Source organism: Nonomuraea sp. bgisy101 (genome assembly GCF_057708945.1).
The window spans coordinates 169,810-226,757 of sequence record NZ_JBYITD010000013.1 but is presented as its reverse complement, the minus strand read 5'-3'; the positions used below and the strand labels follow the sequence as shown (position 1 = coordinate 226,757).

Sequence of the window (56,948 nt, the reverse complement as noted above, 5' to 3'; positions counted from 1 at the left end):
ACCCCTCGCCGACTGCACGTCGACCAGGCGGGTGATGATCCGCGCGGCGACGGCTTTGGCCAGCACGTCGGCGTCGCGATGCACGACTACGTTGGGAACGCTCACGATCACACCCTATCGAGCGGCGACCTGTCGGCTCGCGTCCGCCTCTCGGGCGCGCGGCCGGGATCGCGCCCCTGCCCGCGGCTTCGGAACGAGAGCGGCGTGGAGGTCGACGGCCGAAGGTCCCCGGTTCAGTCGAACCGGGGACCTTCGGACGGGAGCTCAGGACTTGTGCGAGCGAGCCAGCCGCTTCAGCGCCACCTCGTAGATCTCGTCGGAGTCGAGCCTTCGCAACTCCTCGGCCAGCAGCTCCGAGGTGGTACGGCGGGCGAGCGCCACGTGCCGGTCAGGCTGTCCCGGACGCGACAGGGTGGCCAGGCGGGCGTCGCTACGGGTGACCGCGATCTCGCCGCCGTCGAGCGACAGCCGTACCGCGGTCAGGCCGGGCCCGGTGGACTCGGCCACCTTCACCGGAGCGCCCAGCCGCTCCGACAGCCACGCCGCCATCAGCGGCGCGCTGGGGTTGCCGGCGGCCGCGTCGACGAAGCCCTTCTTGACCTTGCCCACCGGCTGGTCGAACGCCGCGGCCAGCAGGCTGCGCCACGGCGTCAGCCTCGCCCACGCCAGATCGGTGTCGCCGGGAGCGTAGCCCTTGGCCCTGCCGGCCAGCGCCTTGACGCCGTCGTGGGCGGACTTGGCGTCGGTGATCCTGCGCTGGGCCAGCGACCCGACCGCGTCCTGCGCGGGCATGGCGGGCGCCTCGCCCGGCCACCACGCCACCACGGGGGTGTCGGGCAGCAGCAGCGGGCTGACCACCGAGTCGGCGTGGTCGGTCAGCTCGCCGTACAGGCGCAGCACGACGACCTCGCCGGGCGTGGCCTCGCCGACGCGCAGTTCCGCGTCGAGCCTGTTGGCCTCGTCGGTCTCCCGCTTGATCACCACGAGGATCCGCGAAGGGTGCTCGCGGGCGGCCTCGGTGGCGGCGCGGACCGAGTCGTACTGGTCACGCTCGTCGCAGACCACCACCAGCGTCAGCACCATGCCGATCGCGGGAGCGCCCATCTGGTGGCGCAGACGGGTGAGCTGGCTGGAGATCTTGCCGGCGGTCGTGTCCGTCAACATGAAGGAAGTCATGAGCCCTCCTTCGTCGGTCCGATGACTTCCGAAGTGCTGTGTTCGATGGTTCTCTCGCTGTGCTCGTTCACAGTCGCCTCCACACGCGGCCGTCGCGGGCCATCATCTCATCGGCCGACGGCGGGCCCCACGTGCCCGCGGGGTACTCCTCGGGCTGCCCCTGGGTGGCCCAGAACTCCTCGATCGGGTCGAGGATGTTCCACGACAGCTCGACCTCGCGCTGGTGCGGGAACAGCGGCGGATCGCCGATCATCACATCCAGCAGCAGCCGCTCGTACGCTTCGGGCGACGACTCCATGAACGACTCGCCGTAGGCGAAGTCCATCGACACGTCCCGCACTTCCATCGCGGTGCCCGGCACCTTCGAGCCGAACCGCACCGTGATGCCCTCGTCCGGCTGCACCCTGATGACCAGGGCGTTGTGGCCGAGGATCTCGGTGTCGTCCTTGCTGAAGGGCAGGTGGGGCGCCTTCTGGAAGACCACCGCCACCTCGGTGACGCGGCGGCCGAGCCGCTTGCCTGTGCGCAGGTAGAACGGCACACCCGCCCAGCGCCTGTTGGCGATCTCCAGCTTGATGGCCGCGTAGGTCTCGGTCGTGGAGGTGGGCGGGATGCCCTCCTCCTCCAGGTACCCGACCACCTTCTCGCCGCCCTGCCAGCCGGCCGCGTACTGCCCGCGGGCGGTGTAGAGCGACAGGTCGGAGGGCAGCCGCACCGCCTTGAGCACCTTCTCCTTCTCCCTGCGCAGCGCGTTGGCGTCGAAGGAGGTGGGATCCTCCATCGCGACCAGCGCCAGCAACTGGAGCAGGTGGTTCTGGATCACGTCGCGGGCCGCGCCGATGCCGTCGTAGTAGCCCGCTCGCCCCGCCAGGCCGATGTCCTCGGCCATGGTGATCTGCACGTGGTCGACGTAGCCGCGGTTCCAGATCGGCTCGTAGAGGTTGTTGGCGAACCTCAGCGCCATGATGTTCTGGACCGTCTCCTTGCCCAGGTAGTGGTCGATCCTGAAGATCGAGCTCTCCGGGAAGGCCTCGTTGGTGATCTTGTTCAGCTCGTGCGCGCTCTTCAGGTCGTGCCCGAACGGCTTCTCGATCACCACGCGGCGCCACGAACCCTCGGGCGCGTCGGCCAGGCCGGTGCGCTTGAGCTGCTTGACCACGGTGGGGAAGAACTTCGGCGGCACCGACAGGTAGAACGCGTAGTTGCCGCCGGTGCCCCTGGTCTGGTCGATCTCCTTCAACGCCATCGCCAGCGCGTCGAAGGCGCCGTCGTCGGAGAACTCGCCAGGCACGAAGTGGATGCCCTCGGCCAGCTGCTTCCAGACCTCCTCGCGGAAGGGCGTGCGCGCGTGCTCCTTCACCGCGTCATGCGTGAGCTGCGCGAAATCCTGGTTGGCCCAGTCGCGGCGGGCGAACCCGACGAGTGAGAAACCAGGCGGCAGCAGCCCCCTGTTGCCCAGGTCGTAGATCGCCGGCAGCAACTTCCGCTTCGCCAGGTCACCGGTCACGCCGAAAAGTACCAGCACGCATGGGCCCGCCACCCTGGGCAGCCGCTTGTCCCGCGGGTCACGCAGCGGGTTGGCGGCGGCCGCCTCGATCGTGGTGGCCGTGCTCGCGGCGGCGGCCGCTGCGGTGACGGCCTCCTCCACGGGCGCTGCCGGATCCGTCATCTCAGACCTCCTGTGCGGCTGCGAGCAGGTGCGCGATCCCCGCTACGCGGTCGGTCAAATGCAGTCGTATGGCGGGCCGCCCTCGCTCGGTGAGCGCCCGCTGATCACCCAGCGCCTGGGCGAGCTGCAGCTCGCCGAGGGTGTAGGGCTTTCCAGGAACCTGGACGTCGGCCGTCACGGCACCGGTGATCTGCAGGAACACCCCGTTGGCCGGCCCGCCCTTGTGATATTGCCCCGTCGAGTGCAGGAAGCGCGGCCCCCAGCCGAAGGTCACCGGCCGCTCGGTCCGTACGGCCAGCAGCGCCCGCAGCGTCTGGGCGTCGGCCGCCGTCCACGCCTCGGTCATCTGCTCGAAGTCGGCGTCCTTGGGCACGGGCGCGTCGAAGGCGGCCAGCCGGTCGAGGTAGGCCATGACCGCCAGGTAGCCGTCCCGCGGAACGGCGTGGAGCAGCTCGGTGAGCACGCCTGACAGGTCCTTGGCGTGGGTCTCGCCGTAGACCTCGACGGGCCCGTCCACCAGCGCGGGCTCGGCGGCGACCGGCGCCTGCTCCAGCACGCGGGCGGTGTTGTCCTTGGCCCCGGCCACGTCGGGCTGGTCGAAGGGGTTGACGCCGAGCACGAGCCCGGTCAGGGCCGTGGCGTACTCCCACACGAGGAACTGCGCGCCGAGCGACCCGTCCACCCTGACGTCGCCGTCGTCGGACTCGATGGCGACCACCAGTTCGTCGCGCGCGCCCGTCGGCTCGGCGGCGACGACGGGCAGGATGCCCTTGCCGTCCTTGCCTGTGGACTCGGCCACCAGCTGCTCGATCCAGTCGGGCAGGCCGTTGATCTCGCTGAGCTGGTCCTCCAGGATCAGCTTGTCACGTCCGGCGAGGGCGGCCCCGCCGAGCGCGGCGCCGAGCGCGAGCCCGGGGTTGCCCTCGGTCAGCCGCAGCAAGGGGAGCATCTCCTCGGCCTCGTCGAGCAGCTCCGAGACCTCCGCTCCGGCCAGCGCGCTCGGCACCAGGCCGAACGCCGACAGCGCGGAGTAGCGCCCCCCGACCTCGGGGTCGGCGAGGAAGATCGTGTAGCCGGCCTCGATCGCCGCCTGCTCCAGAGGAGAACCAGGGTCGGTGACGACCACGATCCGGTCGGAGGGGTCGATGCCCGCCGACCTGAAGGCCTCCTCGTAGATCCTGCGGTGGCTGTCGGTCTCGACGGTCGAGCCGCTCTTGCTGGCCACCACCACGACCGTGCGGTCGAGCCGGTCGTCGAGCGCCCGCCGTACCTGCTGGGGGTCGGTGGTGTCGAGCACGGTCAGCGGCACGTCGGCGGTGTTGCAGATGACCTCGGGCGCGAGCGAGGAGCCGCCCATGCCCGCCAGGACCACATGGTCGAGGCCTTCGGCGCGGACCCGCTCCACGAGCTTGTCGAGCTCGGGAAGCAGCTCGCGCGAGGTGCGCGGCAGGGTGAGCCACCCGAGGCGGACGGCCGCCTCGGGCTCGGCCGCCGCCCCCCACAGGGCGGCCTCGCCCGCCGCGAGGCGGGCGGGGGCGTCGGCCAGCCGCGCCGCGACGGAGGAGGCGGCCTCGGCCACCCCCTCCTCGCGGTAGGTCACGTCCATTCTCAGTGGGCCAGCTTCTTGGCGACGCTGTCGAGCAGGTCGTTCCACGAGGCCTCGAACTTGTCCACGCCCTCGTCCTCGAGCACCTTCACGACGTCGTCGTAGTCGATGCCGGCCTCCTTGAGCGCGGCCATGGTGTTCCACGCCTGCTCGTAGAAGGGACGGATGGTGTCGCCCGTGATGCGGCCGTGGTCGCCGGCGGCGTCGAGGGTCTTCTCCGGCATGGTGTTGACCGTGCCGGGAGCCACCAGCTCGTCGACGTACATGGTGTCGACGTAGTTGGGGTCCTTGACGCCCGTGGAGGCCCACAGCGGGCGCTGCGGGCGGGCGCCGGCGGCGCGCAGGCGCTGCCAGCGCTCGGAGTTCATGACCTCCTCGAAGGCGGCGTAGGCGAGGCGCGCGTTGGCGACGCCCGCCTTGCCCTTCAGCTCGGGCTTGCCCGCCTTGTCGAGACGCTTGTCGATCTCGGTGTCGACGCGGCTGACGAAGAACGAGGCCACCGACTCGATGGTCGCCAGGTTGAGGCCCTTGGCCTGCGCGGTCTCGAGACCGGCCAGCCAGGCGTCCATGACCTGACGGTAGCGCTCGAGCGAGAAGATCAGCGTGACGTTGACGCTGATGCCCTCGGAGATCGCCTGCGTGATCGCGGGCAGGCCCTCGACCGTCGCGGGGATCTTGATGAGCAGGTTCGGCCGGTCGACCGCCCACCACAGGAAGCGGGCCTCGGCGATCGTCTTCTCGGTCTCGCGCGCCAGGCGCGGGTCGACCTCGAGCGACACCCTGCCGTCCACGCCGTTCGTGGCGTCGTAGACCGGGCGCAGCACGTCGGCGCCCCAGCGGATGTCGTAGGTGGTGATGGCGCGGACGGCCTCGCCCACGTCGACCCCGCGCACGGCGAGGTCGTGCAGCTGGGCGTCATAGGCGTCGCCCTTGCTGAGCGCGTTGGCGAAGATCGTCGGGTTGGAGGTCACACCCACGACGTACTTCTCGCGGATCAGCTGCTCCAGGTTGCCGCTGCGCAGGCGCTCGCGGCTGATGTCATCGAGCCAGATGGAGACGCCCTGGTCGGTGAGCTTCTTCAGATTTTCCGACATGTCCTAATTTCCCGTCGTCTCGCCCTTGTCGTATCCCAGCTTGGCGAGGCTGGCCTTGGCCGCGGCCACGACCCGCTCGGCGGTCAGGCCGAACTGCTGGTACAACGTCCTGTACGGCGCCGATGCGCCGAAGTGTTCAAGACTGACCACCTCGCCCGCCTCTCCAACGAACTCCCGCCAGCCCAGCGCGATTCCCGCCTCGACGGCGACGCGGGCCTTGACCGTCGGCGGAAGCACCGTCTCCCGGTACGCGGAATCCTGCCCGTTGAACCACTCGACACACGGCATCGAGACCACGCGCGTCGGAATTCCCTCGGACTCCAGCAAGTCGCGCGCCGCGACGGCGATCTCGACCTCGCTGCCGGTCGCGATCAGCACCGCCTGCGGCTGCCGGGTGGAGGCCTCGCGCAGCACGTAGCCGCCCCTGGCGACGCCCTCGGCGCTGGTGCCCTCGAACACCGGCAGGTTCTGCCGGGTCAGGGCGAGCGCGGCGGGGCGGTCGGTGTGCTTCAGCACGGTCTTCCACGCCGCCGCGGTCTCGTTGGCGTCGGCGGGACGGACCACGTCGAGGCCGGGGATGGCGCGCAGTGCCCACAGGTGCTCGACCGGCTGGTGGGTGGGGCCGTCCTCGCCCAGGCCGATGGAGTCGTGCGTCCACACGTAGATGACGGGCAGCTGCATCAGCGCCGCCAGCCGTACGGCGGGCCGCATGTAGTCGGAGAACACCAGGAAGGTGCCGCCGTAGGGACGGGTGCCGCCGTGCAGCGCGATGCCGTTGAGGATGGCGCCCATGCCGTGCTCGCGGATGCCGAAGTGCAGCGTGCGACCGTAGGGGTTACCGGGGAACTCCCTGGTCTGGTACTCCTCCGGGATGAAGGAGGGCTCGCCCTTCATCGTGGTGTTGTTCGACTCGGCCAGGTCCGCCGAGCCGCCCCACAGCTCGGGCAACACCCCCGCCACCGAGCTGAGCACGTCGCCCGAGGCCTTGCGGGTGGAGATCGACGAGCCGATCTCGAAGCTCGGCAGCGCCTTGTACCAGCCGTTGGGCAGCTCGCGCTGGGAGATGCGGTCGAACTCTTCGGCGCGCTCGGGGTTGGCCAGGCGCCAGTCGGCGTAGGACTTCTCCCACTCGGCGTGGGCCGAGCGGCCGCGCTCGGCGATCTGGCGGGCGTGCTCCAGCACCTCGGCGGGCACGTTGAAGGACCTGGCGGGGTCCATGCCCATGATCGTCTTGGTGGCGGCGACCTCCTCGGCGCCGAGCGCGGCGCCGTGGGCCTTGCCGGTGTTCTGCTTGTTCGGCGCGGGCCAGCCGATGATCGTGCGCAGCCTGATGAAGGAGGGCCTGTCGGTCTCGGCGCGGGCGGCCTCGAGGGCGTCGTGCAGGGCCTTGACGTCCTCGACGTACTCGCCGGTCTTCGTCCAGTCGACGGTCTGGACGTGCCAGCCGTAGGCCTCGTAGCGCTTGACCACGTCCTCCGACAGGGCGATCGCGGTGTCGTCCTCGATGGAGATGTGGTTGGAGTCGAACAGCACGGTCAGGTTGCCGAGCTTCTGGTGGCCGGCCAGGGCGCTGACCTCGTGGCTGATGCCCTCCTCGATGTCACCTTCGGAGGCGATGCACCAGATGTGATGGTCGAACGGGCTGGCGCCAGGCTCGGCCTCCGGGTCGAACAGACCGCGCTCGCGGCGGGCCGCCATCGCCATGCCGACCGCGTTGCCGATGCCCTGGCCCAGCGGGCCCGTGGTGGTCTCCACGCCGACGGTGTGCCCGTGCTCGGGGTGGCCGGGGGTGCGGCTGCCCCAGCTGCGCAGGCGCTCGATGTCCTCGAGGGTGAGGCCGTAGCCCGACAGATAGAGCTGGATGTAGAGCGTCAGGCTGGAGTGGCCGCACGACAGCACGAAACGGTCACGACCCACCCACGTCGGGTCCGTGGGGTCGTGGCGCATGGTCCTCTGGAAGAGCAGGTATGCCGCGGGCGCCAGGCTCATCGCGGTGCCCGGGTGCCCGGAGCCCGCCTTCTCGACCGCGTCCATCGCCAGGGCTCGGACGACGTCGACCGCCTTCTTGTCGAGGTCGGTCCATTCAAAGGTGCTCAACTGCTCGATCTCCGGAATCTAGTTGTCATGGTGGTGCTGGTGGCTTTTCCCGCCCACACTGACCCTAACTGAGTGGACCTTGCCGGAGAGGACCAACCCGGCCCCCAGTGCCCCCATTGGCCGGACCGGCCCACCCTGCGACTACAGTTTGTTTGTTCGCAGGACGTCTGGTGCTCGGCGTCCACGGTTCCGCTCTCTTCAGAGGTTACGCGTTGACTCCGCACTCGCTGGAAGCGCCTTGACGGTGCTCACGAACAGGCAATCGCCGGCCGAGGCCGCGTCCCCCGCGGCGGCCGTCGCGCCGCGCTCCTTCGCCGCGGTCGTCAAGGCATACGTCGCGCTGACCAAGCCGCGGGTCATCGAGCTGCTCCTGATCACGACGCTGCCGGTCATGTTCCTGGCCGCGGGAGGCCTGCCGCCGCTGTGGAAGGCCCTGTCGGTCATGGTGTTCGGCACCCTGTCGGCGGGCAGCGCCAACGCGCTCAACTGCTACATCGACCGCGACATCGACGTGAAGATGCGGCGCACGCGCAAGCGGCCGCTGGCCAGGCACCAGGTCACCCCGCGTTCGGCGCTCGTCTTCGGAATCGTCCTCGGGACCCTGTCGGTCGCGGGCATGTGGATCACCACCAACCTGCTGGCGGCGGCGCTCAACCTGTCGGCGATCCTCTTCTACGTCTTCGTCTACTCGATGATCCTCAAGCGCCGCACGTCGCAGAACATCGTGTGGGGCGGCCTGGCGGGCTGCATGCCCGTCGTCATCGGCTGGTCCGGCATCACCGGCGGCCTGGAATGGACGCCGCTGGTCCTGTTCGGCGTCGTGTTCTTCTGGACGCCGCCGCACACCTGGACGCTGGCGATGCGTTACAAGGAGGACTACGCGGCCGCCTCGATCCCGATGCTGCCCGTCGTGGCCACCGAGCGCAGGGTCGTGCTGGAGTCCATCGCCTACACCTGGGCGACGGTGGCCTGCTCGCTGCTGCTGTGGCCGGTGGCGGACACCACGCTGCTCTACCCGATCGTCGCCGTCGTGCTCGGCGCCTTCTGCCTGGTGGAGATCTACCGGTTGCTGGGCAGGCTCAACGCCGGCAAGAGCGGCGTCGACCTGCGGCCCATGCGTTTCTTCCACTGGTCCAACGCCTACCTCGCGCTGCTGTTCCTCGCGGTCGCGATCGATCCGCTGCTGGCCTGACCTGCTCTCGAAGTGGGAAGGACAGCGCTATGGCGATCCGTTACATTCACCGTATGAAGACCCGTGATCCACGCTGGGTGTTCAAGGACCGCCCGTCGTTCGCGTTGATCGCGGGTCTGGTGCTGGCGGGCATCTGCGCCCTGGTGTCGTTCTCCTTCGACGTGCTCAACGGGGCGCCCGTGCAGTTCCTCGTCGCCCTCGTCCTGGCGATGGCGCCGGTGCCGCTGCTGCTGGCGGCCGTGCTCGCGCTCGACCGGATGGAGCCGGAGCCGCGCAGCAACCTGATCTTCGCCTACGCCTGGGGCGCCGGCATCGCGGTGCTGGTGGCCGGCGTGGTCAACTCGCTCAACCTGCACTACATCACCGACACCGTCGGCCTGTCGGCGGCCAGCGCGCGCAACATCGCCGCGACCTTCGGCGCGCCCGTGGTCGAGGAGACGATGAAGGGCCTGGTGCTGCTCGGCCTGCTCAGGTTCAGGCGCGCCGAGCTCGACGGGCCCACCGACGGCGTCATCTACGCCAGCATGGTCGGGCTCGGCTTCGCCATGACGGAGAACGTCAGCTACTACATCGCCGCCCAGGACCAGCTGGGCGTGCAGGGACTGGCCGTGACGGTCGTGCTGCGCGGGATCCTGTCGCCGTTCGCGCACCCGCTGTTCACCTCGATGACGGGCGTGGCCGTCGCCTACGCCGCAAGGCGCACGGGCTCCGACCGGGCCCTGGTCATCCTCGCGGGCTGGATCGGCGCGATGCTGCTGCACGGCATGTGGAACGGCCTGGCCTCCTACGGCGGCTTCGCGGGCCTGGTGATCGCCTACCTGGTGCTGCTGGCGGTGCTGTTCGTCCTGATCGGCGTGGTCATCCGCGACCGGCGGCGCATCGTGGCCCTCCTGCAGCGCTACCTGCCGCCCTACGAGCCGACCAGGCTGGTCGACGCGGCCGACATCTACATGCTGTCGGCGCTGTCGCGACGCAGGCAGGCCAGGCAGTGGGCCAAGGCGCACGGCGGCAAGGCGGGATTGCGGGCGATGAGCGACTACCAGCTGGCCGCCACCGAGCTGGGGCTGCTGCACGAGCGGGCGGCCCGCCACATCGTCGACGACCAGACCTTCCACGAGGAGCAGCGGGCGCTGCTGGAGTGCATGAGCGCGGCCAGGGCCGGCTTTCCCGTGCCGGAGCGCCACGCCAGGGCCGCCGCCCGCGGCACCCCGCCGCCCGGTTACGCGCCGGGCGCCCCCGCGCCCTCCACCGACGGTCAGTGGCCGCTCTGAGCGCCTTGAGGCTCGCTTCGGGGACCGCGCGGCGAGAGGCTCTGCGCCTCGGTGAGTGAGGTCTCCTTCGGGCCTGGGAAGACCGGCTGGGCGCCGAGCACGACGTCGCCCAGCGCCTTGGCCGCGGCGAAGAACTCGCGGGCGGCGGAGGCGTAGGTGGTCACCGCCCACTGCTTGGTGGAGTCGTCGCCCACGCCGAACGTCTCCATGCCGGCTGTACGGCACAGCGTGACCGCGCGCGGCAGGTGGAAGACCTGCGTGACCACGGTGACGTCCCGCGCGCCGAAGACCTGGCGGGCGCGCACGCACGAGTCCCAGGTGTCGAAGCCCGCGTAGTCGCGGACGATGACGGTGTCGGGGACGCCTCTGACCAGCAGGTAGTCGCGCATGGCCGAGGGCTCGTCGTAGTCCTTGCGGCTGTTGTCGCCCGACAGCAGCAGCGCCCTGACCTTGCCCGCGCGGTAGAGCTCGGCGGCGATGTCGAGCCGCCTGGCCAGCATCGGGCTCGGGTGTCCCGCGTACAGCCCCGCGCCGAGGACGAGGGCGGTGCCGGAGGAGGGGACCTCCTCCAGCCAGCCGGGTGTGTCCGCCACCACCCTGCGGTCGTCGCTGCCCAGCCATGCCCAGGTCAGCGGGGCGATCGCCAGAACGCTCAGCGCCACGGCCGCCTGGTAGGTGCGGCGCAGCGCCGTACGGGAAACCCGGAAGGAACGGGCAAAAAGCATGAACACGCACCTTCCGCCGGTGGGGGAGTGGCGGACCAATCGTGCCATATGCCCCACCGCGGGGGTGGGCGATCAGTGGGGGAGGGGGACCGGCGCCGCGGGGGCGGCGGCGGGCAGCTCCTCGCGGACCCTGAGGCTGGTCGCCACGCGCAGGGCGCCGATCCACACCAGCGTCGAGCCGAGCACGTGCAGGCCGACCAGGAAGGCGGGGACGGCGAGGAAGTACTGGATGTAGCCGATCGCGCCCTGGGCCAGCTCGATCAGCAGCAGCGTCAGCGCCGCCCTGCGGGCGTGCTTCGGCGCGTCGCTGACGTGGAGCGCGAACAGCAGGGCGAAGGTGAGGCCGACGACGACGTAGACGATGTCGGCGTGCAGCCTGGCCACGGTCTCGATGTCGAAGTCGAAACGGCTGGCCAGCGCGTCGCCCGAGTGAGGACCCGTGCCCGTGACCACGACGCCGGCGACCAGGAGCACGGCCACGGCCGCCACCAGCACGTGGCCGAGCCTGCGGATGTCGCGGTGGACGACGCGCCTGGCAGGGGCGTCGCCCTCGCGGGAGCGGGCGTACAGCGCCCAGCAGCCCGCGATCAGCCCGATGGAGATGAGGAAGTGGACGCTGACCGTCACCGGGTTGAGCATCGTGCGCACCACCAGGCCGCCCCACAGCGCCTGGGCGAGGACGCCCGCGGGCTGCAGCCACGCCAGGCGCACCAGGTCGGTACGGCGAGGCCGCAGCCGCCACGCGGTCAGCAGGCACATCGCGCCCACCGCGAGCACCGCGAAGGTGAGCAGGCGGTTGCCGAACTCCACCGACATGTTGACCCAGCTGTGCTCGGGGTGCGCGACGGGGATGAAACTGTCCGGTGTGCACCTGGGCCAGGTCGGGCAGCCGAGCCCCGATCCCGTGACCCTCACGGCCACACCCGTGACGGTGATGCCGGCGTTGGCGATGACACCGAGCAGGGCCCACAGGGACATCGAGCGAGCGGTCGGCGGCCACAAGGATTTCACGTCATCGATGGTATGGGGCGGGGTGCGCGGTCCCTCCACCGAGACCACCCTCGCAGGTGAGGGTAGTGATCCACGACTGGCCGGGCTGGACGGCACGGCTGACTATGTGACATATTACTGGCCGGAGGTGAGAGCGGACGATGTCCGACGTGATCGTCATCGGCGCCGGGGTCGTCGGCGCCGCGTGCGCCTACTACGCGGCCGCCGCGGGCATGGACGTGACCGTCCTGGACCGTGGCCCCGTGGCGGGCGGCACCACAGGCGCGGGCGAGGGCAACGTGCTGGTCTCCGACAAGGAGCCGGGACCCGAGCTCGACCTGGCGCTGCTGTCCAACCGCCTGTGGCGGGAGCTGGCAGGGCACGGCGGGTTCGAGTTCGAGGCCAAGGGCGGCCTCGTCGTCGCCGAGACCGAGGAGATCCAGCGCCAGTTGGTCGCGCTGGCGGGCAAGCAGGGCGTGGAGTACACCGTCGTGCCCCCTGGAGGGCTGCACGACTACGAGCCGCACCTGGCCGCGGGCCTCGCGGGAGGCGTCTTCTACCCGCAGGACGCCCAGGTGCAGCCCATGCTGGCCGCCGCTCAGCTCATCAGGCACGGTGCCGACAGCTTCGGCCACGGAACGCTCCGCCTGCGGACGGGCGTCACCGTCACCGGCTTCCTGCGCGAAGACGGCGAGGGCGGCAGGGTCACGGGCGTGCGCACCGACCATGGCGACATCATCGGCGGCGCCGTCGTCAACGCGGCGGGCACCTGGGGAGGGGAGATCGCCGCCATGGCGGGCGTCGACCTGCCGATCCTGCCCAGGCGCGGCTTCATCCTCGTCACCGAGCCCCTGTCCGAGCCGCTGATCAGGCACAAGGTCTACACCGCCGCCTACGTGACGAACGTCGCGAGCGACTCTGCCGACCTGGAGACCTCCGCGGTGGTCGAGGGCACCCCCGCGGGCAGCGTGCTCATCGGGGCCAGCAGGGAACGCGTCGGCTTCGACCGCACCACCTCGATCCCCGTGCTGCGCAGGCTCGCCGCCCAGGCGACCGCGCTGTTCCCCGTGCTCAGGGACAAACACGTGATCAGGTCCTACTGCGGCTTCAGGCCGTACTGTCCCGACCATCTGCCCGTCATCGGCCAGGACCCGCGCGTGCCAGGACTGCTGCACGCCTGCGGTCACGAGGGCGCCGGCATCGGCCTGGCGCCCGCCACCGGCCATCTGCTCGCCCAGCTGCTGGCCGGGCAGGACACCGACCTCGACCTCGCCCCGTTCGCCCCAGGGAGGTTCGCGTGAGCTTCGAGATCACCGTGGACGGCAGGCGGGTGACGGTCACCCCCGGCCAGTCCGTCGGCGCCGCCCTGCACGCGGCGGGGGTCACCTCGTGGCGCACCACCAGGCACGGCGGCAGGCCCCGCGGCCTGTTCTGCGGGATCGGGGTGTGCTTCGACTGCCTCGTCACCGTCAACGGGCGCGACTCCCAGCGGGCCTGCCTGGTCGAGGCCATGCCAGGAGACGAGGTGACGACCTCGTGACGCGCGAAACGAGCTACGACGTCGTGGTGATCGGCGGCGGCCCCGCGGGCGTCGCCGGCGCGCTCAGCGCGGCCCAGACCGGCGCGCGCGTGGCACTGGTCGACGCGGGCCCGCGCCTGGGCGGCCAGTACTTCCGCCACCAGGCCGGCGGCCGCCCGTCGGGCCAGGGCGCCGACCGGTTCGCACGGCAGTGCCACGCCCTGCGATCCAGGGCGGAGGTCCTGCTCGGCCACAAGGTGTGGGCCGTCGAGCAGGACGAGGACGGGTCGTTCACCATCCACTGCGTGGAAGGGCGGGACGAGCGGGCCGTCACCCTCACCGGCCGCGCCCTGCTCATCGCCACCGGCGCGCACGACAGGCCGCTGCCCTTCCCCGGCTGGGACCTGCCGGGCGTGTTCACAGCCGGCGGCGCCCAGGCCCTGCTCAAGGGCAACGGCGTGCCTGCCGGGCGGCGGGTGGTCGTCTCCGGCACCGGGCCCTTCCTGCTGCCCGTCGCCACAGGGCTGGCCAAGGCGGGCGTCTCCGTCGCGGGGGTCTTCGAGGCCAACGGCATGTTCGGTCTGGCCAGGCACCCGCTGCTCGCCGCGGGGAAGGCGGGCGAGGCCATGGGGTACGGCGCCGCGCTGGCCGCGCACCGCGTGCCGTACAGGACTCATCACGCGGTGGTGGCCGCGCACGGCACCACCGCGGTCACGCACGTGACCGTCGCCCGCCTCGACCCCGAGTGGCGGATCCTGTCGACGCGCACGGTGGAGTGCGACGCGGTCGCGGCGGGCTACGGCTTCGTCCCGCAGATCGAGCTCGCCGTCCAGTTGGGCTGCGCCACGGGTCACTCGCCCGACGGCAGCGCGGTCGTGGCGGTCGACAAGGCCCAGCGCACCACCGTCGCCCGCGTCTACGCGGCAGGAGAGCCGACAGGAGTCGGCGGCGCCGCCCTGTCGGAGCTGGAGGGCCGCGTCGCCGGGCTCACCATCGCCCACGATCTCGCCTATCCGGGCGGTTCCACGGACCACCTGCCAGGGGTGCTGCTGAGACGCGCCGAACGCCTGCGGGCCTTCGCCGACGCGCTCCAGCGGGCCTATCCCGTCCGGCCCGGCTGGCAGGACTGGCTGGCCGACGACACCCTGATCTGCCGCTGCGAGGAGGTGCCCATGGCCAGGGTCCGCGAGGCCCTGGCGCTGGGCGCGACCGACGCGCGCTCGGTCAAGCTGCTCGCCCGCCCAGGAATGGGCTGGTGCCAGGGCCGGATGTGCGGCTACGCCGTCTCCTGCCTGTCGGGCGAGCCGACCACCCAAGCCCCCCGCCGCCCCATCGCCCAGCCGATCACCCTCGGCTGTCTTGAGAGGATTGAAGATGAGCAACCGCGTTGAGCCGTGGCACGGGATCATGGTCGCCACGGCCCTGCCGCTGCGCGAGGACCTGTCGGTGGACTTCGAAGGGTTCGCCGAGCACTGCCGATGGCTGGTGGAGCAGGGCTGTGACGGTGTGGCCGTCAACGGCTCGCTCGGCGAGTACCAGACGCTCTCCGCCGAGGAACGTGCCAAGACCGTCGAGACCGCGGTGAAGGCCATCGGCGGGCGCAACGTGATGCCGGGCATCGCCGCGTACGGCGCGGCCGAGTCGCGTCGCTGGGCCGAGCAGGCGCGCGACGCCGGCTGCGAGAGCGTCATGCTGCTGCCGCCCAACGCCTACCGGGCCGACGAGCGGATCGTGATCGACCACTACACGGAGGTCGCCAAGGCGGGCCTGCCGATCGTCGCCTACAACAACCCCTACGACACCAAGGTCGACCTCACGCCCGCGGTGCTGGCGAGGCTGTTCGACGAGGGCCTGATCGTGGGCGTCAAGGAGTTCACCGGCGACGTGCGGCGCGCCTACGAGATCGCCGAACTCGCCCCGGGTCTCGACGTGCTCATCGGCTCCGACGACGTGGTGGTGGAGCTGGCGCTCGCGGGCGCGAAGGGATGGGTCGCCGGATACCCCAACGCGCTGCCGGCCGCCAGCGTCGCCCTCTACCGCGCCGCCATGGCGCACGACCTGGAGACCGCGCTGCCGCTCTACCGGCAGCTGCACCCGCTGCTGCGCTGGGACTCCAAGACCGAGTTCGTCCAGGCCATCAAGCTGTCGATGGACGTGGCCGGTCGCCATGGCGGCCCCTGCAGGGCCCCCAGGCTGCCGCTGACCGACGAGCAGGCGGAGGTCGTCAGAGCCGCGACCGAGAAGGCGCTGGCCGAGGGCCTGAGGTGAGAGGGGCCGCACGATGAGAGAGGCTGGACGACCATGAGATCCAAGCGCGTCTTCCACGCCGTCGACTCCCACACCGAGGGCATGCCGACCAGGGTCGTCGTCGGCGGTGTCGGCGTGATCCCCGGCAACAGCATGGCCGAGCGGCGCCTGTACTTCCGCGAGCACTTCGACCACATCAAGCAGCTGCTCATGAACGAGCCGCGCGGCCACTCGGCGATGAGCGGGGCCATCCTGCAGCCGCCCACCAGACCCGACGCGGACTGGGGCGTGCTGTTCATCGAGGTCTCCGGCTACCTGCCCATGTGCGGCCACGGCACGATCGGCGTGGCCACCGTGCTGGTGGAGACGGGGATGGTGGAGGTCGTCGAGCCGGTGACCACCGTCCGCCTCGAGGTGCCCGCCGGTCTGGTCGTCGTGGACGTGGCGGTGAAGGACGGCGCCGCCGAGTCGGTGACGCTGCGCAACGTGCCCGCCTACAGCGACAGGCTGGACGCGGTGGTGGAGGTGCCGGGATTCGGCGAGGTCCGCTACGACCTGGCCTACGGCGGCAACTTCTACGCCATCGTGGACCTCGACTCCTACAAGCTGCCCTTCGACAGGGCCGCGAAGAACGAGATCCTGGCGGCGGGGCTGGCCACGATGGCGGCCATCAACGAGGCGGACGAGCCGGTGCACCGCGAGGACGACCGGATCAGAGGCTGCCACCACGTCTACTTCGCGGCGCCCGGGTCGACGGCCCGGCACTCCAGGCACGCGATGGCGATCTACCCCGGGTGGTTCGACAGGTCGCCGTGCGGGACGGGCACCAGCGCCAGGATGGCCCAGCTGCACGCCAGGGGCGAGCTGGCGATGGACACCGACTTCGTCAACGAGTCGTTCATCGGCACCCGCTTCGTGGGGCGCCTGGTGGAGGAGACGACCGTCGGCGGGGCGCCGGCCGTGGTGCCGACCATCACGGGCAGGGCGTGGGTGACCGGGACCGCGCAGTACTTTCTCGACCCTCGTGACCCGTTCCCCGAGGGCTTCATCCTCTGACGCGCCTGAGGGCCGCGCCGCTCCCCGTGGAGGGAGCGGGCGGACCCGCGCGACAGCGCACAGCCCGGCGGGCGGTAGAGTCCGCCCGCCACCTCCAAACGCGGCGAGCGGGTGCGTTCGCGCGCCGCTTCCGGACATGGCGGGCAGCCGTACGGCAAAGGGGTGTCTTGACCTGCCCAAAATTTTCGCAAATCGGACATCGGGCCGGGATGCTCACCCTGGCCTATCTTGACGTTCCACCTGCGTGTTAGGACGCTAACGGTCTGGTCTCGGCGCTTGACCTGTCCCTGAGCACGTCGGTGTGATGTCACACATCACTCACGGTAGGAGAGTCTCATGCGCAAGACGCACGTCGTCTCCCTGGTCGCGACCGCAATGATGCTGGCGGGTTGCGGACAGGGCCTCCTCGGCGATGGAGGCGGCGCCCAGCAGGAGGCCAAGGGCCCCATCCGCCTGGGCATGCTCGTCCCGCAGTCGGGCAGCGAGGCCGCGATCGGCCCCTATATGACCAACGCGGCCCAGCTGGCCGTCGACGAGATCAACGCCAAGGGCGGCGTTCTCGGCAGGCAGCTGGAGCTCAAGCCCGCCGACGACGCCTGTGACGCCCAGACGGCGGTCGCGGCCGCCAACAAGGTGGTGACCGAGGGCGTCGAGGTGTCCATCGGAGGCTACTGCTCCGGCGCCACGCTGCCCACCCTGCCGGTGTTCGGCAAGGCGAACATCCCCATGATCATCCCTGCCGCCAACTCGCAGGAACTGGTCGACCAGAAGCTCAAGCACGTCTTCCTGATCAACGGTACCGGCACCCAGCAGGCGGAGTCGGCCACCAAGTGGATCACCAAGCAGGGCGCCACCAAGGTCGCGCTCATGCACGACAACACCAGCTACTCCAAGGACATCGCCGTCCGCACCCAGCCGCTGCTGGGCGACAAGGCGATCATCACCGAGGCGGTCACGCCCAAGGAGAGCGACTACAGCGCCAACATCCACAACGTTCTCGAGAAGAAGCCCGACTTCGTCTACTGGACGGGCTACTTCCAGGAGGGCGGCCTGATCATCAGGCAGCTGCGCCAGGCCGGGTACAAGGGCTCGATCATGGTCGCCGACGGCTCCGTCTCCGCCAAGCTCGGTGAGATCGCCGGACCCGAGGCCGACGGCGTCTTCGCCACCATGACCCCGATCCCCGACACGCTGCCCGACGCCAAGGGCTGGATCGACACCTACACCAAGAAGTTCGGCTCGGCTCCCGGCCCCTACTCCAACCAGGCCTACGACGCCGTGCGGCTGGCCGCCGAGGCGATCACCAAGGCGGGCTCCACCGACGGCGCCAAGGTCATCTCGGCCCTGGAGGGGATCAACGGGTTCACGATGTTCTCCGGCCCGCTGAAGTTCACCCCCGAGCACACTCTTTCCACCGGCGGCTTCCAGATCCTGGTGTGGAAGGGTGACAAGTTCGCCCTACAGGATGCCCTGTCATGACACAGCTCGTCTGGAACGGCCTGTTCGTCGGCTCGTTCTACGCCTTGGTGGCGCTGGGCTACAGCATGGTCTACGGCATCATCAAGCTGCTCAACTTCGCCCACGGCGACCTGTACATGCTCGGCGCGTTCAGCGGCTTCGCCGTCCTGTCCGCGCTGGGCGGGGTCTCCACCGCGATGACACTGCCCGTGCTGCTGGGCGTGCTGCTGCTGACCATGGTCAGCACCGGCCTCGCGGGCGTGGTCCTGGAGCGGGTGGCCTACCGCCCGCTCCGCGGCGCCCCCCGGCTGTCGCTGCTCATCACGGCCGTCGGCGCGTCCTTCGCCATCGAGTACGGCATGCGCATCGTCGCCGGGCCCGATCCCAAGGTCTACCCCGTACGGCTCAGCGGCACCTCGCTCGAAGTGTTCGGCGCCAGGCTCACCCTGCAGCAGCTCGTGCTCATCGGCGTCGCCGTCGTCCTCATGGTCGGCCTCAACCTCCTGGTCACCAAGACCCGCGAGGGCAGGGCCATGAGGGCGATCGCCCTCGACCCGCGCACCAGCTCGCTCATGGGCATCGACGTCAACGCCGTCATCTCCAGGACGTTCTTCCTGGGCTCGGCGCTCGCGGGCGCCGCCGGCGTGATGGCGGGCGCCTACTACGGGAAGATCGACTTCCTGATGGGCTTCCTCATCGGGCTGAAGGCCTTCACCGCGGCCGTCATCGGCGGCATCGGCAACATCCCCGGCACCATGCTGGGCGGCCTCGTGCTCGGCCTGCTGGAGTCGTTCGGCACCTACTGGCTCGGCGGTGAGTGGCGGGACGTGTTCGCCTTCGGCGTGCTGATCCTGTTCCTGACCGTGAGACCCACAGGTCTGCTCGGCGAACGTGTGACGGAGCGGGTGTGAACGAGACGACCAAAGCCCCCGAAGCCCCCCGCAAGGTCGGCGCCAAGGGCCCGCAGACCAGGCTGTCCAAGCTGTTCGACAACCGCTGGATCGGCCTGGCGGGCCTGCTGATCGCGCTGCTCGTGCCGTTCGTCAACGCCAGCAGCTACACGCTGTCCATCATGACCAGCGCCGCGATCTTCGTGATGCTGGCCTCCGGCCTGAACATCGTGGTCGGCTACACCGGCCTGCTGGACCTGGGGTACGCGGCCTTCTTCGCGGTCGGCGCCTACACCAGCGGCGTCCTGTCGACCCGCTTCGACCTGCCGCTGCTGGTCACCGTGCCCGCCGTCATCGTCGTCACGGTCATCGCCGGGATCATCATCGGCGCGCCGACGCTGCGCCTGCGCAGCGACTACCTGGCCATCGTGACGCTGGGCTTCGGCGAGATCATCCGCATCACCGCCAACAACCTGCCCGTCACGGGCGGCCCTTCGGGCATCTACGGCATCCCGAGTCTGGTCGACAGCCCTGCGCTCTTCTACTACGTCACCGTGGCGGTCGTCGCGATCGCCGTGGTCGGCGCCTCCCGCCTGGGCAGGTCGCGGCTCGGCAGGGCCATGCGGTTCGTGCGCGAGGACGAGGACGCCGCCGAGGCGACCGGCGTGCACACCTACCGGGTCAAGCTGGCCGCCTACATCGCAGGAGCGGTCTGGGGCGGGCTGGCGGGCGTGCTGTTCGCGGGCCACCTGTCGGCGATCTCGCCCAACAGCTTCACCTTCCTGCAGTCCGCTCTCGTCCTGATGGCCGTGGTGCTCGGCGGCATGGGCTCGGTGCCCGGCGTCGTGCTCGGCGCGATCGTCATCAGCCTGCTGCCCGAGCTCCTGCGTGGCGTGGCCGACTACCGGTTCTTCGTCTTCGGCGTGCTGCTGATCATCGTGATGCTCGTCAGGCCGCAGGGCCTGTGGCCCGCCCGCTCGAAGGAGGCCCTCAAGTGACGCTCCTAGAGGTGAAGGAGCTGCGCCTGGCGTTCGGCGGGCTGCTGGCCATCGACGGCCTCAGCTTCTCGGTGAACGAGGCCGAGATCGTCTCGGTCATCGGCCCGAACGGCGCGGGCAAGACCTCCGCCTTCAACTGCGTGACCGGCTTCTACCGGCCCACGGGCGGCGAGATCGCCTTCGACGGGCGCTCGCTGCTGGGCCTGCGGCCCTCGGCGGTGGCGGGGGTCGGCATCAGCCGTACCTTCCAGAACCTGCGGTTGTTCGGCGAGCTGTCGGTGCTCGACAACGTCCGCGCGGGCAGCCACCTGTGGCTCAAGCAGAGCGTCTTCGACGCGCTGCTGCACACCCCGCGCTACCGCCGCACCGAGCGCGAGTGCACCGACGAGGCCAACCACTGGCTCGACTTCGTCGGCCTGCGCGGCGACCGCTACTCGGCGGCGCGCAACCTGCCCTACGGCGAGCAGCGCCGCGTCGAGATCGCCCGCGCGCTGGCCCGCAAGCCGCGCCTGCTGCTGCTCGACGAGCCCGCCGCGGGACTCAACCACACCGAGAAGGCCGAGATGCTCGACCTGATCAGGCGCATCCGCGACCTCGGCATCGCGATCGTGCTGATCGAGCACGACATGGGGCTGGTCATGCAGGTCTCCGAACGCATCGTGGTTCTCAACTTCGGCAAGGAGATCGCCGACGGCCGCCCCGAAGAGGTGCGCCGCGACCCCGCCGTGATCGAGGCCTACCTGGGGAGCGACGCCCATGCTTGAGATCACTGACCTCGACGTCCACTACGACGGCGTGCACGCGCTGCGCGGGCTGTCGCTGACCGTCGGCGCCGGCGAGATCGTCACCCTGCTCGGCAACAACGGCGCGGGCAAGACGACCACCCTGTCGGCGATCTCGGGCCTGGTACGGCCCAGCGGCGGCAAGGTCGTCTTCGAGGACAAGGACATCACCGGCCTGGCCGCGCACAAGATCACCAGTCGCGGGCTCGTCCACTGTCCCGAGGGCCGCCGGATCTTCAGCACCCTGAGCGTGCACGACAACCTGCTGCTCGGCGGCTACCTCGTGCGCGACCAGGCCGAGGTCAGGAAGCGCATCGACCGCGTCTACGACCTGCTGCCGCGCCTGGCCGAGCGCCGCGCCCAGCAGGGCGGCACGCTCTCGGGCGGCGAGCAGCAGATGCTCGCGATCGGCCGCGCACTGGTGACAGGCCCCCGCCTGCTGCTGCTCGACGAGCCGTCGATGGGCCTGGCGCCGCTGGTCGTGGCCCAGGTGATGGACCTGATCGCCGACATCAACGCCTCGGGCACGGCCGTGCTCCTGGTCGAGCAGAACGCCTCCGCGGCGCTGAAGATCGCCCACAGGGGCTATGTGCTGGAGAGCGGCGAGGGGACCCTGTCCGGCCAGGCCGACTCGCTGCGCTCCGACCCTCGTGTGGTCGAGGCGTACCTAGGAGGGGCATGATCCAGACAATCGACTACCACACCGGCGGCGAGCCGTTCAGGATCGTCGTCGGCGGGGTCGGGGAGATCAAGGGCTCGTCCGTCCTCGAACGCCGCGCCGACGCCTTCCAGCGTGAGGAGATCGACAGGGTGCGGCGGCTGCTGTGCCACGAGCCTCGCGGGCACGCCGACATGTACGGCTGCTTCCTGGTGCCGCCCGACTCCCCGGGCGCCGACCTGGGCGTGCTGTTCTGGCACAAGGACGGCTACTCCACCGCCTGCGGGCACGGGACGATCGCGCTGGGCGTGCACGCCGTCCAGGAGGGGCTGGTCGAGGCCGACCCCGACGGCACCACGGACGTCGTCATCGACGTGCCCTCCGGCAGGGTGACGGCGAGGGTGGCCATGAAGGCCGGCGAGATCACCTCGGTGACCTTCAGGAACGTCCCGTCGTACGTGATCGCGCGCGGCGTCCGGGCGGACGGGACGGACGTCGACGTCTCGTACGGCGGAGCCATCTACGCCTCGCTGCCCGCCTCCTCGCTGGGACTGTCGGTGGCACCCGAGCACCTGACGGAGCTGATCGCCCACGGGCGGCGGATCAAGGCCGCGCTCGCGGACCACCCCGTGGCCAGGCATCCCTCGGACGAGCGGCTGTCGGGCATCTACGGAGTGATCTTCTACGACGAGCTCGGGCCGGCCCACCAGCGCAACGTGACCGTCTTCGCCGACGGAGAGGTGGACAGGTCGCCGTGCGGCTCGGGCACCGCGGCCAGGCTGGCGCTGCTGGCCGAGGAACTGCCCGCCGGCTTCACGCTCACGCACGACAGCATCGTGGGCTCGTCGTTCCGTGCCTGGGTCGCCGAGTCGACCGAGGAGGGCGTGATCCCTGAGATCGAGGGCATGGCCTACCGCACCGGGCGCCACAGCTTCGAACTCGATCCACGCGATCCGATCGGAACGGGGTTCACGCTGCGATGAGCCTGGCGATCACCTCGCTCGGAGCCGGATCCGCGCCCAGGGCCGCGGCCGGCCCCGAGGCGGGCGGAGCCGCGCGATGAGCGGCCTGCCGTACATCGAGGACCTGGAGCGGCTGGTGCCGATGGCGCGAGCCATCGACGTCCTGGAGGAGGCGCTGGCCGCGGGGTTCGACCCCGAGACCGCGCCCGCCCGCGCGGCCGTCCCGGCTGGAGCGGGGGAGTTCCTGCTCATGCCCGCTGCGGCCGGACGGTACGCCGGTGTCAAGGTGGTCACCGTCGCGCCCGGCAACCCCGTGCGTGGGCTGCCCCGGATCCAGGGCACCTACCTGCTGTTCGACGGCGACACCATGACGCCGCTGGCGGCGATGGACGGCCTGGCGCTCACCGCCCTGCGCACGCCGGCCGTCTCCGCCCTCGCGGTCAGGCACCTCGCCCCGCAGAGCGCCTCAAGCCTGCTGGTGTACGGCACGGGGCCGCAGGCGTGGGGCCACGTGCTGGCGATGCGCGAGGTGCGCCCCGTGGACAGGGTCACGGTGGTCGGGCGCGACCACGACAGGGCGGCGGCGCTGGCACTCAAGTGCGCCGAAGCCGGGCTCGCGGCCTCGGCCGCCGTGGGCGCGCCGCCCCCCGGCGCGCTGGTCCCGCTCGAGGAGGCCGACCTGATCGCCTGCTGTACGACCTCCAGGAACCCCCTGTTCCCAGGTAAGCTCACCGGCAACAACGTCACCGTGGCCGCCGTCGGTTCACACGAACCCGACGCCAGAGAGATCGACGATGATCTCGTCGCCCGTGCCACCCTGGTCGTGGAGGCGAGGACGGCGGCGTTGTCCGAGGCTGGAGATGTGGTCATCCCCTTGCGCGGCGGTACGATCACCAGTGGTCATCTGGCCGGCAACCTGGCCGACCTGGTCGCCGGTCGCGTCGCCCTGCGGGAGGGGCCGCGGGTCTTCAAGAGCGTCGGCATGGCGTGGGAGGACCTGGTGGTGGCGGCGGCCGCGTATGAGGCGTGGGCTCATTGAACGGACGAAAGTAGGGAAGCCGGGATGGCTGCGGAGGAGAGGCTCGACCTTCCGGTGGTCGGCGAGCGGCAGAGCCTGCGCGAGCAGGTCGCGCACGCGCTGCGCGCCGCGCTCGTCACCGGCGAGATGCGCCCCGGCGTGGTCTACTCAGCGCCGGTGCTCGCCGCCCAGTTCGGGGTCTCGGCCACGCCGGTCCGCGAGGCCATGCTCGACCTGGCCAAGGAGGGTCTGGTCGAGGCGGTGCGCAACAAGGGATTCAGGGTCACCGAGCTGTCCGACCGCGACCTCGACGAGCTGACCGAGATCCGCCAGCTGATCGAGGTGCCCACAATCGCGCGGCTGGCCGACGCGTCCAGGGCCGAGGAGTTCGAGCGGCTCAGGCCGGTCGCCCAGCAGATCGTCGACGCCGCCGAACGCGCGGACCTGCTCGCCTACATCGACGCCGACCTGCGCTTCCACGTGGAACTGCTGGCGCTGTCGGGCAACGCGCACCTGGTGGAGGTGGTGCGCGACCTGCGCAACAGGGCCAGGCTGTACGGCCTGTCACGGCTGTCGGAGCGCGGCATGCTGCCCGACTCCGCGCGCGAGCACCTGGAGCTGCTCGACGCGCTCCAGGCGGGCGACCGGCAGGCCGCCGAGCGCATCATGGGCGAGCACATCCACCACGTGCGCGACATCTGGGCCGAATAACACCGTCGAAGCGCGCCCGCGGTGCGGCGACGAGGCGGTGACGTGGTGGTGGCGAGGTGGCGGCCCAGTGGCGGCGAGGTGGCGGCCCGGTGGTGGCCCGGTGGCGTCAGCGCCTGTCGCCCGCCCGGGTGGCGCCCAGGCTGGCGGCGACGATGCAGATGATGGCCGCCCACTGCTGCACGTGCAGGATCTCGCCCAGCAGCACCAGCCCGATGATGGCCGCGACCGCGGGCTCCAGGCTCATCAGGATGCCGAAGACGTGCTTGGGCATCCGCCGCAGCGCCTGCAGTTCGAGCGAGTAGGGGATCACCGACGACAGCAGGCCCACCCCGAGCCCGATGAGGATCACCGAAGGCTGCATGAGGTCGGCCCCGCCCGTCGTCACACCCACGGGCGCGACGACCAGAGCCGAGACGATCATCGCGAACGACAGCCCCGTGGTCCCGGGGAAGCGGCTGCCCGCGGCCGAGGACAGCAGGATGTAGGCCGCCCAGCAGGCCCCGGCCACCAGCGCGAAGCCGATGCCGAGCCAGCTCACCGAGGCCGACTCCTGCCACGGCGCGATGAGCGCGATGCCCACCGCCGCCAGGACCGCCCACAGCAGGTCGAGACGGCGGCGGGAGGCCGCGATCGCCACGCCGAGCGGGCCGAGGAACTCGATCGCGACCGCGATGCCGATCGGCAGCCTGGCCAGCGCCTCGTAGAACGACAGGTTCATCACGGCGAGCGTGACGCCGAAGCCGATGCCCACCGCCCAGTCGCGCCACGCGAGCCCCTTGAGCCTGGGCCGCGCGACCACGCCCAGGATCAGCGCGCCCGCCGCGATGCGCATGAACACCACCGCCGACGGCGGCAACACCGCGAACAGCTCCTTGGCGAAGCCCGCGCCCAGCTGTACCGAGACGATCCCCAGCATGACCAGCCCGGAGGGCGGGATCGAGTCCGTGACCGTGCGCAGCAGGCTGCCGGAGCGCGGCAGGGCTGACTTGAGGCGGTCGGCTGGCCCGTCGAGGGCGAAGGCGGTCACAGGACTCCTCGGGGAGAAGGCGAACAAGCAGGCAACGAGCCTACTCGGCGACCCTGACAACGCCTGGAGGCGGGAGGCCTACTCCCAGCGGAACGTCCTGGACGCCAGCCCGAGCGTGAGCGCCGCCCACACCACCAGCACCGCCACCGCGCCCAGCGGCAGCGCCGCGCCGTCGGCCAGCACCGCTCGCAGGCCGCCGGTCAGCGCCGAGATCGGCAGCAGCCCGAGCACCGGCTCCACCCCGTCGGGGAAGACGCTCAGCGGGAACACCACGCCGCCGCAGCCCAGCAGCACCAGGTAGACCAGATTGGCCCCGGCCAGCGTCGCCTCGGCCCGCAGCACCCCGGCCATCAGCAGCCCGAGCCCGCTGAAGGCGGCGGTGCCGAGCAGCACCAGCAGCACGGCCGCGGCGAGCGAGCCGTGTGGCCGCCAGCCGAGCAGCAGCGCCACCACCACGATGACCACGGCCTGCAGCAGCTCCACCGCGACGACGGCCGCGGTCTTGGCCAGAAGCAGCCCCGCCCTCGACAGCGGGGTGGCGCCGAGCCGCTTCAGCACGCCGTAGCGGCGTTCGAAGCCCGTCGCGATCGCCTGCCCCGTGAAGGCCGTCGACATGACCGCGAGCGCGAGCATGCCGGGCGCCAGGAAGCCGACGCGCGAGCCCGCCCCGACGTCGACCAGCGGCGCCAGCGAGAAGCCGACCAGCAGCAGCACCGGGATGATCAGGGTGAGCAGCAGCTGCTCGCCGTTGCGCAGGATCGCCCTGGCCTCGGCGCCCGCCTGCGCGAGCACCATCCGGTGGAAGGCCGCGGCCCCGGGGGCGGGGGTGAAGTCGAGGGCGGTCATCGCAGCTCCCTGCCTGTCAGCTCGAGGAAGACGTCCTCCAGCGTTCTGCGCTCGATGGACAGGTCGTCGGCCGTGACGCCCTCGGCGGCGCACCACGCCGTCACCGTGGCCAGCAGCTCGGGCCCGACGTGTCCCTCGATGATGTAGTGGCCGGACGGCGACTCCTTGGCCGCCGAACCCGCCGGCAGCGCGCTCAGCAGCTCATCGAGCGTGAGCCCCGGCCTGGCGCGGAAGCGCAGCTGCCGCTCGGCTCCCGTGAGCGAGGCGGGTGTCCCCTCGGCCACGACCCTGCCCCTGTCGATGATCACCACATGGTCGGCCAGCCGCTCGGCCTCGTCCATGTAGTGGGTGGTCAGCACCACCGCCACGCCGGCCCCGCGCAGGTCCGCGACCAGCTCCCAGCAGGCCCGCCTGGCCTGCGGGTCGAGGCCCGCCGTCGGCTCGTCGAGGAAGACCAGCTCGGGCCTGCCGATCACGGCACCCGCCAGCGAGAGCCGCTGCTGCTGGCCTCCCGACATCCTCCTGTACGGCGTGCGCGCGTGCTCGGCCAGGCCCAGCCGTGCCAGAAGGGCCGGAGGGTCGAGGGGGCGGGCATGGAAACGGGACATCAGCCGCAGCCACTCGCCGCACCTCATCGCCGGAGGCACGCCCCCCGCCTGCGGCATCACGCCCACCCTGGCCCGCAGCGACGGGTCGGACGGCGGGCGGTCGAGCACCCGCACGCTGCCGCCGTCCGCGCCGCGGAAACCCTCGCAGATCTCGATGGTGGAGGTCTTGCCCGCGCCGTTCGGCCCAAGGATCGCGGTGACCGCGCCGCGCTCGGCGGCAAGGGTCAGCCCGTCGACGGCGGTGGTGCCGCCGTAGCGTTTGACCAGATCGATGACCTCGACGGCAGGGGAGCTCATGGCCACGAGTTTAGGGACCCGTGCGCGCGGTCAGCGCGGCAGGCGGCGCCGACGACGTTCGCAGACGACAAATAGCTAAAAAGCCAGCCAACTGGAGGGCTGTGACCTTGGTCACGTGATTGGGTGTGAAGCGACAGGAGGTAGAGCGATGTCGGTTCGCAGTGGTTACGAGGCGGGCGTCCCGTGCTGGGTCGATCTCTCGACGTCCGACGTCCGGGCGGCGGTCCGCTTCTACAGCGAGATCTTCGGCTGGACGGCCGAGATGATCGACGATCCGGCCGCGGGAGGCTACGGGCAGTTCGTTTACAACGGCAAGAAGGTGGCGGGCGTCGGCCCGATCATGGGGGAGGGGATGCCTCCCGTCTGGAACGTCTACGTCGCCACGGACGACGCCGCCACCGTGGCCGACCGCGTCAAGAACGCGGGCGGCACCGTCGTCGTCGAGCCCATGCAGGTCTTCGAGGAGGGCACGATGGCCGTCTTCCAGGCCTCGGACGGCTCCTTCTTCTCCGTCTGGCAGGCGGGCAACCACTCCGGCGCCGAACTGGTCAACGAGCCGGGTGCGTTCTGCTGGAACGAGCTGGTCACCAGGGACCCGCAGGCGGCCACGACCTTCTATACCGCCGTCTTCCCCTGGACCCCGAGGGTCCAGCAGATGGACGGCATGACCTACACCGAGTGGCTGACCGGCGACAAGAGCATCGCGGGCATGATCGAGATGTCGCCCAACTATCCGGAGGGCACCCCCTCGCACTGGTCGACCTACTTCGCCGTGGCCGACCTCGACGCCACGGTCGCCAAGGCCGGATCGCTGGGCGCCACGGTGCTCATCGACTCGATGGACTCGCCCCCCGGCAGGTTCGGGATGCTCATGGACCCGCAGGGCGCCGCGTTCTCGGTCATCCAGCTGAACGAGACCGCGTGAAATTTCGGCAAAAATCTGGGAATGCGGCGGACCAGATGCTGGTTTGATCCCTCGGCCCTCGTGGGTCATGGCCTACGAGGGAGAGGGGTTCACGCATGTCCGTGGCAGAAGCCGCACCTGCTGTCACCAGAGGGAACCGCCGCGGACTGCTCCTGCTGATCCTGGGGGCGCTGTCGGCCATCGGCCCGCTCTCGATCGACATGTACCTGCCGGCCCTGCCCGCCATCACCGCCGAGATGTCCTCGGCCCCCGCGCAGGTCCAGCTCACGCTGACCGCCTGTCTCATCGGCGTCAGTCTCGGCCAGGTCCTCGCCGGGCCGCTGAGCGACGTCAGGGGGCGCAGGCTCCCGCTCATCGTCGGCGTCGCCGGGTACACGCTGGCCTCGCTGCTGTGCGCCTTCGCGCCCTCCGTGGCCGCGCTCGTCGTGCTGCGCCTGGTGCAGGGGATCATGGGCGGAGCCGCGCTGGTGATCGTCCGCGCCGTGGTCCGCGACCTCTACGAGGGCGCCGCCATCGCCCGCATCTTCGCCACCCTCATGCTGGTCAGCGGCCTGGCCCCCATCCTCGCCCCGATCGCGGGCGCCCAGCTGCTGTCCTTCACCTCGTGGCGCGGCATCTTCGTCGCGCTCAGCGTGGCGGGCGCGGTGCTGGTGCTGGCCGTCCTCCCCGGGGTCAGGGAGACGCTTCCCGCGGACAAGAGGGAGGGCGGCGGGCTGAGGAAGACCGCCGCCACGTTCTGGCGCCTGCTCGGCGACCGCTCGTTCATGGCCTGCTCGCTGTCGGCGGGGCTGGCCTTCGCCGGCATGTTCGCCTACATCTCCGGCTCGCCCTTCGTGCTGCAGGAGGTGTACGGCGCCTCGCCGCAGCAGTTCTCGCTCGTCTTCGCCCTCAACGCCCTCGGCCTGACGGTCATGGCGCAGGTCGGCGGCCGGCTGTCGGGTCGCGTCTCGCCCGCCCGCCTGGTGCTGGGCGGGCTGATCCTCAACCTCGCGGGCGGGGCGCTGCTGGTGGTCGCCGCCACCATGGACCTCGGGCTGACCGGCGTGGTGGCCGCGCTGTTCGTCATCATGTGCGGCGCGGGCCTGGTGCTGCCCGGCACCGGCGCGCTGGCGCTGGCGGGCCAGCCGCAGCAGGTGGCGGGAAGCGCCTCGGCGCTGCTCGGTGTCCTGCAGTTCGCGTTCGGCGCGCTCGCCGCGCCGCTCGTGGGCCTGGCCGGATCCGGTACGGCGGTGCCGATGGCCGTCGTCATGCTGGCGCTCATCGTCGCCTCCTTCCTGGTGTTCGCGATCATGGGTCGAGGCCGCGTCTTTGCAGTTAGGTAAGCCTTGCCTGCGTGAGAAATTGCATCCCCATTCGTTTGTGAAGCGGGAAGGAATTACGGCACACTGATGTTGTGAAAAACGTGCACCCCTCGATCGAGCCAGGACATGAGCGCAGTACCCGCGCCCGTGTGGCCAGGCTGATCCTGGAGCACGGGCCCGTAGCGGCCGCGGCGCTCGGAGAGCGGCTGGGGCTCACCCCCGCAGCCGTTCGCCGTCACCTTGACGCGCTGCTGGCCGACGGGATGATCGAGCCCCGCACGACACGGCCGCGCGGACAGCGCGGGCGCGGGCGACCGGCCAAGCTGTTCGCCATCACCGACGCGGGGCGCAGTGCTTTCGAGCACGCCTATGACGATCTCGCGGGGAGCGCGTTGCGCTTCCTCGCCGAGCGCATGGGCGAGGAAGCGGTGACCGAGTTCGCCCGTTCCCAGGTCGAGGGCCTGGTGAAGCGGCTTGAGCCGGTCATGCGGACAGTGCCGGAAGACCAGCGCGTTCAGGTGCTGGCCCAGGCGCTGTCGGCGGACGGTTACGCCGCCTCGGCCAGCAAGGCCAAGTCGGGCGGCGACCAGCTCTGCCAGCACCACTGCCCGGTGGCGCACGCGGCGGCGGAGTTCCCGCAGCTGTGCGAGGCCGAGACGGAAGCGTTCGCGCAGCTGCTCGGCACCCCCGTGCAACGCCTGGCCACCATCGCACACGGCGACGGGGTCTGCACCACCCATGTGAGCCCCGTTCGGATAAGAGAGAGCAAGGAGACCGGAAGGTGACTGTCACCGACCGCCCGGAGCTGGAAGGCCTCGGGAATTACAAGTTCGGCTGGTCCGACTCTGACGCCGCGGGAGCGGCGGCCAAGCGAGGCCTGTCCGAGGAGGTCGTCCGCAACATCTCCGCGCTCAAGAACGAGCCGGAGTGGATGCTCGACCTTCGCCTGAAGGGCCTCCGTCTGTTCGACAAGAAGCCACTGCCCACGTGGGGTTCGGACCTGACGGGCATCGACTTCGACAACATCAAGTACTTCGTGCGCTCGACCGAGAAGCAGGCCGCTTCCTGGGACGAGCTGCCCGAGGACATCAAGAACACCTACGACAAGCTCGGCATCCCCGAGGCCGAGAAGCAGCGGCTCATCGCCGGTGTCGCCGCCCAGTACGAGTCCGAGGTCGTCTACCACAAGATCCGTGAGGACCTCGAGGAGAAGGGCGTCATCTTCGTCGACACCGACACGGGCCTGAAGGAGCACGAGGAGCTCTTCAAGGAGTACTTCGGCTCGGTCATCCCCGTGGGCGACAACAAGTTCGCCGCGCTCAACACCTCCGTGTGGTCGGGCGGCTCGTTCATCTACGTGCCGCCGAACGTTGAGGTGGAGATCCCGCTGCAGGCCTACTTCCGGATCAACACCGAGAACATGGGCCAGTTCGAGCGGACCCTGATCATCGTGGACGAGAACAGCTACGTCCACTACGTCGAGGGCTGCACCGCGCCGATCTACTCCAGCGACTCGCTCCACTCGGCCGTCGTCGAGATCGTCGTGAAGAAGAACGCCCGCTGCCGTTACACGACCATCCAGAACTGGTCGAACAACGTCTACAACCTGGTCACCAAGCGCGCCGTGGCGTACGAGGGCGCGACCATGGAGTGGATCGACGGCAACATCGGCTCCAAGGTCACGATGAAGTACCCGGCCGTCTACCTGATGGGCGAGCACGCCAAGGGTGAGACGCTGAGCGTCGCCTTCGCCGGCGAGGGCCAGCACCAGGACGCGGGCTCCAAGATGGTCCACCTGGCGCCCAACACCTCCTCCAGCGTGATCTCCAAGTCGGTGGCGCGCGGCGGCGGCCGTACCTCCTACCGCGGGCTCGTGCAGATCGAGGAGGGGGCCCACGGCTCTGCCTCGACCGTCAAGTGCGACGCGCTGCTCGTCGACCAGATCAGCCGCTCCGACACCTACCCCTACGTCGACGTCCGCGAGGACGACGTCTCCATGGGGCACGAGGCCACGGTCTCCAAGGTCAGCGAGGACCAGCTGTTCTACCTCATGAGCCGCGGGCTCGACGAGGACGAGGCGATGGCGATGATCGTGCGCGGCTTCGTGGAGCCGATCGCGCGTGAGCTGCCCATGGAGTACGCCCTCGAACTGAACCGCCTGATCGAGCTGCAGATGGAAGGAGCCGTCGGCTGATGGGCCTGAACGAGAAGCCCCTGTCGACCCTGCACGAGAAGTCGTCCTACAGCCTGGACGACTTCGCGGTGCCGACCGGGCGCGAGGAGCAGTGGCGCTTCACGCCGCTGTCGCGCCTGAAGGGCCTGCACAACGGCGCCGCCGAGGTGACCGGGCAGGTCGTCACGCAGGCGTTCACGCCCGCGGGTGTGAACGCCGAGTGGGTCAGCCGCGACGACGCGAGGGTCGGCAAGGCCTACGCCCCCGTCGACAGGGTGAGCGCGCAGGCCTACAACTCCTTCGAGAAGGCTCTGGTCGTCACCGTGCCGAAGGAGGCCGTCCCGGCCGAGCCGATCCAGATCGAGGTGCGCGGCGGCGGCGTCGAAGGCGCCGCCTACGGCCACATCGTGGTCAAGGTCGAGCCGATGGCCGAGGCCGTGGTCGTCATCGACCACCAGGGCAGCGCGCTCTACGCCGACAACATCGAGTTCGTCGTGGGCGACGGTGCCACCCTGAAGGTCATCAGCCTGCAGGACTGGGCCGACGACGCCGTCCACGTCTCCCACCACCACGCCCAGCTGGCCAAGGACGCGACCTTCCGCGGCTTCGTGGTCACCCTGGGCGGCGACCTCGTACGGCTGTCGCCCAGCGTCGCCTACACCGCCCCCGGCGGCGACGCCGACCTGTCCGGCATCTACTTCGTCGACGCCGGTCAGCACCTGGAGCACCGCCTGCTGGTCGACCACTCCCAGCCCAACTGCAAGAGCTACGTCGACTACCGCGGCGCGCTGCAGGGCGAGGACGCGCACGCCGTCTGGATCGGCGACGTGATCATCAGGGTCGAGGCCGAGGGCACCGACACCTATGAGCTCAACCGCAACCTGATCCTCACCGACGGCGCCCGCGCCGACTCGGTGCCCAACCTCGAGATCCTCACCGGCGAGGTCGCGGGCGCGGGTCACGCCTCCGCGTCGGGCCGCCTGGACGACGAGCACATCTTCTACCTCCAGGCCCGCGGCATCCCCTACGACGAGGCCCGCCGCCTGGTCATCAGGGGCTTCCTGGGCCAGCTGGTGGAGAAGATCTCCGTTCCCGAGCTGCGCGAGCGCGTCCTGGCCAAGGTCGAGGCGGAGCTCGAGAAGTGACATTCCAGAAGGTCTGCAAGATCAGTGACATCTCCGACGGGGGTGTCATCGGCGTCGAGGTGGACGACACCCCCGTGGCGCTGGTCCGCAAGGGCGATGAGGTCTTCGCCCTTCACGACGTCTGTTCGCACGCCGAGGTGAAGCTCAGCGAGGGGGAGGTCTACGACGGGACCCTCGAGTGCTGGTTGCACGGCTCGTGCTTCGACGTGCGCTCGGGCAAGCCCACCGGCCCGCCCGCCACCAAGCCCGTGAACGTTTACCGAGTGAAGATCGACGGCGACGACGTCCTCGTCTCGCTCTCGAAGGAGTCATAACAGTGTCCACCCTTGAGATTCGTGACCTCCAGGTCTCCGTCGCGGACAAGGAGATCCTGCGCGGCGTCAACCTCGTCGTGAAGGCGGGCGAGACCCACGCCATCATGGGTCCGAACGGCTCGGGCAAGTCCACCCTCGCCTACGCGATCGCCGGTCACCCCAAGTACACGATCACCGGCGGCCAGGTCCTGCTCGACGGCGTCGACCTGCTGGAGCTGTCGGTCGACGAGCGCGCCCGCGCCGGCCTGTTCCTCGCCATGCAGTACCCGGTCGAGGTTCCCGGCGTCAGCGTGTCCAACTTCCTCCGTTCGGCCGTCACCGCCGTGCGCGGCGAGGCGCCGAAGCTGCGCGAGTTCAGCAAGGACCTGAAGTCCGGCATGGACTCCCTGGCCATCGACTCCGCCTTCGCGACCCGCAACGTCAACGAGGGCTTCTCCGGAGGCGAGAAGAAGCGCCACGAGATCCTCCAGCTCGAGCTGCTCAAGCCGAAGATCGCCGTCCTCGACGAGACCGACTCGGGCCTCGACGTCGACGCGCTGCGCGTGGTGTCGGAGGGCATCAACCGCTTCCGCGCCTCCGGCGAGACCGGTGTCCTGCTGATCACCCACTACACCCGCATCCTGCGCTACGTGAAGCCGGACTTCGTGCACGTCTTCGCGGGCGGCAAGATCGTCGAAGAGGGTGGGCCCGAACTGGCCGAGAAGCTCGAAGCCGAGGGCTACGAGCAGTACACGAAGGCATCGGCGTAATGAACCCGGAGCGAACCCGGCGCAGTGAGCGGGGTCCGCGAAGCGAATGAGGAGTGGTGAGCGACCAATGAACGGAGCGTTCGACGTGGAGAGGGTCAGGAAGGACTTCCCTGTCCTCTCCCGCGAGCTGTCCGGCGGGCGCCCGCTCGTCTACCTCGACTCGGGCAACTCCTCGCAGAAGCCGACGCAGGTCATCGAGACCATGCGCGACCACTTCGCGATGCACTACAGCAATGTGGGGCGGGCGCACCACGCGCTCGGCACCGAGTCGACCGAGGCGTACGAGGCGGCGCGCGACAAGGTGGCCGCCTTCGTGAAGGCGCCCAGCCGGGACGAGATCGTGTTCACCAAGAACGCCTCCGAGGCGCTCAACCTGGTGGCCTACTCCTTCGGCAACCGCACCAACACCGACCCCCGGTTCGCCCTCGGTCCCGGTGACGAGATCGTCATCTCCGAGATGGAGCACCACTCCAACATCGTCCCGTGGCAGATGCTGGTGCAGCGCACGGGCGCGACGCTCAAGTGGTTCGGCGTGACCGACGACGGCAGGCTGGACCTGGCCGACGGCGTCATCACCGACCGCACGAAGATCGTCTCGGTCGCGCACCAGTCGAACGTGCTCGGCACCGTCAACCCGGTCGCCGAGATCGTGCGCCGTGCCCGCGAGGTGGGCGCGCTGGTGATGCTCGACTCCTCCCAGTCGGTGCCGCACCACCCGATCGACCTGGCCGGGCTGGACGTCGACTTCGTGGCCTTCACCGGCCACAAGATGCTCGGCCCCTCGGGCATCGGCGTGCTGTGGGGGCGGGCCGAACTGCTCGAGGCGATGCCGCCGTTCCTCGGCGGCGGCGAGATGATCGAGGCGGTCTGGATGGATCGCTCGACCTACGCGCCCATCCCGCACAAGTTCGAGGCGGGGACGCCGCCGATCGTCGAGGCCATCGGGCTCGGCGCGGCGGTCGACTACCTCGAAGGCGTCGGCATGGCGGCCATCGAGGCGCACGAGCGTGAGCTGACGGCCTACGCGCTGCAGGCGCTCGACGAGGTGCCCTCGCTGCGGATCGTCGGCCCCGCCTCGACCGAGGGCAGGGGCGCGACGGTGTCCTTCACCCTGGAGGGCATACACCCGCACGATGTTGGGCAGATCCTCGATGACCGGTTCGGCGTCGCCGTACGGGTTGGACATCACTGCGCGCGGCCACTTCACCTGAGGTTCGGAATACCCGCGACCACGCGGGCGTCGTTCTACCTGTACAACACCACGAGCGAGATAGACGCCCTGGTCAGGGGTCTCCACCACGTGCAGAAGGTGTTCGCCTGAAATGATCGCCGAGTCGATGTACCAGGAGCTGATCCTGGAGCACTACAAGCACCCGCAGGGGCGGGGGCTGCGTGAGCCGTACGACGCCGAGGTCCACCACGTGAACCCGACGTGCGGCGACGAGATCACGCTCAGGGTCAGGGTCGGCGACGGCGGCAAGATCGAGGACGTCTCCTACGACGGCCAGGGCTGCTCCATCAGCCAGGCCGCGGCCTCGGTGCTGCACGAGCTGGCCACCGGCTCGACGGTCGAGGCTTCGCTGTCGGTCGTGGAGGAGTTCACCAGGCTGATGCAGGGCAGGGGCAAGGTGGAGGCCGACGAGGACGTGCTGGGAGACGCGGTCGCCTTCGCGGGCGTGGCGAAGTTCCCCGCGCGCGTCAAGTGCGCGCTGCTGTCCTGGATGGCTTACAAGGACGCTGTTGTGAGGAGCGCTTAGATATGAGCAAGCCCGTGGAGACGCCGACGTCGGCGTTCGACGGTGACGCGACCGTCGAGGAGGTCATGGAGGCGCTCAGAGACGTCGTCGACCCCGAACTCGGCATCAATGTCGTCGACCTGGGCCTCGTCTACGGCCTCAACCTCGACCCCGTCGAAGGCGGCCAGCCCGTGGCCACCATCGACATGACGCTGACCAGCGCGGCCTGCCCGCTGACCGACGTCATCGAGGACCAGGCCCACTCGGCCCTCGACGGCATGGTCTCCGACGTGAAGATCAACTGGGTCTGGCTGCCGCCGTGGGGCCCCGACAAGATCACCGACGACGGACGTGACCAGTTGCGTATGCTAGGATTCAACGTCTGATCTTTTCGCTGTACGGCTGGCGATTTGCAGCGCCAGCCGTTTCAGCATGCCAGGGCTCCGGAAGGTCCGGGTCCCGCGCGGGGAATATCCCCATCCTCTCGCGTGTTTGGCAACACGTGCACCTGACGCACCATCGTGCGTGAACGCCGCCTGCGGCCGGCTCATTGGGTGCGCGTAGACGGGCCGAAGCTAGTGGCCCAGTCCCCACCCCGAAGGGCGTAAGAGACGCCCGTGTACTCGGCTCGTCCTTTCGCAGAAGTGACGCGCCCACTCTGACTGAAAGGCACGACTTCGTGACCATGCTCGACGCTGCCATGCCCGAAACCTCCACCGAGGAGCAGGGCGTTCCGGAGTTCGAGTTGCTTGGCCTGCCCAAGCCGCTCGTCACCGGCCTGTCAAGGCAGGGCATCGACAGCCCCTTCCCCATCCAGACCGCCACGATCCCCGACGTGCTGGCCGGCCACGACGTTCTCGGCCGGGGCCAGACGGGCTCGGGCAAGACCCTCGCCTTCGGCCTTCCCACGATGGCGCGCATCGCGGGCGTCAGGCCCACCCCCAAGCGCCCCCGCGCGATGATCCTGGTGCCCACCCGTGAGCTCGCGCTGCAGGTCCACGACGCCCTCGAGCCCCTCGGCCGCGGCCTCGGCCTGCGCATGAAGGTCGTCGTCGGCGGCATGTCCATGGGCAAGCAGGTCGAGGCCCTGCGCCGGGGCGTCGACGTCATCATCGCCACGCCGGGACGCCTGGGCGACCTGATGCGCCAGGGCGAGTGCTCGCTCGACGCCGTCGAGGTCAGCGTCCTCGACGAGGCCGACCACATGTGCGACCTCGGCTTCTTCCCCGTCGTGTCGGACCTGCTCGCGCAGACCCCCGCCGACGGGCAGCGGCTGCTGTTCTCCGCCACGCTCGACGGCGACGTCGACAAGCTGGTGCGGCGCTTCCTCAAGGACCCGATCACCCATTCGATCGCGCCCGCGACCTCGCCGGTCGACACCATGGAGCACCACGTGATCCAGGTGAGCCGCGACGACAAGTTCGACGTCACCGCCGAGATCGCCAACCGCGAGGGCCGCACGATCATCTTCGTGCGCACCCAGCACGGCGTCGACCGGCTGTGCAAGCAGCTGGCCCGTGTCGGCGTCAAGGCCGGCGGCCTCCATGGCGGCAAGCGCCAGAACCAGCGCACCCGCATCCTGGCGGAGTTCAAGGAGGGCCAGGTCGACGTCCTGGTCTGCACCGACGTCGCGGCCCGCGGCATCCACGTCGACGGCATCAGCCTGGTGCTCCACGTCGACCCGCCGCAGGACCACAAGAGCTACCTGCACAGGGGCGGCCGTACGGCCCGCGCGGGCGAGAAGGGCACCGTGGTGACCCTGGTCCTGCCGAACGAGCGCCGTTCCACCGACGCGCTGACCCGCCGCGCCGGCATCCACCCGTTCAGGCTGAAGGCCGTGCCGGGCAACGACCGCGTCGCCGAGGTGACGGGCGCCCGCGCCCCCAGCGGGGAGTCCATCCCCGTGTGGGAGCCCGACGTGCGCAAGCCGCTGCGTCCCCGTCGCGAGGGCGCCGGTCACGGTGGTGAGCGTCGCGGCCGTCGTCGTGACTTCGGCGACGACCGGCGCCCGCGTCGTCACGACGGCGAGGACCGGCGTCCCCAGCGCGACTTCGACGGCGAGCGCGGCCCGCGCGGCGACTTCGGCGGCGAGCGCCGCCCGCACCGCTCCTTCGACGGCGACCGCCGTCCGCGCCAGAACGACGGCGGCTCGGCCGAGCCGCGGACGTTCGGCGAGGGCAGGCCCGCCTACCGCGACAGGGGCCAGGGCGGCTACCGCTCCGACGACCGTGGCGGGTTCCGCTCGGACGAGCGCGGCGGCAACCGTTCGGACGACCGCGGCGGATTCAGGTCCGACGACCGCGGGCCGCGTTCGGGCGGGTTCCGCTCGGGCGGCTTCGGCTCCGACGACCGGGCGCCGCGTTCGGGCGGCTATCGCGACGACAGGGCCTCCCGTCAGGGTGGCGGCTACCGCTCCGACGACCGCGGCCGTCCCTTCTCCAGCGACCGGGGGTCCCGCCCCGCGGGATTCCGTTCCGACGACCGCGGCGACTCCAGGGGCCGCCCGTTCTCGGCCAACCGCGACGACAGGGGGCCGCGCGGCGGCTTCCGCTCCGACGACCGCGGCAACGGCGGCTACCGCTCCGACCGCGGCAACTCGGGCCGTCGCTTCGGCCGCTGACCCACCTCGTCGCCGCCCGCCTGCCCCGCCTTCCGGCGGGGTACGGCGGGCTGCGCCGTTTCCAGGGGTTCCGCTCGCGTTCATACCGGCGCGATAGTCTCGACGAGGCCGCACACTGGCGCAATCGGAGATCTCGTGACTGAGCTGCTTTCCAACCCCGTCAAGCACTACGACTGGGGTTCCCGCACCGCCATCGCCGCTCTGACAGGGCGCCCGACTCCCTCGCCGGAGCCCGAGGCGGAGATGTGGCTCGGCGCCCACCCCTCGGGCCCCTCCCTGCTGGCAGGGCGAGGCGTCACCCTCGACCAGGCGATCGCCGCCGACCCCGAGGGCGAGCTGGGCGGCCAGACGGTGGCCAGGTTCGGCGCGCGCCTGCCGTACCTGCTGAAGCTGATTGCGGTCGGCAGGGTGCTGTCGCTGCAGGTGCACCCCTCGGCCGAGCAGGCCGAGGCGGGTCACGCGCGCGGCGCCTACGTCGACGCCTACCCCAAGCCCGAGCTGGTCTGCGCGCTGACGCCGTTCAGCGGCCTGGCGGGCTTCCGCGCGCCCGGCGAGGCGGCGCGGCTGCTTCAGGCGCTCGCACTGCCCGAGCTCCAGCCGGTCGTCGACCTGCTGGAGGCGGGCGAGGCCGCGGGCGCGCTGCGGCTGCTGCTGGAGTGGCCGGATCGCAAGGCGCTGGTCGAGTCCGTCGTGGCGGCGGCCGGGCCGCTCGGCCACGACCTCGTGCTCCACCTGGCCGAGCAGTACCCCGACGACCCGGCCGTCCTCGCGCCGCTGCTGATGAACAGGCACGACCTGAAGCCGGGAGAGGCGCTGTTCCTCGGCGCGGGCGTGCTCCACTGCTACCTGAGCGGGTTCGGCGTGGAGATCATGGGAGGCTCCGACAACGTGCTGCGGGCGGGGCTGACCCCCAAGCCGATCGACGTGGACGAGCTGCTGCAGATCACCGACTTCGCCGCCCAGCCGCTGCGGGTCGAGCCCGAGGACGGGCTCTACACGGTGCCCGTCCCCGAGTTCGCGCTCGGCCGCGCGCAGGGGCCCGACGACACACTGGAGGGCGGCGTTCCGCGCGTGTTCGTGTGCGTCGAGGGGGAGGTCACCGTCGACGGCCGGACGCTGCGGGCGGGGGAGTCGGCGTTCGTGCCGGGCTCGCAGGGCGCCTTCGAGGTGCGCGGACCCGGCACCGTCTTCTGGGCCCAGCCATCTCGGGTGGCGGGCGTTCCCGCTGCTGAGCCTGAGTGCCGATAGGCTGGACGCGCCATGTCAACCGAGCACCGAGAGAGATCATGAAGACCTTCGATGAGCTGTTCGCCGAGCTGTCCGAAAAGGCGCGCACCCGGCCCGCGGGCTCGGGCACCGTGGCCGCGCTGGACGCCGGCGTCCATGCCATCGGCAAAAAGGTCGTCGAGGAGGCAGCCGAGAGCTGGATGGCCGCCGAGCACGAGTCCGACGACCGCGCCGCCGAGGAGATCTCGCAACTGCTCTACCACGTGCAGTGCCTCATGATCGCCCGCGGTATCGGGCTCGACCAGGTCTACAAGTACCTCTGAAGGGAGCGTCCACGATGCTACGGCTGGCCGTACCCAACAAGGGCGCCCTCAACGAGGCCGCCGCCACCATGCTGAAGGAAGCCGGATACCGCACCAGGAAGGACAGCAAGGAACTCGTCGTCGTCGACGCCGACAACTCCTGCGAGCTGTTCTTCCTGCGTCCGCGCGACATCGCCGTCTACGTCGGCGAGGGCACGCTCGACGCCGGGATCACCGGCCGCGACATGCTGTTCGACTCGGGAGCGCCGGTGGAGGAGGTGCTGCCGCTCGGCTTCGGCGGCTCCACCTTCCGCCTGGCCACCAGGTCAGGCACCATGTCCACCGTGCAGGACCTCAACGGCCTGCGCATCGCCACCTCCTACGCCGGGCTGCTGGAGAAGTACCTGTCCGAGAGCGGCGTCGACGCCCGCGTCATCAAGCTCGACGGCGCGGTCGAGACGGCCATCCGCCTGGGCGTCGCCGACGCCGTGGCCGACGTGGTCGAGACCGGCACCACCCTGCGCAACGTCGGCCTCGAGGTCTTCGGCGAGCCGATCATGCGCTCGGAGGCCGTGCTGATCAGGCGCGAGGGCATCGCGGAGACGCAGGGGATGCGGCAGCTCGTGCGCCGCCTCCAGGGCGTCATCCACGCTCGCGACTACGTGATGATGGACTACGACATCCGCGCCGAGCAGATCGAGCAGGCCAGCGCCATCACGCCGGGCATGGAGGGCCCCACGATCTCGCCGCTGCACCGCGAGGGCTGGGTCGCCGTCCGCACCATGGTGCCGCGCAAGGGCCACCAGCAGGTGATGGACCAGCTCTGGGAGATCGGCGCGCGCGCCATCCTGGTCACCGACATCTACGCCTGCAGGATCTAGCCGGCGGCCGGCGATCATCATCACGTGTGACGATGATCGCCGGCCGGACCGTCCACTCCGGTGGCGAGGGCCACCCGTCCGCGAGGCGTCTGACAAATGTCACGACGATCACCGGAAGGACGGCACTAACCCGGGCTCCGCCGCGCTTCTAGCGTTGAGCCCATGAACGCCATCGAGTTCGACCAGGTCAGCAAGGGCTACGGGGACGTCCTCGCCGTCGACGACCTGTCCCTCACCATCGCCCAGGGCACGACCGTCGCCCTGCTCGGCCCCAACGGCGCCGGCAAGTCCACCTCCATCAACATGCTGCTCGGCCTGCTGCGCCCCACCTCGGGCACGATCGGCGTCTTCGGCCGCACCCCCGACGCGGCCGTGGCCGCGGGCGACCTCGGCGCGATGCTGCAGGACGGCACGCTCATCCCCGACCTGACCGTCAGGGAGCTGGTCGACCTCGTCCGGAGGCTCTACCCCGATCCCATGGGCCTCGACGCGATCCTTCAGCTGGCCGACCTCACCGACCTGGTGAAACGGCGCGCCGACAAGCTGTCGGGCGGGCAGACGCAGCGCGTCAGGTTCGCCCTCGCCATCGCGGGCGCGCCCAGGATCCTGCTGCTCGACGAGCCCACGGCCGCCATGGACGTGGAGTCGCGGCTGCGGTTCTGGGCCGGGATGCGCGACTACGCGGCCGGCGGCCGTACCGTGCTGTTCGCCACCCACTACCTGGAAGAGGCCGACGAGAACGCCGACCGGCGCCGGCTGTGTGGCTGGGCGGTGCCGGCTGTGTGGCTGGGCGGTGCCGGCTGTGCGGGGGCGGCTTGAGCGCCTGGCCTAGGTGAGCGCGGCGACCGCCTTGACGGCCTGGTCGACCTGCTCGGGGCTGATCAGGATCGAGGTGCCGAAGCGCAGGTAGACCTGCAGGTAGGGGGTGGTGCTGGTCAGGACGCGCTGGGCGCGCAGCCGCTCGGTCGCCTGGAACGGCGTCACGCCGTCGATCTCGCAGCACACCAGTCCCGCCGACAGCGCGGGATCCATCGGCGTGATGAGCCGCACGTGCGGATTGGCGGCCAGGCCCTGCTTGAGGCGGGTGGCCAGCTCGATCGTCCGCTCCTGCACGCGGTCCTTGCCGATGCCGGTCTGGAAGGCGAACGCCTCGGCCATCGCCCAGCGGTGCTCGAAGGCCTTGTAGCCGCCGGGGGTGTTGATGAGGCCGCCGGGGCCGGCGGGCGCGCTGTTGCCGAACCAGGCCCTGAACCCCGGATCGCTGAAGCTCGGGATGATGGGGGCGACGTGCTCCCATGCCCTGCCGTACACGATGCCGGTGCCGCGCGGGCCGAACAGCCACTTGTGGGCGCCCGAGGCCAGGAAGTCGCAGCCGAGGTCGGTGACGGAGTCGGCGAGCGCGCCGAAGCCGTGGACGCCGTCGACGCACAGCAGCGCCCTGTCCTTGTCGTCGCGCCCGCGGTTGGCCTCGGCGAGCATGTCGGCGATCGCGCGGACCGGCAGCCTGACCCCCGTGCCGGAGTGGACCCAGGTCACGGCGACGATCCTGGTGCGCGGGGTGAGCCCCGCCTTGAGCGCGGCGACGATCCGATCGGCGGAGGCCTTGGCGGGATCGTCGTAGAGGCGCACCCGTGTGACCCGGGCGCCCGTGCGCTCGGCGAGCATCCTGAGGTTCTCGTGGGTGGCGTAGAAGTCGTGCTCGGTGGTCAGCACCTCCTGGCCCTGCCGCAGGCGGAAGCCCGAGTAGATCAGGCTCAGGCCCATCGTCGTGCTGTCGGTGAGCGCGACCTCGCCCTGCTCGGCGCCGAGGTAGCGCTCGGCGGCCGCCCTGACGGCGGCGTCGCGGTCGTCCGACTCCAGGTAGCCGGCCGTGTCGCCGTCGAGCCCTTCCCTGTGCCGCTGGATCGCCGCCCGTACGGGGGTGGGATGGGCGGCCAGGACGAACGCCGCGAAGTTGGCGTCCTTGGGATCGAGCGTGAACTGCGCGCGCACCGACGCCCAGTCGTTCTCCTGGAGCCTCGGGGGCTTCGGGTCCTCGGTGGGCACCGTGCAGCCCGCCAGGGTGGCGCCCGCTCCCCCCAGCAGCAACGTCCGCCTGTTCAGCACGACATCCTTCCTAGCACGCTAACGTGCCGATGTGGGACGACCAGCCAAGTTCGGAGCCGACCAGATCCTCGACGCCGCCGCGGCGCTGGCCGCCGAGGGCGGGCACGAGGCCGTCACCGTCACCGCGATCGCGGCGCGCCTGGGTGCCCCGAGCGGCTCGATCTACCACCGGTACGCCTCGCGCGACCTGCTGCTTGCGCACCTGTGGATCAGGGCCGTGCGCCGCTTCCAGGAGGGCTTCCTGTCGGCCGCCCGCGTCCCCGATCTCGCCGAGGCGGTGCGCGCGTCGGCCGCGCACGTGGTGCGCTGGTCGGCCGAGCACCAGGACGAGGCCCGCCTGCTGCTCGCGCACAACGTGGCCGAGCTGCGCGAACGCTGGCCGGACGAGCTCGGCGAGGAGCTGGACAGGCTCAACGTCGACGCCACGGCCGCCCTGCGGGAGCTGGCGGGGCGGCTGCCGGGCGACGACGCCCTGGAACGGGTCACGTTCGCGCTGGTCGACGTGCCCGTCGCGGCCGTGCGGCGGCACGTGCTCGCGGGCAGGACCGTACCGGATTCCGCGGTACGGCTGGCGGAGGCGGCGGCGCTGGCGGTAGTTTTAGAGAGTGACCTCTAAAACTGTGGACGGCCTCTACGAGGCCTTCGCCGCCGGCGACCCCGCCGCGCTTGCCGCCACCCTCCACCCCGACCTGGTCCTGAAGGTCAGCGAGGGCATGCCGCTGAACGTCGGCGGCGAGCACCACGGGCCGCGGGCCGCGCTCGCCGGCTGCTGGAGCGTGATCTTCCGCGCCTACGACACCTGTCCCGTCCCCGACGAACAGGTGTGGGCGGGCGACGACAGGGTCGTCGTCCTCGGGCACTACCGGGGCACCTCGCGCGCCACGGGCCAGGCCTTCGAGGCCGCCTTCGCGCACGACCTCAAGCTGCGCGACGGGCTCATCGCCCACTTCACGCAGATCACCGATACGGCCCGGTGGCCGCTCGCATGAGGTCGCTGACCCTGACGACGCCCATGCACCTGCCCACCTCGTCCGTCACCACGAGATCGTCGTAGACGCGAGCGGTGTCCCGCCCCGCGACCTGCATCGCGGCGATGGCGGGCGTGGTCTTGGGAACGGTCCTGGGCGGGTCGGCCAGCCGCAGCGCGGGCTTCTTGCCGTGCAGGGCGTGGCCGTAACGGCCGGCGATCGACAGCAGGAACCTGCTGCGGTCCAGGCTGCCCTCCGGGCGCTGGTACTCGTCGACCAGGATCACGCTGGTGATCGAGGGCTCGGTGCCGAACGCCTCCACCACCTCCTCGGCCGTCGCCGCGGCCGGCAGCGACACCGCGGGCAGCAGCAGCTCGTGCACGCGCGGACCGAGCATCATGTCCGCCTGGGACGGCTTGCGCACCGGCAGCGGCACCCGCACCCTGCCGTCGGGCCCCGGCCGCAGCAGCGGCCCCTCGGCCAGCCGTACCCCCCAGCTGCGCACGGTGGCGAGCTGCGCCTCACCGGTGATGCCGGGGGCGAGGACGTGCGCGCCGATGCCGCGCGCCAGGGTGGCGAGCGACTCGCCCGCGGCCGCTCTCCTGTGGTCCTCGGGAACCCGCGCGACCAGCTCGGGGGCGAGCACGATCAGGTACGGCGCGGCCTCGATGATCAGCTCCATCGGCAGGCTGCCGACGCCCAGGCCGCCGAACCCGATGAGGTAGCCGATCGCCCGCAGGCCGTCCAGCCCGATGAGCAGCGCTTTCCTGTCCTGGTCCGCGCACGGGCCGTGCACCTTGACGATCACCTCCCTCGGCCGCCTGCCCGACCGCCTGAGGGCCTCGTGCAGCGGCGAGAGCGCGGCGGAGCCGCCGATGACCATGTGGGTGGGGAGATCGAGGAGGAGCGGAAGGGTGCCTGAGCCGAGTTCGGCGGCGTCAGGGGACACGTGCAACGCGATGACACCGCCGGTCTCGAGATCTATCACAGGGGAGACGGCGGAAGGAGCTTCCTGGTCATACTGGGGAAGCAGAGGAGTCTGGGGAGACACGTCCAAATTGTGGGCGAATACCAGAAGCCCCAGAAGCATCCAGCCACGAAATTCACCGATATTTCGCCACAAGTTCCAGCTCACAGGCCATAACCCGCCCGGGTGCGCCCTGCCGACCGGGAGCCGGTCGAAGCCTCCCTGGGCCTCCCCGAGCCCCCGGCCTCCCCGAGCCCCCGGCCTCCCCGGGGTCCGGCCGCGCGCTGGTTCGTCGGGGCGGACGCGACGGTCAGCCCGGTCGCCGTGGCCGCGTGATCATCCGAGGGGCCGGTGCTCCTGGCCGCCGTCGGCCATGCCTTCGCCGGGGACGACGAGTCCCGACTCGTAGGCGAAGACGACGGCCTGGGCGCGGTCGCGAAGGTCGAGCTTGGTCAGGACGCGGCTGACATGGGTCTTGGCGGTGTTCTCGCTGACGACCAGCTCGCCGGCCAACTCCACGTTGGACAGGCCCCGAGCCAGCAGCCGCAGGGTCTGGGTCTCGCGGTCGGTCAGCCGCGCCAGCATGGCCGTGAGGCGGGGGGTGACGCCCGTGCTCGGGCGGCGTACCAGGGTCTCCACCAACCGCCTGGTCACGGTGGGCGCGAGCAGGGCCTCGCCCGCCGCCACGACCCGTACGGCCTCGGCCAGTTCCTGACGGCGGATGTCCTTGAGCAGGAAGCCGCTCGCTCCGGCGCGCAGCGCGTCGTAGACGTAGTCGTCCAGGTCGAACATGGTCAGCACGAGGACCCTTGCCCCGGTGGTGGCGCAGATGCGGGCGGTGGCCTCCAGGCCGTCCATGCCCGGCATCTGGACGTCCATGAGCACCACGTCCGGCTGGAGGCGGCCGGCCGCCTCCACGGCCGAGGCCCCGTCGGCGGCCTCGCCGACCACGGTGATGTCGGGCTGCACCCCCAGGATCATGGCGAAGCCCGCCCGGAACAGGTCCTGGTCGTCGGCGATGAGTACGCGGATCACGGAACCCCTAGTCGATGGGAAGCTCGGCCTGCACGACGAATCCTGTCCCGTCGGGGGCCGCGCCGGCGCGCAGGCTCCCGCCGCGGGCGGCGACGCGTTCGCGCATCCCCGCCAGCCCGTGGCCGCCCGGCTCGCCAGGTCCCGCGCCCCTGCCGTCGTCGGCGACGACGATGAGCAGGCGCGCCGACGTCCAGCCGAGCGTGACGCGGGCGGTACGCGCCCCGGAGTGCCTGACGACGTTCGTCAGCGCCTCCTGCACGATCCGGTACGCGGCCACGGCCGTCTCCTGGGAGACCTCGAGAGGAGCGCCTTCGGCCTCCAGGGTCACCGCCACGCCCGCCCGGCGGGTCCGCTCGACCAGGTCGGGCAGGGTGTCGAGGCCGGGGCGGGGTGTGCCGGGCCGTTCCGCGTCCTGCCGGAGGGTGTTCAGCAGGCCGCGGAGCTGGACCAAAGCCGCTCTGCCCGTGTCGGCGACCGCGTCGAAGGCCGACTGCGCCCGCCGGGGGTCCGAGCCAAGCACCGCCGATCCCGCCTCGGCCTGCACCACCATCAGCCCGACCGAGTGGGTCACGATGTCGTGCACGTCGCGGGCGATGCGGGTGCGCTCGTGCGCGGCGGCGGCCTGGCGCTCCTGCTCCAGCCTCCTGCCGCGCTCGGCCCGCTCGGCGAGCCCGGCCGCCCGAGCCCGCGCGCCGGTGCCCAGGGCGTAGGCGGCCACGAAGGCGGTGCCGACCATCCGGTAGACCTCGCTGTCCTCCCGTGGCAGGGCCAGCGAGACGTAGACGGCGGCCCCGATGACCGGTACGGCGAGCAGCCGGACGGCGGTGCCGCTCAGCTCCGCGATGGTGTACACGCCCAGCAGCGGCCCCCACGGAAGGAACGGCTTCTCCCACAGCACCATCGCGGTCATGGCGAGCCCGGTCACGAGGGAGACCGGCACGGGGGCCCGCCGCCGCCACAGCACCGGCACGGAGGCGGCCGCCGCGAGCGCCACCACCCACCACTCCGCGGGCCGGGGGAACAGCGTGGGTGCCACGGTCGCCACGGTGACGGCGGCGGCCAGCACCGCGTCGACCACGCGGGCGGGCAGGAGGGACGTGGCGGCGGCGGCCCTACGGGCGAGGCGCACGATCACGCGCGAGGTGGAGGCCCGCACGCCCTCCGTCGAAGGAGCCCACCGCCTGGCCCGAACCACCCGCACCCCCTCCGCCGCCCCTGGAGCCCCGCAGACCGGCGAGCAGGGTGACCGGCAGGAGCAGGAGGCCGGCCCAGCCTAGCCAGTCGCCCAGCACGCTGTACGGCGTGGCCGGCGCCGGCCCGGGAAGCGTGAGGACGGCCGAGGCGAAGCCGGGGCCGGTCCGCGCCTGCGCCAGCACCCGGCCGTAGGCGTCGCCGGCCAGCAGGATCCCCGCCCTGGGCGCGCGCACCACCGTCATGCCGCTCTCCACGCCGCGCACCAGGGCCATCCTGCCGTGGATCCACTCGTCTCCCTGGAAGTCCCAGGCGGGGGCGAAGACGGCGGAGGCGCCCCTGCGCCGGTAGTCGCGCACCAGCCAGGGGAAGTCCAGGTCCTTGCAGATGGCGATCGCCCACCGGCCGCCAGAGCCCGGCATGAACGCCACCGCGTCGGCCCTGCCCGGCGTGTAGTCCGCCTCGACCCCAGGGATGAGGTGGCGCTTGTCGTAGCGGACCGGGCGGGAGCCGTCGGCGGGGAAGGCGAGCGCGCTGTTGCGGCGCTGCTCGCCGTCCACGAGAGTCAGCCCGAGCAGGATGGTGGTGTGCCGCTCGGCGGCCAGCTTCGACAGCGGGCCCGCCAGCAGGGGCAGCGTGGCGCGGTCGGCCGCCAAGGTGTTCTCGGGCAGCACGACGACGTCAGCCTCCAGCTTCGCGAGCTCGGCCAGGTAGCGCGCGAGCAGCTTCCGGCCCGCACGGCCGGCCACAGGGACCGTGTCGTTGGGCTCGTCGGTGGCCAGCAGCGCCACCCGGGTGCCGAGGCCGCCGGTCGCCGCGCCGGCCGGGCCGGCCAGCCGTACGACGCCGTAGCCGAGCACGAGCGCGAGGACCGCCGCGGCGCCCGCGGCCAGCGGAGCCCTGCGGCCCGCCGACGGCAGTACGGCCAGTGCCGCCTGCGTCCCCAGCAGCAGGAAGGTGACGCCCCACGGGCCCGTCAGCGAGACGATCTGCAGCACCGGCAGGGCGTCGGCCTGGGAGTAGGCCATGCTCCACCACGCGCCGTGCGGCATCGTGAGCGAGACGGCGAACTCGACCGCGACCCAGGACGAGCAGAACGCCAGCGTCGCCAGGACGGGCCTGGCCTGCCCCGCGATCGCGGCGAAGGCGGCGAGCGCCAGCCCGAACAGCACCGACGTCCCGACGATCAGTGTGGCCACCAGCGGCGGGGGGAGCTCCAGGGTGTCGCCGTAGTAGCCCCACATCGAGGTCTGGCCGCCGAGCCAGGCCACCGTGCCCGCCGCGAACGCGGTCCGCGCCCGCGACCTGGCGGCCACCGCCAGCACGGGCAGGGCCGCGATCCACGCGCACCACCACGACGGGGTCAGCCCGGTGCCGAAGGCGAGCAGCACCGCCGACAGCCCGGTGAGCAGCCCGGTGAGCAGGAACGACCGCCGGCGGCCGCCGCGAGGGAGGAGAGGGGAGTTCATGCCTGCCATGGTTCGCCGTCGCCGCCGCCCGCCACATCGCGCGCTCGGATGATCTCCATCGTCATTCGCGCGAGTGACGGCGGGTCGCGCGGGAGCGGGGCAGCGCGTCGGCCTTGACCTCCACGGCCGCGGCAGGGCGATGACGGGGCTGTCACGTACCGGCGGCACGTCGAAGACGTCGGGGCGAGCCCGCGGGCGGTGCCGGCCGTGGGCGCGCGGGCGCGGCAGAGCCGGAGGACGCGGCCGCGGCAGGAGCCGGAGGACGCGGGCGGGGTGAGCCGGAGGGCGCGGGTGTGGCAGGAGCCGGAGGACGCGGGCGGGGTGAGCCGGTCGTCACCGTCACGCCGAAGCGGGGGGTCGAGGGCGGCCGCCGGGACGGTCAGCGGGTCTCGGCCGGGGTGAAGAGGTCGTCGAGGAGCGGGTGACCTCCCGCTCCAGCCGCTGGTTCGGCGTACCACTCCCTGCCGAGAATCCACCCGAAGACGGGCAGGGGAAGCCGGACGAGGATCCGCATGACGGGCGCCAGCCTGCCGCGGCCCATCACCTCCGAGCGGTGGGCGGCGATCGCGGTCTGCTTCTGCCTGGCGTAGCGCCGCACGTCGATGCGGTGGGTGATGGCCTGGCGAGGGCTGTAGGCGCGGCTGAGCTCGTCCGGGTCGTAACGCAGCGGCAGCCGCAGGACCCGCGCCACGGTCATCAGCCGGGCGACGATGTCGCGAGGGAGCGTGGCCTCCAGCAGGCGGGGCACCCCCGCCTTGGCGGCGGCGAGCTTGCCTACCTCGTGGACCCTGACGTGGTCGCGGTGGCCGTACCCGCCGTTGGCGTCGTAGCTGATGAGCACGTCGGCCCGCTCCTCGGTGAGGACGGCGGCGAGCCGGTCGGCGGCCTCGGCGGGATCGGCCCTGCAGAAGCGGGCACGGCCGGGCGGATCGGGGTAGAGGATCGCGCCGTGACCGCTGTCGGCGTAACCCAGGTGGACGACCCTGTGGACGCCGAGGACGACGGCGCTCGCGCGGAGCTCGTCCAGCCGGGTGGAGGCGTCGTCCCCGGCGCCCATGTGGTCGGTGGCGACGACGATCACCACGCGGTGACCTTCCGCGGTGGCACGGGCCAGCGTGCCGCCGGTCAGGAGGGCCTCGTCGTCGGGATGGGCGTGGAATGCCACAACGATAGCCATATGTCCCCCGGGAGCTCGAAGGCAGCCAGAGTAGCGTCTGGATGATCTCCAGGCGCCGTCGTCGGCCGCCCGGGCACCGGTACGCTGCCAGGGTGAGAGCGCGGCCGGCGAAAGGCGGGGGACGGTGGGTGTCGGTGCCCCCCGAACGCGTCCAGCGGTGGATCGACGGGTTCGCCGACCGGCACGGCCCGTTCGAGGCGACCGGCGACACCCACGTCGTACGGCTCGTGGCCGCCGACGGGGCGGTCGCCGAGTGCCACGCGCCCTTCCCTCCGCTGCCGCAGGGCCCGCCGCGGGTGACCAACCTCGTCGCGCACGCCCGCGCCGACCGGCTCGTCGGGGTGGTGCTCGTCCGGCTGGGCGGCTACGCGGCAGGCGTCTTCCACGGCACGGAACTGCTCGCCTCCAAGGTCGACTCCCGCTACGTGCAGGGCCGCACGGCCGCGGGGGGCTGGTCGCAGCAGCGGTTCGCCAGGCGCAGGCAGAACCAGGCGGGCCAGACCCACCAGGCCGCCGCCGACACCGCGCTGCGGGTGCTGTCGCCGCACCTGGAGCAGATGGCGGCGGTGGTGTTCGGCGGCGACAGGAAAGCGGTCGACGCGCTGCGGGAGGACCGGCGGCTGGCGCCCCTGTTCGCGTTGGAGGCCGAGCCGTTCCTGACCGTGCCCGACCCCAAGCTGGCTGTCCTGCGCGACACCCCGGCGTCCTTCCGCGCCGTCCGGATCCACGTCACGGACCCCGGGTGACGTCCATCCCGTCGTGCGGGAACCCCTCGAACAGAAGCCCCTCGAACAGAAGCCCCTCGAACAGAAGCCCCGCGTGGGGGAGCCCGGCGCGGAGACCTCTCGTGCGGGCTCTCCTGACGTCGGAACCTCTCGTGCGGGCCCTCCTGACGTCGGAACGCCTCGTGCGGGCCCTCCGGGTGCCGGAATCCTTCGTACGGGATCTCGGACGAGGGGCCGGGTCGCGGCGCCGCGGCCCGGCCCAGGGGCTCATCCGCTCGCCGTGACGCGGACGGCGTCGGCGATGACGTAGCCGGTGGCGGAGGTCCAGCGGCTCACCCCCACCACGTTGTACGTGCCCGCGTTCAGCGTGAACGTGCCGAGCGAGCGCCACTGCCCGCCACCGGTCCGCTGGTCGACGGTCACGGTCTGGTTCCCGCCCGCCGCCGCCACGATGTGCGGCGTCGCGCTGTTATACCCGGCATTGGCCGGATACCAGACCTCCACCCGGTAACTCCCCGCGCTGGGAACGGTCGTCCTGAACCAGGCGGGATCGCTGGCCGCGACGGGGTCGGCGAACCGGTAGTCGGCGCCGTAGCGCTGCGCGGAGTAGGTCGATGACCCCCACGCCGCCCCGGCCTCGGGGCCGTCGACGACCACGCTGAACGTGCCGCCCGTGCCGCCGCCGCTCTCCTGGTGGGTCCTGCCGAGCGCGGTCACGTGGTATCCGCCGGGCCCGGGCGAGGTGTCGGTGAAGGAGGTGCTCCTGGTGGTGCCGATCAGGTTGCGGGCATCGGTGAGCAGGCACGGGTCGGCGGGGTCGCCGCGGTAGACGGCGTAGGAGGCGGCGCTGCCCTGCCACGACACCTTCACCCCTCCCGGCACCTGCGCCGTCGTGACGTTGGTGGGTGCGGGCGGCGCGGCGGCCGTACCGCGTGGGGGGATGAGCGCCGGTTTGCGGTAGTGGTCGGCCACGACCTTGGAGAAGGCGCCGATCCGGTCGGCGCGCACGTCCTTGGCGCTGAAGTAGACGTCGCCCAGCACCTCGGGATGCTTGCGGTTGTCGAGCAGGTGGTCGCTGAGCTCGGCCGGGTCCTGCCAGGCGGCGTCCTGGCCGGACGCGCCCGCCCTGTAGGCGGCCTGGCCCGCGTAGAGCTGCACGTTCGTGCCTCTCACGACGTCCGACCACCAGGCGGTGAGCACCGCGTAGTCGGCCGCGGCGAAGCCGATGTGCCAGTAGAGCTGCGGCGTCAGGTAGTCGATCCAGCCCTGCTTCACCCAGCGGCGGCTGTCGGCGTAGATGGCGTCGTAGGACTGCAGGCCCGAGGTCCGCGAGCCGAGCGGGTCGGTGGAGGAGTTGCGCCAGATGCCGAACGGGCTGATGCCGAAGGCGACGTGGGCCTTGGCGGCGTGGATCCGCTGGCCGAGCTCGCGCACCAGGAGGTCGATGTTGTCGCGCCGCCAGTCGGCGATGGTGGAGAAGCCGCTGCCGTACTGGGCGAAGGTCGCCGCGTCGGGGATGCTCTGGCCGCTGACCGGATAGGGGTAGAAGTAGTCGTCGAGGTGCACGCCGTCCACGTCGTAGCGCGTGACGGCGTCCATGATGGCGTCCTCGATGAAGTCGCGCACGTCGGGGATGCCGGGGTTGTAGTACAGCTTGCCGCCGTAGGCGAAGCGCCAGGCCGGGTTCTGCCTGGCGGGGTGGGTGGCGACCAGCCGGCTCGGGTCGTCGTGGTTGGCCACCCTGTACGGGTTGAACCACGCGTGGAACTCCAGGTTGCGCGCGTGCGCCTCGGCGACCATGAACGCGAGCGGGTCGTAGCCGGGACTGGCGCCCTGGGTGCCGGTCAGCCACTGCGACCACGGCTCGTACGGCGAAGGCCAGAAGGCGTCGGCGGTGGGGCGGACCTGGACGACGACGGCGTTCATGCGCTTCTGCACGGCGAGGTCGAGCCATGAGCGGAACTCGGCCTGCTGGGCGGAGACGGACAGTCCTGTCCTGCTGGGCCAGTCGATGTTGGCGACCGAGGAGATCCACATGGCCCTGAACTGCCGCTTGGGCGTGGCCGGATCGGGGACGCAGGCCGTTGCGGCGCTGGGGGAGGCGGCGACGGGGTTGACGAGGAGGGTGAGCACGAGGGCAAGAAGCGCCACTAATCGGGTCACAGAAGGAATTTTTCATCCAGAACGCCAAGCAAAGCAATACTCTTCATCTCGGGCCGCCGGATGATCTCGGCGACGGGTGGCGCGTCGCCGTCATCCGGCGGCCACCGCGCGCGAATCGGCCGTCGAGGGCGCGCGAAGTTTTCGCGGCGATCGACTTGAAGGCGGGGCGGAAATTTTCATCCACAGCATCGGTAATGTCAATTATCGACATCTGTCATGAAGCCCCATAGTGTGCAGCCACACCCCCCGATCGAGGAGCGCTCATGTCTCGATTAGCCGCTCTTGTCGCCTCAGCCGTCTCCGCCCTCCTCATCCTCGCCGGTCAGCCCGCGGTCGCCGACCGGGCGACCCCGCTGGGCGCCGCCTTCGACAAGGCCGCCGCCGCCCACGACGTCCCCCGCGACCTGCTGGCCGCCGTCGCCTACGCCGAGACCCACCTCGACGGTCACGACGGGAAGCCGAGCGCCAGCGGCGGCTACGGCGTGATGCACCTGGTCAGCAACCCCACCACGCACACCCTGGAGAAGGCCGCCGAGCTCACGGGCCTGCCCGCGGAGAAGCTGCGGTCCGACACCGCGGCCAACGTCCTCGGCGGCGCGGCGGTCCTGCGCTCCCTCGCCGACGGGCTCGGCCTCGACGAGTCCGCGAGGAAGGAGGAGGGCCGCTGGTACGAGGCCGTCGCCAAGTACGGCAACGCCCCCTCGCCCGAGCTCGCCCGCCTGTACGCCGACGCCGTCTACGAGGCCCTTGGCCTCGGCTTCAAGGCCAAGGGCCTGCGGGTGGCCCCCCGCGAGATCACCGCCGAGCGGGGAGAGTACGCGGGAGCCAGGGACCTGAACGCCAAGGACGCCAACACCCTGGCCGCCGCCAGCCCCGACTACCCGAACGCCAGCTGGGTCGCCGCCAGCTCGAGCAACTACACCGCGTCGAGCCGTCCTTCGAGCTACGCCATCGACCGGGTGGTCATCCACGTGACCCAGGGCTCCTACGCGGGAACCATCTCCTGGTTCCAGAACCCGAGCGCCCAGGTCTCCGCGCACTACGTGGTCCGCTCCTCCGACGGCGCCATCACCCAGATGGTCCGCGAGAAGGACGTCGCCTGGCACGCCGGCAACTGGAGCTACAACACCCGCTCCGTCGGCATCGAGCACGAGGGCTTCGTCAACGACGCCTCCTGGTTCACCGACGCCATGTACCGCGCGTCCGCCGCGCTGACCCGCAACATCTGCGACAAGTACGGCATCCCCAAGGACCGCGCCCACATCATCGGTCACAACGAGGTTCCCGGCGCCACGCACACCGACCCGGGCTCGTACTGGAACTGGAACACCTACATGTCGTACGTGACCGGCGGTGGCGGCGGCTCGTGGTCCACCACGGTCGACAACACCGGCGCGTTCACCGCCAGCGGCAACTGGGGCACCTCTGCCTACTCCGCCCAGCGCTACGGGGCCGACTACCGATTCGCCAACCCCGTGGCCGCCAGCGACCCGGCCTGGTACCGGGCGAACCTGCCCAGCACGGGCAGCTACCGGGTCGAGGTCTGGTACCCCTCCGACCCCGGCTACAACAGTTCGGCCCCCTACATCGTCGCCACCTCGAGCGGCAACCAGACGGTGTACGTCGACCAGCGGGCCGGTGGCGGTGGCTGGCGCAACATCGGCACCTTCACCCTCAACTCCGGCGACCGCGACGTCGTGGGCGTCAGCCGCTGGACCTCGGGCACCGGCTACGTCATCGCCGACGCGGTCCGCATCACCCGCCTGTAACCGGCGTCCGGCCCGGGCTCGGCCCGCGAGGACCGGCGCGAACAGTTCACGATCCAGGAACGGCACGGCCCGTGGAGTCTCGCGGGCCGTGCTTCCGTTTTCCCTGGCGGGGACGGGAAGCCCCGCGTGGCCTCGTCCGTTAACCAGAGGAGGAGGCGTGCCCCTGCCCGTACACTGATCCCCATGCACACTCCCGATTGACCGGCCCCCATGCCGCCATGACCGACTTTCCTAGCCCGGGAGTGTCCTCCAAACCATGATCATCGCCAGTGACATCGAGCTGCGCGCGGGCTCGCGCCTGCTCATCGAGAACGCGACGTTCCGGGTCAACCCCGGTGACAAGATCGGCCTTGTCGGCCGCAACGGCGCGGGCAAGACCACCCTGACCAGGGTCCTCGCGGGCGAGGGCCTTCCCGCCGCGGGGTCGGTGACCTCCGCGGGCAGCGTCGGCTACCTGCCGCAGGACCCCCGCCAGGGCGACCTGCAGGTGCTGGCCCGCGACCGCATCCTGTCGGCGCGGGGCCTCGACGAGGTGCTGCGCAAGCTGCGCGACGCCGAGCTCGGCATGACGAGCGACGACCCGAGGGTCCGCGACAAGGCGGTCAAGCGCTACGGAAAACTCGAGGACCAGATGCACGTCCTCGGCGGCTACGCGGCCGAGTCCGAGGCGGCCTCCATCGCCTCCAGTCTCGGGCTGCCCGACCGGGTGCTCAAGCAGCCGCTGGAGACCCTGTCAGGTGGACAGCGCAGAAGGGTGGAACTGGCGCGAATTCTCTTCAGTGGTGCGGAAACTCTCCTTCTGGACGAGCCGACAAACCACCTCGATGCCGACTCAATTGGGTGGCTTCGTGATTTTTTGCGCTCCCATCAGGGTGGCTTGGTGATCATCAGCCACGATGTTGGTCTACTTGAAGCGACGGTCAACAAGGTCCTCCACCTCGACGCCAACCGCAGCATGATCGACATCTACAACGTCGGCTGGAAGGCCTATCTCGCCCAGCGCGAGACCGACGAGAAGCGCCGCAAGCGCGAGCGCGCCAACGCCGAGAAGCAGGCAGGCGCACTGCTGGCGCAGGCCGACAAGATGCGCGCCAAGGCCACCAAGGCCAAGGCCGCCCAGGACATGATGCGCCGCGCCAACCGGCTGCTGTCGGGCACCGAGGAGGTGCGCAAGGGCGACAAGGTCGCCAAGCTGCGCTTCCCCGACCCGCTGCCGTGCGGCAAGACGCCGCTGATGGCCGAGGAACTGTCCAAGTCCTACGGCTCGCTGGAGATCTTCACCGACGTCAGCATGGCCGTCGACAGGGGCAGCAGGGTCGTCATCCTCGGGCTGAACGGCGCGGGCAAGACCACGCTGCTGCGGCTGCTCGGCGGCATCGAAGAGCCCGACACCGGCGAGATCAAGCCAGGTCACGGCCTCAAGGTCGGCTACTACGCCCAGGAGCACGAGACCCTGGAGTCCGAGCGCACGCTGCTGGAGAACATGCGGTCGGCGGGCGGCACGTTCACCGACACCGAACTGCGCAAGGTGCTGGGCTCGTTCCTGTTCACCGGTGACGACGTCGACAAGCCCGCCGGCGTGCTGTCGGGCGGCGAGAAGACCCGGCTGGCCCTGGCGATCCTGGTGCTGTCGAGTGCCAACGTCCTCCTCCTCGACGAGCCCACCAACAACCTTGATCCCGTCAGTAGAGAGCAGGTACTTTCGGCCCTTAGGTCCTATTCTGGGGCGATCGTGCTGGTTACGCACGACGAGGGTGCGGTTGAGGCGCTGCAACCCGATAGGGTGATCTTGCTACCTGACGGAACTGAAGACGCTTGGAGCGCTGAATTTTCCGATCTTGTGGCACTTGCCTGATCTTAATTTGAGCGGGTAGGGATCTTTTCCCCTGGAGTAGGTAGCCGATCCCGCTGAAATGACTGATCATGGCGGAGTAACGCTGCGGAAGTCTGGCACTACAGGAGGTACTCGTGGCCGAGACTCTGAAGAAAGGCACCCGGGTAACCGGGGCCGACCGTGAGAAACTGGCCGGCGATCTCAAGAAGCGCTACGCCGCGGGTGAGAGCATCCGCGCCCTGGCCGCTTCGACCGGCCGGTCGTACGGGTTCATCCACCGCATCCTCAGCGAGTCCGGTGTGACTCTGCGCGGGCGCGGCGGGGCCACCCGAGGCAAGTCCAAGCGCTGAGGCCGCCTCGGAAACGCGCGACCGCAGCCGCTCGTCTCCCAGTCAGCGTGCCGTCGCGCCCGAGCCCTACTAGAACCCCGTTCTAGGGAATCGGTTAGGCTCGGGCGCGACGGACCAGCGAGGGAGCGAACCCGACCCGACAGGCGGGGAAGCGACCCGTGACCACGCGGGAGTGAGCGATGGCGGAAGCGACGCTTGGGGGGAGTGCGGACAGCGTCTCCTTCGAGGAGGCCGGACTGCGCTACGAGGTGGACGGTGAGATCGCGACGATCACGCTGGATCGGCCGGACAAGCGGAACGCACAGACGTTCGCGACCTGGTCGGCTCTGGCTCGGATCGGTGACGACCTGCCTGAGCAGGTTCGTATCGTCGTGATCCAAGGTGAGGGACCGTCCTTCTCAGCAGGAATCGACCTGCGGATGTTCACACCCGAGGGGGTGCCAGGACAGGGCTCGTTCAGCTCGGCGGCACAACTCGACGAGAAGTCTTTCGAGCAGCGAATCGAACAGGCCCAGCAGGGATTCCTGTGGCTGCGTCGTCCGGAGATCGTCTCCATCGCCGCGGTTCACGGTCACGCCATCGGCGCCGGATTCCAACTGGCGCTCGCCTGTGACCTGCGGATCGTGGCCGACGACGTCAAGTTCTGCATGAAGGAACCCGCCCTCGGCCTCGTGCCCGACCTGACGGGGACCAAGCCCCTCGTCGACCTGGTCGGCACGGCCAAGGCGATCGACATCTGTCTCACGGCCAGGGTCGTGGGCGCCGAGGAGGCGTTCAGGATCGGACTGGCCGAACGCGTCGTCAGCCGGGGAGGGCTGGCGCAGGCCGTACAGGAGAAGGCAGCCGAGCTGCTTTCGACCGACCGCGACGCGGCGACAGCCACCAAGCGGCTGCTCCAGGGCGCGAGGGGGCGCACCCTGGAGG

Annotated in this window: 55 protein-coding genes (2 of these 55 only partly in view); 37 read left to right on the top strand and 18 right to left on the bottom strand. The window is 70.8% G+C overall.

Annotation, left to right across the window (positions count from 1 at the left end):
• The 6 genes from pgl to tkt form a co-directional block, all read right to left on the bottom strand.
• A protein-coding gene (pgl, locus tag AC3EO4_RS25390; RefSeq protein WP_379569118.1) for a 6-phosphogluconolactonase crosses the window boundary here: on the bottom strand, nt 1–105 show its 5' end (the start). It extends 672 nt beyond the left edge of the window; 105 of the gene's 777 nt are visible here — the first part of the coding sequence; its start codon is at nt 103–105; its stop codon lies beyond the left edge, outside the window.
• A 159-nt stretch (nt 106–264) separates the two neighbouring features.
• Entirely contained in the window at nt 265–1,176 is a 912-nt protein-coding gene (opcA, locus tag AC3EO4_RS25385) for a glucose-6-phosphate dehydrogenase assembly protein OpcA (RefSeq protein WP_379569116.1), read from the bottom strand.
• Nucleotides 1,177–1,243: 67 nt separating this feature from the next.
• Complete coding sequence (gene zwf, locus AC3EO4_RS25380; protein ID WP_379569114.1) at nt 1,244–2,845, bottom strand: glucose-6-phosphate dehydrogenase; 1,602 nt, start codon at nt 2,843–2,845, stop codon at nt 1,244–1,246.
• A gap of 1 nt (nt 2,846) precedes the next feature.
• Entirely contained in the window at nt 2,847–4,451 is a 1,605-nt protein-coding gene (locus tag AC3EO4_RS25375) for a glucose-6-phosphate isomerase (RefSeq protein WP_379569112.1), read from the bottom strand.
• Between the two features lie 2 nt (nt 4,452–4,453).
• A complete protein-coding gene (gene tal / locus AC3EO4_RS25370) occupies nt 4,454–5,545 on the bottom strand; it encodes a transaldolase (RefSeq protein WP_379569110.1) in 1,092 nt (363 codons plus the stop codon).
• Nucleotides 5,546–5,548: 3 nt separating this feature from the next.
• Complete coding sequence (gene tkt / locus AC3EO4_RS25365) at nt 5,549–7,642, bottom strand: transketolase (protein ID WP_379569109.1); 2,094 nt, start codon at nt 7,640–7,642, stop codon at nt 5,549–5,551.
• A gap of 238 nt (nt 7,643–7,880) precedes the next feature.
• Here tkt and AC3EO4_RS25360 point away from each other — a divergent pair, with 238 nt between their 5' ends.
• Both AC3EO4_RS25360 and AC3EO4_RS25355 read left to right on the top strand, forming a co-directional pair.
• A complete protein-coding gene (locus tag AC3EO4_RS25360; protein WP_379569107.1) occupies nt 7,881–8,834 on the top strand; it encodes a heme o synthase in 954 nt (317 codons plus the stop codon).
• A gap of 53 nt (nt 8,835–8,887) precedes the next feature.
• On the top strand, nt 8,888–10,105 hold the full coding sequence (locus AC3EO4_RS25355; RefSeq protein ID WP_379569105.1) for a PrsW family intramembrane metalloprotease: 1,218 nt from the start codon (nt 8,888–8,890) through the stop codon (nt 10,103–10,105).
• Here AC3EO4_RS25355 and AC3EO4_RS25350 read toward each other — a convergent pair.
• Both AC3EO4_RS25350 and AC3EO4_RS25345 read right to left on the bottom strand, forming a co-directional pair.
• The gene (locus AC3EO4_RS25350) at nt 10,090–10,830 is read right to left on the bottom strand and encodes a SanA/YdcF family protein (RefSeq protein ID WP_379569104.1); all 741 of its coding nucleotides are present in this window, start codon (nt 10,828–10,830) and stop codon (nt 10,090–10,092) included. The genes AC3EO4_RS25355 and AC3EO4_RS25350 overlap by 16 nt on opposite strands.
• 72 nt (nt 10,831–10,902) lie before the next feature.
• Entirely contained in the window at nt 10,903–11,841 is a 939-nt protein-coding gene (locus tag AC3EO4_RS25345) for a COX15/CtaA family protein (protein ID WP_379569102.1), read from the bottom strand.
• Between the two features lie 140 nt (nt 11,842–11,981).
• On the opposite strand from AC3EO4_RS25345, the gene AC3EO4_RS25340 reads away from it, so the two are divergent.
• The 13 genes from AC3EO4_RS25340 to AC3EO4_RS25280 all read left to right on the top strand — a co-directional run bounded on the left by AC3EO4_RS25340 (nt 11,982) and on the right by AC3EO4_RS25280 (nt 24,119).
• The gene (locus AC3EO4_RS25340; RefSeq protein WP_379569100.1) at nt 11,982–13,121 is read left to right on the top strand and encodes an NAD(P)/FAD-dependent oxidoreductase; all 1,140 of its coding nucleotides are present in this window, start codon (nt 11,982–11,984) and stop codon (nt 13,119–13,121) included.
• Nucleotides 13,118–13,360, top strand: a complete 243-nt coding sequence (locus AC3EO4_RS25335; protein ID WP_379569098.1) for a (2Fe-2S)-binding protein — start codon at nt 13,118–13,120, stop codon at nt 13,358–13,360. The genes AC3EO4_RS25340 and AC3EO4_RS25335 overlap by 4 nt, the downstream gene beginning before the upstream one ends.
• A complete protein-coding gene (locus tag AC3EO4_RS25330; protein WP_379569096.1) occupies nt 13,357–14,730 on the top strand; it encodes an FAD/NAD(P)-dependent oxidoreductase in 1,374 nt (457 codons plus the stop codon). The genes AC3EO4_RS25335 and AC3EO4_RS25330 overlap by 4 nt, the downstream gene beginning before the upstream one ends.
• The gene (locus AC3EO4_RS25325; RefSeq protein ID WP_379569094.1) at nt 14,714–15,607 is read left to right on the top strand and encodes a dihydrodipicolinate synthase family protein; all 894 of its coding nucleotides are present in this window, start codon (nt 14,714–14,716) and stop codon (nt 15,605–15,607) included. Before AC3EO4_RS25330 ends, AC3EO4_RS25325 begins: the two co-directional genes overlap by 17 nt.
• 33 nt (nt 15,608–15,640) lie before the next feature.
• Nucleotides 15,641–16,642: a proline racemase family protein gene (locus AC3EO4_RS25320; protein ID WP_379569092.1), complete on the top strand. Its 1,002-nt coding sequence runs from the start codon at nt 15,641–15,643 to the stop codon at nt 16,640–16,642.
• 336 nt (nt 16,643–16,978) lie between these two features.
• Nucleotides 16,979–18,121, top strand: a complete 1,143-nt coding sequence (locus AC3EO4_RS25315; protein ID WP_379569090.1) for a branched-chain amino acid ABC transporter substrate-binding protein — start codon at nt 16,979–16,981, stop codon at nt 18,119–18,121.
• Nucleotides 18,118–19,011 carry a branched-chain amino acid ABC transporter permease gene (locus AC3EO4_RS25310; RefSeq protein WP_379569088.1) on the top strand — a complete coding sequence of 298 codons (894 nt, stop codon included), beginning with the start codon at nt 18,118–18,120 and terminating at the stop codon, nt 19,009–19,011. Before AC3EO4_RS25315 ends, AC3EO4_RS25310 begins: the two co-directional genes overlap by 4 nt.
• A complete protein-coding gene (locus AC3EO4_RS25305; RefSeq protein WP_379569086.1) occupies nt 19,008–19,988 on the top strand; it encodes a branched-chain amino acid ABC transporter permease in 981 nt (326 codons plus the stop codon). Before AC3EO4_RS25310 ends, AC3EO4_RS25305 begins: the two co-directional genes overlap by 4 nt.
• The gene (locus AC3EO4_RS25300) at nt 19,985–20,752 is read left to right on the top strand and encodes an ABC transporter ATP-binding protein (protein ID WP_379569084.1); all 768 of its coding nucleotides are present in this window, start codon (nt 19,985–19,987) and stop codon (nt 20,750–20,752) included. Before AC3EO4_RS25305 ends, AC3EO4_RS25300 begins: the two co-directional genes overlap by 4 nt.
• Nucleotides 20,745–21,452 carry an ABC transporter ATP-binding protein gene (locus AC3EO4_RS25295; protein WP_431898168.1) on the top strand — a complete coding sequence of 236 codons (708 nt, stop codon included), beginning with the start codon at nt 20,745–20,747 and terminating at the stop codon, nt 21,450–21,452. The genes AC3EO4_RS25300 and AC3EO4_RS25295 overlap by 8 nt, the downstream gene beginning before the upstream one ends.
• Nucleotides 21,449–22,411 (top strand): proline racemase family protein, encoded by a 963-nt coding sequence (locus AC3EO4_RS25290; protein WP_379569080.1) that lies wholly within the window; start codon nt 21,449–21,451, stop codon nt 22,409–22,411. Before AC3EO4_RS25295 ends, AC3EO4_RS25290 begins: the two co-directional genes overlap by 4 nt.
• Before the next feature lie 76 nt (nt 22,412–22,487).
• Complete coding sequence (locus tag AC3EO4_RS25285; RefSeq protein WP_431898166.1) at nt 22,488–23,429, top strand: ornithine cyclodeaminase family protein; 942 nt, start codon at nt 22,488–22,490, stop codon at nt 23,427–23,429.
• A gap of 24 nt (nt 23,430–23,453) precedes the next feature.
• Complete coding sequence (locus AC3EO4_RS25280) at nt 23,454–24,119, top strand: GntR family transcriptional regulator (RefSeq protein ID WP_379569076.1); 666 nt, start codon at nt 23,454–23,456, stop codon at nt 24,117–24,119.
• A gap of 106 nt (nt 24,120–24,225) precedes the next feature.
• Here AC3EO4_RS25280 and AC3EO4_RS25275 read toward each other — a convergent pair whose 3' ends face one another.
• From AC3EO4_RS25275 to AC3EO4_RS25265, 3 genes are all read right to left on the bottom strand, one after another.
• A complete protein-coding gene (locus tag AC3EO4_RS25275) occupies nt 24,226–25,146 on the bottom strand; it encodes an EamA family transporter (protein ID WP_379569074.1) in 921 nt (306 codons plus the stop codon).
• Between the two features lie 78 nt (nt 25,147–25,224).
• Nucleotides 25,225–25,992 (bottom strand): ABC transporter permease, encoded by a 768-nt coding sequence (locus AC3EO4_RS25270; RefSeq protein WP_431898163.1) that lies wholly within the window; start codon nt 25,990–25,992, stop codon nt 25,225–25,227.
• A complete protein-coding gene (locus tag AC3EO4_RS25265) occupies nt 25,989–26,897 on the bottom strand; it encodes an ABC transporter ATP-binding protein (RefSeq protein WP_431898161.1) in 909 nt (302 codons plus the stop codon). The genes AC3EO4_RS25270 and AC3EO4_RS25265 overlap by 4 nt, the downstream gene beginning before the upstream one ends.
• A 148-nt stretch (nt 26,898–27,045) precedes the next feature.
• Here AC3EO4_RS25265 and AC3EO4_RS25260 point away from each other — a divergent pair, with 148 nt between their 5' ends.
• The 15 genes from AC3EO4_RS25260 to AC3EO4_RS25190 all read left to right on the top strand — a co-directional run bounded on the left by AC3EO4_RS25260 (nt 27,046) and on the right by AC3EO4_RS25190 (nt 41,089).
• Nucleotides 27,046–27,822: a VOC family protein gene (locus AC3EO4_RS25260; RefSeq protein WP_431898159.1), complete on the top strand. Its 777-nt coding sequence runs from the start codon at nt 27,046–27,048 to the stop codon at nt 27,820–27,822.
• 95 nt (nt 27,823–27,917) lie between these two features.
• Nucleotides 27,918–29,144, top strand: a complete 1,227-nt coding sequence (locus AC3EO4_RS25255) for a multidrug effflux MFS transporter (protein ID WP_379569067.1) — start codon at nt 27,918–27,920, stop codon at nt 29,142–29,144.
• A gap of 71 nt (nt 29,145–29,215) precedes the next feature.
• On the top strand, nt 29,216–29,908 hold the full coding sequence (locus AC3EO4_RS25250) for a helix-turn-helix transcriptional regulator (RefSeq protein WP_379569065.1): 693 nt from the start codon (nt 29,216–29,218) through the stop codon (nt 29,906–29,908).
• Nucleotides 29,905–31,317, top strand: a complete 1,413-nt coding sequence (gene sufB, locus AC3EO4_RS25245; RefSeq protein ID WP_379569063.1) for a Fe-S cluster assembly protein SufB — start codon at nt 29,905–29,907, stop codon at nt 31,315–31,317. Before AC3EO4_RS25250 ends, sufB begins: the two co-directional genes overlap by 4 nt.
• Complete coding sequence (sufD, locus tag AC3EO4_RS25240) at nt 31,317–32,441, top strand: Fe-S cluster assembly protein SufD (RefSeq protein WP_379569061.1); 1,125 nt, start codon at nt 31,317–31,319, stop codon at nt 32,439–32,441. The genes sufB and sufD overlap by 1 nt, the downstream gene beginning before the upstream one ends.
• The gene (locus tag AC3EO4_RS25235; RefSeq protein WP_379569059.1) at nt 32,438–32,755 is read left to right on the top strand and encodes a Rieske (2Fe-2S) protein; all 318 of its coding nucleotides are present in this window, start codon (nt 32,438–32,440) and stop codon (nt 32,753–32,755) included. Before sufD ends, AC3EO4_RS25235 begins: the two co-directional genes overlap by 4 nt.
• Before the next feature lie 2 nt (nt 32,756–32,757).
• Nucleotides 32,758–33,504: a Fe-S cluster assembly ATPase SufC gene (gene sufC, locus AC3EO4_RS25230; protein ID WP_379569057.1), complete on the top strand. Its 747-nt coding sequence runs from the start codon at nt 32,758–32,760 to the stop codon at nt 33,502–33,504.
• A 67-nt stretch (nt 33,505–33,571) separates the two neighbouring features.
• Complete coding sequence (locus AC3EO4_RS25225; RefSeq protein WP_431898157.1) at nt 33,572–34,825, top strand: cysteine desulfurase; 1,254 nt, start codon at nt 33,572–33,574, stop codon at nt 34,823–34,825.
• A gap of 1 nt (nt 34,826) precedes the next feature.
• Nucleotides 34,827–35,261, top strand: coding sequence for a Fe-S cluster assembly sulfur transfer protein SufU (sufU, locus tag AC3EO4_RS25220; RefSeq protein ID WP_379569053.1), 435 nt, complete (start codon nt 34,827–34,829; stop codon nt 35,259–35,261).
• Between the two features lie 2 nt (nt 35,262–35,263).
• Nucleotides 35,264–35,626, top strand: a complete 363-nt coding sequence (locus AC3EO4_RS25215) for a metal-sulfur cluster assembly factor (protein WP_379569051.1) — start codon at nt 35,264–35,266, stop codon at nt 35,624–35,626.
• 299 nt (nt 35,627–35,925) lie between these two features.
• Entirely contained in the window at nt 35,926–37,860 is a 1,935-nt protein-coding gene (locus AC3EO4_RS25210; protein ID WP_379569195.1) for a DEAD/DEAH box helicase, read from the top strand.
• 135 nt (nt 37,861–37,995) lie between these two features.
• A complete protein-coding gene (gene manA, locus AC3EO4_RS25205; protein WP_431898156.1) occupies nt 37,996–39,108 on the top strand; it encodes a mannose-6-phosphate isomerase, class I in 1,113 nt (370 codons plus the stop codon).
• A gap of 38 nt (nt 39,109–39,146) precedes the next feature.
• Nucleotides 39,147–39,410, top strand: a complete 264-nt coding sequence (locus AC3EO4_RS25200) for a phosphoribosyl-ATP diphosphatase (protein ID WP_358139153.1) — start codon at nt 39,147–39,149, stop codon at nt 39,408–39,410.
• A 14-nt stretch (nt 39,411–39,424) separates the two neighbouring features.
• The gene (hisG, locus tag AC3EO4_RS25195) at nt 39,425–40,270 is read left to right on the top strand and encodes an ATP phosphoribosyltransferase (protein ID WP_379569047.1); all 846 of its coding nucleotides are present in this window, start codon (nt 39,425–39,427) and stop codon (nt 40,268–40,270) included.
• Nucleotides 40,271–40,432: 162 nt separating this feature from the next.
• Nucleotides 40,433–41,089, top strand: coding sequence for an ABC transporter ATP-binding protein (locus AC3EO4_RS25190; RefSeq protein ID WP_431898154.1), 657 nt, complete (start codon nt 40,433–40,435; stop codon nt 41,087–41,089).
• A gap of 9 nt (nt 41,090–41,098) precedes the next feature.
• Here AC3EO4_RS25190 and AC3EO4_RS25185 read toward each other — a convergent pair whose 3' ends face one another.
• Nucleotides 41,099–42,376, bottom strand: coding sequence for an aminotransferase class V-fold PLP-dependent enzyme (locus AC3EO4_RS25185; protein WP_431898153.1), 1,278 nt, complete (start codon nt 42,374–42,376; stop codon nt 41,099–41,101).
• A gap of 31 nt (nt 42,377–42,407) precedes the next feature.
• Between AC3EO4_RS25185 and AC3EO4_RS25180 the strand changes: the two genes are divergently transcribed.
• Entirely contained in the window at nt 42,408–42,992 is a 585-nt protein-coding gene (locus tag AC3EO4_RS25180) for a TetR/AcrR family transcriptional regulator (protein ID WP_431898151.1), read from the top strand.
• Entirely contained in the window at nt 42,982–43,365 is a 384-nt protein-coding gene (locus tag AC3EO4_RS25175) for a nuclear transport factor 2 family protein (RefSeq protein WP_379569039.1), read from the top strand. The genes AC3EO4_RS25180 and AC3EO4_RS25175 overlap by 11 nt, the downstream gene beginning before the upstream one ends.
• Here the strand turns inward: AC3EO4_RS25175 and AC3EO4_RS25170 are convergent.
• The 5 genes from AC3EO4_RS25170 to AC3EO4_RS25150 form a co-directional block, all read right to left on the bottom strand.
• Nucleotides 43,334–44,332 (bottom strand): EAL domain-containing protein, encoded by a 999-nt coding sequence (locus AC3EO4_RS25170; protein WP_379569037.1) that lies wholly within the window; start codon nt 44,330–44,332, stop codon nt 43,334–43,336. The genes AC3EO4_RS25175 and AC3EO4_RS25170 overlap by 32 nt on opposite strands.
• Before the next feature lie 315 nt (nt 44,333–44,647).
• Nucleotides 44,648–45,346: a response regulator gene (locus AC3EO4_RS25165; RefSeq protein ID WP_431898149.1), complete on the bottom strand. Its 699-nt coding sequence runs from the start codon at nt 45,344–45,346 to the stop codon at nt 44,648–44,650.
• A gap of 7 nt (nt 45,347–45,353) precedes the next feature.
• Nucleotides 45,354–46,481, bottom strand: coding sequence for a sensor histidine kinase (locus AC3EO4_RS25160; protein WP_431898147.1), 1,128 nt, complete (start codon nt 46,479–46,481; stop codon nt 45,354–45,356).
• On the bottom strand, nt 46,459–48,006 hold the full coding sequence (locus AC3EO4_RS25155; RefSeq protein WP_431898145.1) for a nitrilase-related carbon-nitrogen hydrolase: 1,548 nt from the start codon (nt 48,004–48,006) through the stop codon (nt 46,459–46,461). The genes AC3EO4_RS25160 and AC3EO4_RS25155 overlap by 23 nt, the downstream gene beginning before the upstream one ends.
• A 379-nt stretch (nt 48,007–48,385) precedes the next feature.
• Nucleotides 48,386–49,183: a PIG-L deacetylase family protein gene (locus AC3EO4_RS25150; RefSeq protein WP_431898143.1), complete on the bottom strand. Its 798-nt coding sequence runs from the start codon at nt 49,181–49,183 to the stop codon at nt 48,386–48,388.
• A gap of 134 nt (nt 49,184–49,317) precedes the next feature.
• Here AC3EO4_RS25150 and AC3EO4_RS25145 point away from each other — a divergent pair, with 134 nt between their 5' ends.
• The gene (locus AC3EO4_RS25145; RefSeq protein WP_488186355.1) at nt 49,318–49,929 is read left to right on the top strand and encodes an acVLRF1 family peptidyl-tRNA hydrolase; all 612 of its coding nucleotides are present in this window, start codon (nt 49,318–49,320) and stop codon (nt 49,927–49,929) included.
• A 246-nt stretch (nt 49,930–50,175) separates the two neighbouring features.
• On the opposite strand, the gene AC3EO4_RS25140 is transcribed toward AC3EO4_RS25145, so the two are convergent.
• Nucleotides 50,176–52,071: a family 10 glycosylhydrolase gene (locus AC3EO4_RS25140; protein ID WP_431898140.1), complete on the bottom strand. Its 1,896-nt coding sequence runs from the start codon at nt 52,069–52,071 to the stop codon at nt 50,176–50,178.
• Nucleotides 52,072–52,334: 263 nt separating this feature from the next.
• Between AC3EO4_RS25140 and AC3EO4_RS25135 the strand changes: the two genes are divergently transcribed.
• From AC3EO4_RS25135 to AC3EO4_RS25120, 4 genes are all read left to right on the top strand, one after another.
• The gene (locus tag AC3EO4_RS25135; protein ID WP_379569023.1) at nt 52,335–53,840 is read left to right on the top strand and encodes a golvesin C-terminal-like domain-containing protein; all 1,506 of its coding nucleotides are present in this window, start codon (nt 52,335–52,337) and stop codon (nt 53,838–53,840) included.
• 256 nt (nt 53,841–54,096) lie between these two features.
• Nucleotides 54,097–55,695, top strand: a complete 1,599-nt coding sequence (locus tag AC3EO4_RS25130; RefSeq protein WP_379569021.1) for an ABC-F family ATP-binding cassette domain-containing protein — start codon at nt 54,097–54,099, stop codon at nt 55,693–55,695.
• A gap of 113 nt (nt 55,696–55,808) precedes the next feature.
• On the top strand, nt 55,809–56,024 hold the full coding sequence (locus AC3EO4_RS25125) for a helix-turn-helix domain-containing protein (RefSeq protein ID WP_020547488.1): 216 nt from the start codon (nt 55,809–55,811) through the stop codon (nt 56,022–56,024).
• A 179-nt stretch (nt 56,025–56,203) separates the two neighbouring features.
• Nucleotides 56,204–56,948 carry the 5' portion of an enoyl-CoA hydratase/isomerase family protein gene (locus tag AC3EO4_RS25120; protein WP_379569019.1) on the top strand. Its footprint extends 65 nt past the window's final position, so 745 of the gene's 810 nt are visible here — the first part of the coding sequence; it begins with the start codon at nt 56,204–56,206; the stop codon falls past the right edge of the window.

Coding starts and splice junctions, on each gene's coding strand:
- opcA (WP_379569116.1), bottom strand. CDS start 1,176: ATGACTTCCTTCATGTTGACGGACACGACCGCCGGCAAGATCTCCAGC.
- zwf (WP_379569114.1), bottom strand. CDS start 2,845: ATGACGGATCCGGCAGCGCCCGTGGAGGAGGCCGTCACCGCAGCGGCC.
- AC3EO4_RS25375 (WP_379569112.1), bottom strand. CDS start 4,451: ATGGACGTGACCTACCGCGAGGAGGGGGTGGCCGAGGCCGCCTCCTCC.
- tal (WP_379569110.1), bottom strand. CDS start 5,545: ATGTCGGAAAATCTGAAGAAGCTCACCGACCAGGGCGTCTCCATCTGG.
- AC3EO4_RS25355 (WP_379569105.1), top strand. CDS start 8,888: ATGAAGACCCGTGATCCACGCTGGGTGTTCAAGGACCGCCCGTCGTTC.
- AC3EO4_RS25350 (WP_379569104.1), bottom strand. CDS start 10,830: ATGCTTTTTGCCCGTTCCTTCCGGGTTTCCCGTACGGCGCTGCGCCGC.
- AC3EO4_RS25340 (WP_379569100.1), top strand. CDS start 11,982: ATGTCCGACGTGATCGTCATCGGCGCCGGGGTCGTCGGCGCCGCGTGC.
- AC3EO4_RS25325 (WP_379569094.1), top strand. CDS start 14,714: ATGAGCAACCGCGTTGAGCCGTGGCACGGGATCATGGTCGCCACGGCC.
- AC3EO4_RS25320 (WP_379569092.1), top strand. CDS start 15,641: ATGAGATCCAAGCGCGTCTTCCACGCCGTCGACTCCCACACCGAGGGC.
- AC3EO4_RS25315 (WP_379569090.1), top strand. CDS start 16,979: ATGCGCAAGACGCACGTCGTCTCCCTGGTCGCGACCGCAATGATGCTG.
- AC3EO4_RS25310 (WP_379569088.1), top strand. CDS start 18,118: ATGACACAGCTCGTCTGGAACGGCCTGTTCGTCGGCTCGTTCTACGCC.
- AC3EO4_RS25295 (WP_431898168.1), top strand. CDS start 20,745: ATGCTTGAGATCACTGACCTCGACGTCCACTACGACGGCGTGCACGCG.
- AC3EO4_RS25290 (WP_379569080.1), top strand. CDS start 21,449: ATGATCCAGACAATCGACTACCACACCGGCGGCGAGCCGTTCAGGATC.
- AC3EO4_RS25285 (WP_431898166.1), top strand. CDS start 22,488: ATGAGCGGCCTGCCGTACATCGAGGACCTGGAGCGGCTGGTGCCGATG.
- AC3EO4_RS25280 (WP_379569076.1), top strand. CDS start 23,454: ATGGCTGCGGAGGAGAGGCTCGACCTTCCGGTGGTCGGCGAGCGGCAG.
- AC3EO4_RS25270 (WP_431898163.1), bottom strand. CDS start 25,992: ATGACCGCCCTCGACTTCACCCCCGCCCCCGGGGCCGCGGCCTTCCAC.
- AC3EO4_RS25265 (WP_431898161.1), bottom strand. CDS start 26,897: ATGAGCTCCCCTGCCGTCGAGGTCATCGATCTGGTCAAACGCTACGGC.
- AC3EO4_RS25260 (WP_431898159.1), top strand. CDS start 27,046: ATGTCGGTTCGCAGTGGTTACGAGGCGGGCGTCCCGTGCTGGGTCGAT.
- AC3EO4_RS25255 (WP_379569067.1), top strand. CDS start 27,918: ATGTCCGTGGCAGAAGCCGCACCTGCTGTCACCAGAGGGAACCGCCGC.
- sufD (WP_379569061.1), top strand. CDS start 31,317: ATGGGCCTGAACGAGAAGCCCCTGTCGACCCTGCACGAGAAGTCGTCC.
- AC3EO4_RS25225 (WP_431898157.1), top strand. CDS start 33,572: ATGAACGGAGCGTTCGACGTGGAGAGGGTCAGGAAGGACTTCCCTGTC.
- sufU (WP_379569053.1), top strand. CDS start 34,827: ATGATCGCCGAGTCGATGTACCAGGAGCTGATCCTGGAGCACTACAAG.
- AC3EO4_RS25215 (WP_379569051.1), top strand. CDS start 35,264: ATGAGCAAGCCCGTGGAGACGCCGACGTCGGCGTTCGACGGTGACGCG.
- AC3EO4_RS25210 (WP_379569195.1), top strand. CDS start 35,926: ATGCTCGACGCTGCCATGCCCGAAACCTCCACCGAGGAGCAGGGCGTT.
- AC3EO4_RS25200 (WP_358139153.1), top strand. CDS start 39,147: ATGAAGACCTTCGATGAGCTGTTCGCCGAGCTGTCCGAAAAGGCGCGC.
- hisG (WP_379569047.1), top strand. CDS start 39,425: ATGCTACGGCTGGCCGTACCCAACAAGGGCGCCCTCAACGAGGCCGCC.
- AC3EO4_RS25190 (WP_431898154.1), top strand. CDS start 40,433: ATGAACGCCATCGAGTTCGACCAGGTCAGCAAGGGCTACGGGGACGTC.
- AC3EO4_RS25155 (WP_431898145.1), bottom strand. CDS start 48,006: ATGAACTCCCCTCTCCTCCCTCGCGGCGGCCGCCGGCGGTCGTTCCTG.
- AC3EO4_RS25150 (WP_431898143.1), bottom strand. CDS start 49,183: ATGGCTATCGTTGTGGCATTCCACGCCCATCCCGACGACGAGGCCCTC.
- AC3EO4_RS25135 (WP_379569023.1), top strand. CDS start 52,335: ATGTCTCGATTAGCCGCTCTTGTCGCCTCAGCCGTCTCCGCCCTCCTC.
- AC3EO4_RS25130 (WP_379569021.1), top strand. CDS start 54,097: ATGATCATCGCCAGTGACATCGAGCTGCGCGCGGGCTCGCGCCTGCTC.